Origin of the sequence: Amycolatopsis vastitatis, from assembly GCF_002234595.1 — a bacterium.
Classification (GTDB): Bacteria; Actinomycetota; Actinomycetes; order Mycobacteriales; family Pseudonocardiaceae; genus Amycolatopsis; species Amycolatopsis vastitatis.
Genome location: NZ_NMUL01000021.1, coordinates 173,014 through 230,095 on the forward strand (window position 1 = coordinate 173,014; position 57,082 = coordinate 230,095).

Consider the following 57,082-nt stretch of genomic DNA (forward strand, 5'->3'; position numbering starts at 1 on the left):
CCTGGCCCAGGCGATCGAGCTGCACTTTTCGCACACCGGCGAGTTCATGGGCATCCCCGCGACCGGCAAGAAGTTCGCCGTCGGCGGCTCCAACACCTTCCGCTTCGACGGGAACCGGATCGTCGAGCACTGGGGGGTGTTCGACGTCGCGAAGATCCCCGACCTCCTCCGGGAAGCGCAGGGCGCCGCCGGTGGGTGGGCGTCGATGTGGCCCGACCCGGCGCCGTCCGGCACCACGAGGTCCTGATCCTCCGCCGCGGCCGGAGACGGCCTGCCAAGACGTTGGGAGCGCTGGTGAAGACGCGGGAGGCCACGGGCACGTCCGAGGACGCCCACCTGTGGGCGGTCGGGCAGGCACTGCGGCGGATCAAGGCCGACCTCGGCGGTACGCATTCACTCGACGAGCTCGCGCGCGTCGCGTGTCTCAGCCCGTTCCACTTCCACCGGGTGTTCCGCCAGATCACGTCGGCCACCCCGGCGCGGTTCCTCGCGGCCCTGCGGATCGCCGAGGCCAAGCGGCTGCTGCTGGGGACGAAGGCGAACGTGACCACGATCTGCATGGACGTCGGTTACTCCAGCCACGGCACCTTCACCACCCAGTTCACCCGGCTGGTCGGCACCTCGCCCCGGCACTTCCGGCGGCTCGCCCGCGATCTCGCGACCCTGCCGCTCGAGGAGGTGCTGACCGGGTCCGTCCCGGCCGGGCCCCGGCGGGGGCCGCCGCTGCGGATCCGGCTCAGCGGCCTGCCTGCCGGGCACCTGGCCCTCGTCGGGTTGTTCGAGTCGGGCATCCCCCAGGGGTGGCCCGCGGCCTGCACCCTCGTGCGCGGCACGGCCGAGGCGGATCTCCGGATCGCCGTGGACGGCAGCTACATGGCGCTCGTGATGAGCCTGCCCGCCGACGCCGCTGTCGAAGCCGCGCTGACCGAAGTACGGCCAGACCAGTGCCGGGTCGGCTCTTGGGGGCCGATCCGCGTTCAGCGCGGCCGTCCGGCCGAGACCGACGTCGAGATCGTCCTCCGGCCACGCCGGGTCAGCGACCCGCCGATCCTGTCGGTCTCCCCGCTGCTCGCCGCCAGCCGCCGGCCGAACGGGACGATCCCGAAGATGCGCGAACCCGAGCCGCGACCGGCCGGGACCGACCGATGGGGAGGCGCCCGATGACGAACTCCGCCCCGCAGCGGCGCCCGTTGGGAAAGCACCTGCCGCACGAAGGCGACGACGGGCTCTACACCCAGAGCTGGTACCCGATCTGCATGGCCGAGGACCTGCCACCCGGCACCGTGGTCGGCGCCGAGTTCCTGGGCGGCCGTGTCGTGGCCTTCCGGGACGGGGAAGGCCGGGCCGCGGTGGTCAGTGCCTACTGCCTCCACCTGGGCGCGGACCTCACCGTCGGCTCCGTGACCGGTGGCAGGCTGCGCTGCGCGTTCCACGGCTGGACCTATGACGCCGAAGGGCTGTGCCGCCGGACGGGCAGCGGCGACCCCGTCCCGGAGGGTGCCCGGCTGTTCCGGTTCCCGACGACCGAGGCCTTCGGGGTCGTCTGGGCCTTCAACGGTACCGAGCCGTTCTTCGAGATCCCGCGGCTGCCTTGCCCCGAAACCGAAATCCGGGCGGCCCGCGGCCGGTTCGGCCACCTGGCGATGGAACCGTGGATGGTCTCGGCGCACACCTTGGACCTGCAGCACCTGACGCTCCCCCACGGCTTCGACCTCGCCGTGCCGCCCGACGACACCGTGCGCCGCACCGCCCACTCCCACGGCTACGACCTGATCGGTTCGATGCCGAACGGCAACGCCTACGACGTGCGCATCGACATCCACGGGCCGAACCTGTTCCTCCAGACCGGGCTCCTCGACGGCCGGTGGTACTTCTGGATGACGTCGCCGAGCCTGCCGGCGCCGGGCCGGACCGACTCGTTCTTCGTCTACGGGGTCCGCAAGGGCGACGACGAGTCCGAGGAGGCCGCGCAGGAGGCCCTCCAGCGTGTTTTCGCCGCCCAGATGGAGTTCTACTCCGACGACTCCGACATCTTCGACACCATCCACTTCCAGCCGGGGCTGCTGACCGACCGCGACGGCAACCTCGCCGTGTTCCTCGACTACCTGCGGACCTACCCGCGCGCGAACCCGGCGCGCGAGTTCCTGACCTGATCACCGGCCGCCGGAACGGAGACCGTCTCGTGCCCGACACACCGGACATCCAGCGTGAGAGCGCTTTCGTCAGAATGGTGGAACTCACCGACACGGTGGCGCCGTGGGCCATCCGCACCGCGGCGACCCTCGGCCTGGCCGATCTCGTCGCTCCCGGTGGCACCTCGCTCGAAGGCCTGCTCAAGGGACTCGGCGAGGCAGGCGAACAGGTCGACAGCGACGCGCTGCGCCGGCTGATGCACTACCTCGTGACGATCGGGATCTTCACCATCGACGCGGGCCCGGGCACGTTCCGGAGGACACCGCTGGCCGAGCTCATGGTCTCGGACAACCCCGTCGGCATGCGCGAGTGGTGGCTGATGAACAACGCGATGGCCAAGCTCGACCAGGCGACCGTGCTGATGATCGACGCGGTCCGGACCGGCGAACCTGCGTACGAGAAGCTGTTCGGGCGGGACGTCTGGACCGACCTGGCGCAGGACCCGAACCTGTCGGCGTCGTTCGAGAAGGCGATGGCGCACAAGACACGCATCTCCCTCGCGAGCATCGTCGAGGCGTTCCCGTGGCCGTCGGCCCGGAACCTGGTCGACGTCGGTGGCGGGCACGGGCTGCTGCTGGAAGCCGTGCTGCGGGAGGCGCCGGAAGCGGTCGGCACCGTTTTCGACACCGCGGCGGGGATCGCGACCGCGCGGGCCCACCTGGCGAAGTCCGACGTGGCGGACCGGGCCCGGTTCGCCGAGGGAACGTTCTTCGGGCGCTGGCCCGAGGGTGCCGACACCTATGTCGTCATGAACGTCCTGCACAACTGGCCCGACGACGACGTCGTGCGCATTCTCGGCCGGGGTTCCGAGGTACTCGGGCCGGACAGCAGGATCCTCGTCGTCGAAACCGTCGTCGGTGGCGACGGTGACCAGGCCAGCCTGGCCCGGCTGGACCTGATGATGCTGATCTTCTCCGGTGGCAAGGAGCGCAGCTTCGCCGAGTACAGCGAACTCGCCGGACGAGCCGGACTGACCATTGTGGACACGCATCCGACGTCGTTCGGGCTCGCGCTGCTCGAGCTGCGCCGAAAGGAAGTCCGATGACCGGGCGGGCACCGCACCCCTTCCCCTTCGGCCCCACCGTCGCGCTCGAACTCGACGGCCATTACCGGAAGCTGCAGGAATCCGAGCGGGTGGCGCGGATCCGCATGCCGTTCGGCGGGGACGCCTGGCTCGTCACCGGCTACGAGGACACCAAGTTCGTCCTGTCCGACGCGCGGTTCAGCCGCGCGGCCACCCTGACCATGGACCTGCCCCGGCAGCAGCCCGAGATCGTGCGGGACCCCAGCATGATCATGAGCATGGACCCGCCCCGGCACAGCCGGTTGCGCCTGCTCGCCGGTCCCGCGTTCAGCGTCCGCAGCGTGGACCGGCTCCGGCCGTGGATCGCCGAACAGGTGGAAGGCCTCCTCGACACCCTGGCGGCCGAGGGTCCGCCGGCGGACCTCATGGCCGGACTCGCGCTCCCCCTGCCGGTGGCGGTCATCTGCGAAATCCTCGGCGTGCCGTTCGCCGATCGCGATCAGTTCCGCGTGTGGTCCGACATCGTGATGGCGGTCACCGCGTTCCCGCCCGAGGAGGTTTTCGCGGCTTTCCGGAGCCTCACCGAGTACCTGCACCGGCTGGCCGAGCTCAAGCGACGGGAACCGGCCGACGACCTGTTCAGCACGCTGGTCCGGGCCACCGACGCCGAGGGAAAGCTCACCGAGCAGGAGCTGGTCACGTTCGGGATCACGCTGCTCGTGGTCGGCCACGAAACGACCGTCAACGAGCTCGCCGACATGGTGTTCGTGCTGCTGCGCGACGGTGTTTACGCCGAGCTGAACCGGGGCGCGGGACCTCCGCTGCCCCGGGTGCTGGACGAACTGCTGCGGTTCATCCCGCTCGAAAGCCCCGGCGGCTTCGCCCGAGTCGCCACGGAGGACGTCGAAGTCGGCGGCGTCCTCATCCGCCGCGGGGAAGCCGTGTACACGCAGCTGTCGGCCGCGAACCGGGACCCCGAGGTCTTCCCGGACGGCGACGCGCTCGATCTCGAGATCGCCCGGGAGCAGCACCTGACGTTCGGCTACGGTCCGCACCGGTGCATGGGCGCGCTGCTGGCGAAGGCCGAACTCGAGCTGGCCATAGCGGCCCTGCTCCGGCGGTTCCCCGGTCTCGAACTGGCCGTCGCGCCGGAGGAGGTCACCTGGAAGGTCGCGCGCCTGGTGCGCGGCCCGGAAACCCTCCCCGTCACGTGGTGATCCGCGCCGTCACGCACGGCCGGGGGTCCCCCGTTCGGGCATCCACCGGATTGACACGTAGGACACTCCCTACTGATAATCTAGCAGGACCGGCGGGCAGCTGTCCGCCGCGACTGGTGCTGGTAGGGGCTGAAGAAGATGGCGCGGAGCTCGAGAAGCACGTCGACCGCGGGCGACGACTCGTCGCTCGACGCCGTCTTCCCCGCGCTGGCGAACCCGGCCCGCCGCCGGTTGCTGCAGCTGCTCCTCCAGGGGCCGCAGTCGGTCAACAGCCTCGCCGAGCATTTCGACATGGCCCGCCCGAGCGTGTCCGAGCACCTCAAGGTTCTGCTCGTTTCCGGGTTGGTGACCACGCGCAAGGTCGGCCGCGAACGGCTCTATTCGCTCGACCAGGCGCCGATGCGGGAACTCTCCGAGTGGCTGCACCCGTACGAGGCCTACTGGAAGGAGCGCATGCAGCTCCTGCGCGCCGCGGTGGAGGAAGAAGAGGGCCAGGACTAGGCCGCGCCCTCCGGCGACGCGGCCGGGTCGGCCAGCACCGCCGCCAGCCGGCTGAACAGCCACGAACGCCAGCCACCACCCATGATCCGGCGGGCCCGCTGCTGCAGTTCGTTGTCCGGGTCGAAGCCCTCGTGGTCCAGGAAGATCCGCGTGCCGCGGCCCTCGGCTTCCAGGCGCCAGGTGGCGGTGCAGCGCGCGCCGCTCGGGCCGTGGTCCTCCCAGCTGATCCGCAACATCTGCCCGGGCTCGATCGCCAGCACCTGGCAATGGATCGTGCCGCCGAACTTCGTGGCCGGAACGGCTTGCGCGGCAATCGTGAAGCGGTGCCCGACTTTCGGCTGGAAATCCTGCGGCATCAGCCATTTCGCCAGCAACCGCGGTTCGACGAATACCCGCCACACGCGGTCGGGAGGATAGGGCAGGAACTCGTCGAGCCGGATCGCCCGGACGTCGTCGGCCATGCTCGCCCGCCCTTTTCCTCGACCGCAATCGATCCTCCGCACTTTACCGCCGGGTCGGCACTGGCGCACGGACCCACCAGCCTCGCGGAGAAGGGAGACTCCGGTGAAAATCGGTATCGGACTGCCGGGGGACGCCCCCGATGAGCTGCTCGACTGGGGCCGGCGGGCCGACGCCGGGCCGTTCAGCACGCTCGGCCTGCTCGACCGGCTCATCTGGCACAACCCTGAGCCGCTGGTCACCCTCGCGGCGATCGCCGCGACGACCTCGCGGATCCGGCTCCAGACCGAGGTGCTGATCGGCCCGCTGCGCGACACGGCCCTGCTGGCCACCCAGGTCGCGACCCTGGACCGGATCGCCGGCGGCCGGTTCACCCTCGGTATCGGAGTGGGCAGCCGGACCGACGACTTCACCGCGGCCGGCGCCCCGCTCGAAGGGCGGGGTCGCCGGCTGGACGAGCAGCTCACGGCGCTGCGGCAACTGTGGGCGGGCAAGCTCGCCGACTGCGGGATCGGGCCGGTCGGGCCCGCCCCGCTTCGCCCCGAGGGGCCGGAAATCCTCTTCGGGGCGTTCGCGCCCGCCGCGCTGGCGAGGGTCGCGAGGTTCGGCCACGGGCTGCTGTGCGCAGCGCCGGCACCGTGGGCGGGCGACCTGTTCCGCGCCGTCGAACGCGAATGGGCCGAGCTGGGCCGGCCGGGGCGCCCCCGCAACGTCGGCCAGCTGAACGTCGCGTTCGGCTCGGACGAGACCGTCGCGGCGGCGAAGGCGGCAATCAGCGACTGTTACGCCATCGTGGGCGCTTCGCACTGGATGGTGGCCGGGATGCTCACGACCGAGGAAAGCATCCGCGCGGGACTGCGCGGGTTCGAGGAACTGGGGGCCGACGAGGTGATCCTCTACTGCTGGTCACCGGAGGTCGAGCAGGTGGACCGGCTGGCCGGGCTCGTCGACCGGTACGCCGCCGCGACGGCCGTCGGCTGAGCGGCGCTCAGGGCAGCTCCACGGCCACCGCGGCCAGGCGCGGGAGGACGACGTCCCGCCAGCCCGGTCCCATCCGCTGGAAGGCGTCGTGACCGCGCTTGTCGTCGAGGTCGAAGCCCGAGTGGTCGAGCAGGAGCCGGGTGCCGTTGCCTTCGGCGACCAGGCGCCAGGTCAGCGTCCAGTTGCCGTTGAACGTGAACACGAACCGTTCGTAGGGCTTGACCTCCAGCACCTCGCAGAGCACCGAGCCCCAGCCGGGCATCTCGAGGTGGAACTTGTAGCCGACGACGGCGGCGACGTCACCGGGCGCCCACCAGCGCGCGAGGAGTTCGGGTTCGGTGAGGCTGCGCCACACCTTCGCCGGCGGCGCGGCGATGAACTGGTCGAGCGAGATGGTCGCCGTGCGGGAGTTGCTCACGGGGCTCCTTGTCGTCCACGTGCCGACCAGCCTACGCAGCCTCTGACCTCCACGTTCGGGTACCCCACCGGACACACGGTGATCACCAGGGCCGCGTGACACCGTGGCCGTGCGGCGCGGATCGGTGATCCCGCCGGTCCGCGGTACCCAGCCGGCCCGCGCGATCGCCGCGTGCCGACCAGGACCGCGGTCAGTCCGCCTCCGACGCACTGGCCGCGGCTCGCCGGACGCCCGGTTCACCCGGGTGCCGAGCGACCACTACAGCGCGTTCACCAGCCCGGAGTTCGCGGCGGCCGTCACGGCGTTCCCGGGCCCGGCGGCCTGACCCCGTACCCCTTGTCCCGCCACGGCCGGTCCTACTGCGGCTGCGACTGCTGCTGCTTGTCCTCTTCGGCCCACGCGGCTTCCGCCTGCATCTGGATGTCGGTGAGGCCGCGGTCGACCTGCACGATGTCCTTGCCCGCCCAGCCCACGAAGTTCTTCGAGCTCTTGGCGTCGGAGAGGGCCTTCAGCATCGAGTAGTAGTCCGGGTGCTTGGCCTTCAGCCAGTCGTCGACGAACTTCATCTTCTGGTAGCTGTCCCCGAACTTGGTCTTCAGCCAGTCCTCGTGCTTCTTGATCGTCGAGATGTCGTGGTCGCTCAGGTGCGACTTCGGCGACGGCGGCTTGGGCTTCGGCAGCGGCCGCGAGAAGTTCGGGACGGTACCGTCGCCCGGGGGACGGGTGCTCGGCGTGGCGCCGCCGGTGCCGTGGCCGTCGTGGGTGATCGCGGTGCCCGGCGGCTTCGGCAGCGGCCGCGAGAAGTTGGGCACAGTGTTCCCGTTCGGCGGCAGGTTCGTCATCTCGTGGCCCGGGTTCGTGCTGCCCGGCTTCGGCTTCACCAGCTTCGACAGCTTGGTGAGCCGGGCCAGGGTGCGGCCGGCGTAGGCGACGACCTTGGCGAGCTTGGCCGCCATCGCCGCCACCTGGACCGAGACCTGCACGACGATCTTGCTCACGCCGACGGCGATCGACGCGCCGAAGGTGAACGCGGCCATCGCGAGGGCGATCAGCATCGTGGAGATGATGTCGCCGAGGATCGTCGTGATGATGTCGCGCAGCAGCGCGCGGACCGCGCCGATCAGGGCCCCGGTGGTCTCGACCATGTAGCCGGCGACGTCGGACGCCTTCGCGTTCGCGTCGATCCAGCCCTTCCGGTCGTCGATCGACTTGACGAAGCTGTCGTGGCCCTTGCCCTCCCACCGGGTGATCGTCGACTTGAGCGTGTCGTCGAGCTGGGTGCCGGTGTTGCGCAGCGACTCGCCGATCTTGTGCAGCTCGTTGGCGACCTTCGTGGCCTCGGACGGGTTTCCGGCGACCTGGTCCAGCGGCCACTTCAGGAACGAGACGTGCTCGATCAGCCAGCCCAGGCCCGCGGCGATCAGCTTCGAGAGCGGGTCCATGGCGAACGCGACGGTGTCGAGCACGGCGCTGACGAGGTTGATGCCCAGCTCCACGCTGACGGCCGCGAGGTCGCCGCCGTGTTCGGTCCGGACCTTGCCGATCGAGTCGCCCACCTGCTTCCAGCTGTCGAAGACGCCGGCCCCGGTGGTGGAGTTCGATGCCGTGATGGGAACGGTCATTTGCCCAGCTCCGTCTCGAACGTGCTCAAGCCCTGTGCCGTGTTCGAGTCGTGGGTCTCGTACGTTTCGGCGGCCTTCTTCACGTCGGCGGCGGACTTGCCGATGTCGCCGGCGAGCTTGCCGATCTCGCCGGTGATCACCGCCATGGTGATCCGCGAGGGCACGGCGAGGACCTGCGCGAGCAGGATGCCGAACGCCGCGTTGTCGAACCCGTTGGCGGCCTGCATCCGGTTCGCGGCGTCCTGCACCGCCGGTTGCGTGGTGCCCGACAGGAACTGGCCGAACTTCTGCAGCTCGGCCGGGTCGACCGAGAAACCTGCTCCGGAAACCACCGGTTCTCCTCCCGCCTACCAGGGGTTGCTTTCGCCGTCGTCTTCTTCCGGCTCGGGCCGGGGACGACGTCGTGGCTGATCACGCTGCGGCCGCTGGGGGTTCGGCGGCCGCAGCGGCGGCGGCGCGGGCGGCCGGTCCTCGGCCTCCTGCTCCGGCATGAACGTCTCGCTCTTCTCCGGGGGCGTTCCCTCGTCCGGCTCCGGTTCCGGCAGGAACTCCTCGAGCATCTCGCGGGCGGCCGAGTTCTCGCCCACCATGCCGCTGAACGCGGCGGCGACCTCGGCCGAGACCTTCTGCTGCGCGCGGCCGATCAGCTGCATCACGAGAGCGGAAAGGGCTTGCGGGGAACGGGAGTACGCACGGGGACCGAACCGGAGGTCCTGCAGGACGCCGCTCGGGCCGACGGTCACCGAGACCGCCCCGTCCGGCGCCTGCACGGTGGCGGCCGCGGACCGGAGCCGTTCCTGTGCCGCCGCTGCCTTGGCCTGGATTTCCCCGAGCTCCGCGGTGAACGCGGCCAGCGGATCGCCGCCGGGAGGCACTGACTGTGTCAATTCGTCCTCGTCGCAAGAAAGTTTGGTGACGCCGAAGTCAATCAGCGCTGCCTTAACTGCGGATGACGCGGACGGAGCCGTCAGCTGAACGCGGTCCGCCGGTGTCACGTACGTACTTTTGCGTATGTCTCCGCCGCAGGACCGGCCGACAGACTGACCCCGGCGCGAAAACGCGTCGTCGAATTCCGGCATTCAGGGGAGAACACCATGAACAGACGCCTGCGGACGGCCGCCCTTCTCACGGCAGCGACCGTGTCGGCGTTGCTGGGCGCGGCTTCGGCCGCCAGCGCCGCGACCACAGCGACCGCGGCGACCACAGCGGCGGCGCAGAAACCGATGAGTGTTCTCGGTTCCTTCTGGGACGAGGCCCACAACCGCAACAGCGGCAAGTGCGTCAACGTCCGGGGCGGCTCGGACAGCGCGGGCGCGTGGATCCAGCAGTACCACTGCGACAACACGCCCGCGGCGAAGTTCCTCTTCACCGATCTGGGCAACGGCTACTTCGAGATCGTGGGCCAGAACAGCCACAAGTGCATCCAGCCCCAGAACGGCTGGCTGGACAACGGCGTCGGCCTGCAGCAGTGGTTCTGCCAGGCCACCACCGTGCAGCAGTGGCAGCTGCTGTCCGGGACGGACGGCAGCGTCATGATCAAGAACCGCGGCAGCGGCGGGTGCGTCGACGTGCCGGACTTCTCCTCGGCAGATCGGGTGACCCTTCGGCAGTGGACCTGCTTCCCCGGTTCGGCGAACCAGGAGTTCTACCTCGTCAACGGCTGATCGGCCGGTTCGGCTGCCCGGTGCCGGTTTCGCCGGCACCGGGCAGGAGCCCGAGCCGTTGCGCGCGCAGCACGGCGGTGAGCCGGTCCGAAGCACCCAGCTTCCGGTAGAGGTTCTCGAGGTGCTTGTGCACGGTGCGGGGCGAGGTGCCGAGGCGGTGGGCGATCGCGTTCGCGGTCAGGCCGCCGACGAGCAGGGTGAGCACCGCGCGCTCACGACCGGTCACGCCGTTCGCGAACGCGGGGCGTGGCCGGCGAGCGGTCGCGGGCAGCGCGAGCCGGTGGGTCCGGTCCCGGTCGAGACCGAACGGAACCGGTGTGGCGGGCGCACTGCCGGCACGGACCACGATCAGGAGCCCGACGGCGTGCTCGAGTGAGCGGCGCGCGACGTGGTCGAGCACGCCGGCGCTCGCCGGGTCCAGCCACTGGGTGTCGTCGACGGCCAGGACGACCGGACGGCGCCCGGCCAGCAGCCGCACCAGGCCGAGCGCGGCCACGTTCACCGCCCGCGGGTCCGGCGGCGCGCCGTCCGGCGAAGCCCGCAGCAACACGATCTCCAGCGCCCGGCGTTGCGGATCGGGCAAGCGGCCGAACTCCGCGTCGGCGACCCCGTCGAGGAGATCGGTGAGACCGGCGAAGGGCAACGCGGCCTCCGGCTCGACCGGCCGGCAGGCCAGCACCCGGTAGCCACGCTCGCGGGCCCGCTCCACCGCGTCCCGCCACAGCGTGGTCTTGCCGGCTCCCCGCTCGCCCTCGATGACGGCGGCGACGAGACGGCCCGGACCGCGCTCGCCGAGCCGGGCCACGACGTCGTCGAGCGCCGGCGCACCGCTCAGGATGCGTTCAGTGTGCACAGCTCCCCCTGTGGTGCGGACTCCTCGGTCCGCTCCCGGCCACCGTGGCGGAATCCGGAATCGATAGCATCCGCAGATGTGCGTACGGCGCCCGCGACGGGCGGTGTCCTGAACGATGGGCGGCAGCGGCTTTCCGGCACCGCCGTTCGTGGGCCGGCACCGGGAACTCGGGCAGCTCGAGCAGCTCCTGGCCGAGGCGGCCACCGGCGTCGCCGGGACGGCCGAGGTCGTCGGCGAGCCCGGGATGGGCAAGACCCGGCTGCTCGCCGAGCTCGCGGTCCGCGCACGGCGAGCCGGGTGGCTCGTGCTGTCCGCCCGGGCGGCCGAAGCCGAGCGGCATGTGCCGTTCTCCGTCCTCGGCACCGCGCTGGAGGAAGTCGGCCCCGGCCGTCTCGCGGCGCTGGGTCCGGGTGAGGCCGGCCTGCTGCGGACCACGTTCCCGGCGTTGTCCACCGAGGCCGAACCGCTGGAAACCTCGCCCGCCGAACGGTATCGCGTGCACCGCGCGGTGCGAGGGCTGCTGGAAACGCTGGCGGCTCCCACCGGGCTCGTGGTGATCCTCGACGACCTGCACTGGGCCGACGAAGGCACCGCCGAGGTCGTCGACCACCTGCTGCGCCGGCCGCCGGAGGGCCGGCTGCTGCTGGCCGTGGCGCACCGGCCCCGGCAGGCCCCGAGCCTGCTGCGCCGCGCGCTGGCGCAGCACGGCGACGTCCTCCGGATCGAGCTGGGACCGCTGACGCCCGCCGAGGTGGACGAACTGCTGCCGGTACCGGGCGACGCGGCGCGGAAGGAGGAGCTGTACGCGGCCAGCGGCGGAAATCCTTTCTACGTCCAGGCTTTGGCCGGTCCCTACGCCGGCGCCGACGTGGGAGACGTCGAAAGCGCGGTGCCGGCCGAGGTCCCGGAACCCGTGCAAGCGGCGCTTCTCGCCGAACTGCACGCCTTGTCACCCGAGCAGCTGGTGGTGGTCCGAGCCGCCGCGGTGGCGGGTGACGGCGTCCCCGCCGGCCTCATCGCGAAGACCGCCGATGCGGAGTTCGCCGAAGTTCTTCCCGTCCTGGACGATCTCGTCCGGCGGGACCTCCTCCGCGTGACCGAGCCGGGTGGCCGGTTCCAGTTCCGGCACCCGCTGGTCCGCCGGGTCACCTACGACGCCGCGGGCGCCGGCTGGCGGGTGGCCGCCCACGCCAGGGCCGCGGCCATGCTGCGCGCGGGCGGCTGGCCGGCCACGGAACTGGCGCACCACGTCGAGCGATCGGCCGCGCCGGGCGACCCGGCGGCCGTCGAAGTGCTGCGGGAGGCGGCCGCGGCCGCCCTGCACCGCGCGCCCGCGGCCGCCGTGCACTGGCTCCAGGCCGCGCTGCGGCTGGATCCGGGCAGGCTGGAGCTGCTGGTGATGCGGGCACACGCCTACGGGTTGACCGGGCAGTTCGAGGAATGCCGGGCCACGCTCCACGAACTCCGGCAGCTGCTCCCGGCCGAGCTGACCGAGCAGCACGCGCGGATCGCGGCCTTCGGCGCGTTGATCGAACGGCTCATGGGCCGGCACGTCGAGGCCCGCGCGCAGCTGCTGGCCGAACTGGCGACGCTGGCCGACCAGCACGGGCGGGCCGCGCTGGACCTCAAGCTCGGCTTGGCGAACGGCGTCGTGCTCAGGGCCGAGCGGGACCACCGTGATTGGCCCGCGGAGGCGCTGGAGACGGCGAGGCGGCATCCCGGCCGTCCTCCGGTGGCCTGCGCGCTCGCCATGTGCGCCCTGCACAGCCATGTGCTCGGCCGGGTGGACGAGCGCACCGTGGCCTGGCTGGACGAGTCGGCGATGCTCGTCGACGCCGCGCGGGACGCCGACCTGGCGTCGGCGGTCGAAACGATCGCCCTGCTCGGCTCGGCCGAGCTGTGTCACGAGCGGCTCGACGACGCCGTCCGGCACCTGACGAGGGCACTGCGGATCGTGCGGGCGGCCGGGCAAAGCCACGTGGTGACGCACCTGTACTCGATGCTCGGCGGGGTCGATCTCGTCCTGGGCAACCTGGACCGGGCCGCCGGCCACCTCACCGACGAACGCGATTCGGCGCACCTGACCGGCAGCCCCGCGCTGCACAGCTTCGCGTTGCGGAGCCACTGCATGCTGGCGATCACCGTCGGCGACGCGGAGGCGGCGGTCCGCCTGGGCAAGGAAGCGCTGGCTCTCGCCGAGGAGGCGAAGCTTCCCGAGATCGGCCTGGTCTCGGGCACACTCGGCGTTGCCTGCTTCCTCGCCGGTGACGCGGCCACGTGCGTGGAGCTGATGGTGCGCGGGGGTGGCGGGCCGGACCTGTGGCAGGTCTACCCGGTCGAGCGCGGCAACTGGTACGAAACCCTCGCAGCCGCCGAAGCGTCGCTGGGCCACGCGAAGAAAGCCGAAGAGTGGGCCGGCCGGGCTTTCGCCCAGGCCGCCGGGCTGCCTCGCCGCACCGGCCTGGCCCACCTCGCCCGAGCGCACGCACTGACCGATCCCCTCGGCGCGGCGGACGCCGCCGTGCGAGCCGTCGAGTTGTTGCGCGGGGCGGGTGACCGCGTGCAGGCAGGCCGGGCCCACGTCGTCGCCGGTACCGCGTTCGGGGCGGCCGCGGACGTGAACCGCGCTCGCGAGCACTTCGGCGAGGCGTGTGCCCTGTTCGAAGCATGCGGAGCGCCGCGGCAGGTGGAACTGGCCCTGCGCACGCAGCGGCGGGTCAACGCCCGGCAGCCGCGTCGCCGCAACGAGTCCGCGGCGGACGACACGCTCACCGCCCGCGAAAGGCAGGTCGCGGAGCTGGTCGCGCAGGGACTGACGAACAGCCAGATCGGCGAAGCCCTTTACGTCAGCCCGAAAACGGTCGCCGTCCACGTCGGGCGGCTCCTGACCAAGCTCGGCGTATCGCGGCGCGGCGGGATAGCGAGCCGCCTGCCAGCCGAACCGAAGGACCGATGAGCCCGGTCACCTGAGGCCATCATCGATCTTCGGGATTTCCTTCTGCGATTTCCGATAGCGCTTCCGCACCCGACGAAGGAATCAGCCGAACGCCAGCCGCAGCAGGGCGGTCACGACCGCGGCGCCGATCATCGCGGTCAGGATGGACCGCTTGGCCGCCAGCAGGGCGACCCCGGCGCCGACCCCCGCCAGCGCGGTGAGCGTCCGCAGCGACGACACGTCACCCGAGGACGGCCACAGCAGGGTGACCACCAAGCCGGCGATCAGGGCCGGAGTGGCGCAGGTCAGCGCGTTGCGCAGCCAGGTGGGCAGTTCCCGTCCCCCCGCCGCGAGCGGCACGACCACCCGCAACGTGAGCGCGGTGACGCCGAGCGCCAGCACGATCGTCCAGTGGTACGTCATCGCCGCACCCCCAGGATCGCGCCCGCCACGGCGCCCGCGGCCCCGGCCACCAGCACCGGGATGCCCGGCGGCGCCCAGAAGACCAGCGCGGCCGCGGCGACGACGCCGAGGACCGCCAGGCCCCACGCGCGCGCGTTCTTCAGGTGCGAGCGCAGCAGGCCGAGGAAGAACACCGGGTAGGCCGCGTCCAGTCCCAGCCGCCCGGGATCGCCGATGGCGTCGCCGAGGACGGCGCCCAGCCCGGTGCCCATGGTCCAGCCGCACAGGCACAGCAACCCGGCCACGCGCAGGGTCCGCAGGTCGTAACGCCCTTCCCCGCGTTGGGCGATCGCCCACGAGCCGTCGGTGATCAGCAGCGCCGTCCCCGCTCGCGACCAGGCGGACCCGGTCAGCGCCGGGGCGATCGTGGTGCCCATCAGCAGGTAGCGGGCGTTGAGCGCGGCCGCCGCGCCGACCGCGGCCCAGACCGAGCCGTGCTGCGCGATGACGGCGACCGCGCCGTACTGGGCGCTGCCGGAGAACACCAGCAGCGACATGGCCACCGGGGCCAGCACCCCCATGCCGACGGAGGCCGCGAGCGCGCCGAACGCCATGCCGTCCGCCAGGTCGGCCGCGGCCACCGGCAGCACCGGGCGCACGACCCTGCCCAGTGGACGGGGTTCGGTGGTCGTTTCGGTCACGATGCTCCCTCCTCGGGTTCGACAGCCTCGACGTTACTAGCAAAGCCATCTGTTGGTAACTCGAGCACGCTGCTTACCCCCGGTCAAATATGTTTAAACCCCGAAACACTCGGCATTTTCCCGCCTTCGGCGTAACCCACACCGACGAATGGTGGTAACGTCGAGGCATGGTTCCACGCCCCGCGGCCCCGCCCCCGCTCACCCTGGTCCAGAGCCTGGTCAACACGCGCGAACTGCTCGAAGACCGGGACGACCTGAGCACCCCGGCCGGCCTGGTGGCGTGGCTGGAAGCCGAGGGGCTGCCCCGCCCGGTCCGGCCGGCGCAGGCGGACCTGACCCGCGTGCGCAGGCTCCGCGAGGCGCTGCGGCAGCTCCTGAGCGGCGGCGCGGGCGTGCCCGGCGCGGTGAGCGTGCTGAACGGCGAACTGGCCAGGACCGGCACCCGTCCGCTCCTGCAGGCGGGTCCGCCCGGCGCGGAATTCGCCGGCGACTGCGCCACGTCCCTGGACGCGGCGATCACCCGGGTGCTCGCCGTCGTCGTCACCGCCCGCCTCGACGGTTCCCTGTCCCGCCTGAAGACGTGCGGCGCGGAGGACTGCCAGTGGGCGTTCTACGACCGCTCCCCCAACGCGGTGAGCCGCTGGTGCGAGACCTCCGTCTGCGGCGCCCGGCACAAGATGCGCGCCTACCGCGCCCGCCAGGCCGCGGGCACCGCCGCACGCTGAGCCCCAGCCCGGATCACAGGTCCAGCGCGCTCATCACCAAAGCGGCCACGGCGGCCCGGTGCTCGGCACTGTCCTGCCACCGCAAGCGACGTCCGGCCTCGACCACCACCCCGAAGCCGGCGTGCACCAGCACCCGCGCCTGCCGCGCGTCGAGTTCCGGACGGGCCTGCCGCAGGTGCTGCTCCCAGACGGCGATGTGCTCGCGCTGCGCGGCGACCAGGGGGCGGCGCAGGGCGGCCGGCAAGCCGGCGATTTCGGCGTCGGCCACGCTGTTGAGGGCGCTGTGCTCGAAGCTGTACGCCACGTACGTCGCCGTCAGGGCGGCCAAGGCGTCGTGCGGACCGATTGTCCGGCGGAGGTTCTGTTCGACCGCTTGGGCCAGCAGCCCCGCGGCCTGCAGGCACGCGGCCGCCAGGATGTCGGCCTTGCCCGGGAAGTACCGGTAGAGCGCGGACGGCACCAGCCCCACGGCCTCGGCGATCATGCCGTTGGTGACGGCGGCGAAGCCGTCCCGCTCGAACAGCGGGACGGCGGCCTCGAGGATTTCCGAGCGCCGCGTGCGGGGCACGGGCCGGGCGGGCAGTTCGACGAGGCGCGCGTCCGCGGCGGCCGTCACGGTGTCGGTCGCGGCCACGCGCAGGGCCGAGGCCCGCAGCAGGTCTTCGACCCGGCGCCGGCCGATCGAGTTGTGGTGCATCGTGATGGACCCGATCGCGCCCAGCGCCGCCACGGCCCGCAGGTGCTCGCCGGGCAGCGGGTATTCGCGCCGCACCGCCTCGGCGACCCGGCCGACGACGTGCGCGAACTTCCCCCGGAGCACCCGGCGGTCTTCGGCGTTGAGGTAGCGGGCCTCCCACCGGTACACGCCACCGGTCCCGCGGTGGGCGACGGTGACCCGGGTGACGGCGGCGAAGACGTCCGCCAACGCGGCGTCCGCGGGCACGTCGCCGAGCGCCGCGACGAGCCGGTCCACCATGACGTTCGCGCACTCGGCGAACAGCGCGTACTTGTTCGGGAAGTGCCGGTACAGCGCGGCCGCGGTGATACCCACGCCGGCCGCGATCTCCTCCATGGACGCCGCGTGGTAGCCGCGCTCGCTGAACACCGTGGCGCCCGCTTCGACGATGAGCTGCTTGCGGTTGCGCGGCCGGACGGCCGCGGCCGGCTCGGCGGTCACCGCGGCGGCCGGGGCGAAGGGCACGGGAACGGGGCCATGGGTGCCAGTCAACCACGAAGTGACGCGGTTCCCGAGCCGCGGACCGATTCAGACCGGGCGTGCCTTGCCGACGGGCGGACCGCCTCGCTATGTTAATGAAGAATCTCCTCCCGACGTCGTGGGGACACGCCCGATTGCCACCGCCAGCACCTGCACTCACCTATCAAGGAAGCTAGGTAAGTAAATGAGCAATCTCAGCCGGAGGAACGCTCTTTCGCTCGGCGTCGCGCTGGGTCTGGCGAGCGTGGCGGGTGCCGTCCCCGCCTGGGCGTCGGCCGCGGGCACCGACCCGTGGTGGGTCTGGGACGACGAGGTGGACACCCTGATGGCGGGGCTCGTCGACAGCGGCGGAGTCCCCGCGGTCAACACCGCGCTGCGGCCGTGGGTGAACAACGGCGACCCGCTGCCCGGCGGCCTGCCGGACGGCCTCGCCGCCCACCTCCGGCGGGCCAACCGGCTGCCGTCCTGGGCCGACCCCGCCAAGCTGCGCCGCGCCGCCGACTTCAACCGCCGCAAGGACACTTACCTGTTCCTGCTCTACGGCCTCGGCAGCGGCATCATGAGCACGGTCATCCCGCGCGAAGCCAGGTCGGTGTACTGGTCCGCGGGCGGGGCGAACATGCAGGACCGCGCGGCGAAGACGTTCACCTTCGGCTATGACCTGAGCGAGCTCGGCGCGTTCGAGCCCTCGGGCCAGTTCGTCGTCACGGCCAACAAGACGCGCCTGGTGCACGGCGCGGTGCGCCACCTGCTGCCGCGGTCGCCGCACTGGCGCGCGGCCGCCGACGAGCAGGTGCCGATCAGCAACGGCGACATCCTGGTGACCTTCCACAGCCTCGGCACCTTCGTGCACCGGAAGCTGCTCGAATGGCACGTCCCGATGTCGGCCGCCGACGAAGAGGCGTTCCTGCACCAGTGGCAGGTCGCCATCCACCTGCTCGGCGTGCGGGACGAGTTCATCCCCCAGACTTGGGCCGAGGCGGACGCGCAGTCGGCGCACGTGCTCACCCCGCTCCTGGCCCCGACGGCCGAAGGCAAGGAGCTGGCCGCGGACCTGCTCGGGCTGACCGCGCAGATCGACCTGGGCGTCACCCGCGGCTTCCTGAACGAGTTCGTGCGCTACGTGCTCAGCGACGCCGTCGGCGACTGGCTCGGCCTGCCGCGCGACTACGCCGCGGCCGTCTTGATCCGCACCGGCTGGCCGGCCTACATCGCGTTCCGCGAGGGCCTGCTGCCCATCGCGCCGGCCGGGTTCTACCTCTTCGACCAGTTCCTGCGCGCGCTCGCGATGCTGTTCCTGAACAAGGGCACCTCCCCGACGAGCACACCCATCACGATCCCCACCGGAAACCGGCCCGGCGCCTGAACCCCGCTGTACGTCATCCGTCGGCGAGGCGCTGGATGGTCGCGCCCAGCCAGGCCTCGAGTTCGGCCGGGTCGCCGAGTTCGGAACGCAGCACGCGGCGCCGGGTCGAAACGCCGAGCACGAACGCGTCGATCGCCGCGGCGCGGCCGCGGGCGTCGGCGTCGTCCAGTCCGCTGTCGCGCAGGTAGCGCCGCAACGGCTCGAGCGAGTTCGTGTCGAGGAAGGCGGCCAGCGCTTCCGCCGCCTCCGGGCGTTCGCCGGACGCGCGTTGCAGCACCAGCAGCGGGTCCTCCCCCGGCGGACCGGACCAGCGCCGGACGATGCTCGCCGCGAGCCGCGAACCGAGTTCGGACCGGTCGCCGCCGAACGAGTCCGCGACCGGGATCTCCACCCGGGTCGCCGCCAGGAAAAGGCCGTCCTTGCCGCCGAAGTAGCGCGTGATCAGGTTCGGCGACACGCCGGCCGCGTCGGCCACGCCTTTGACCGTGACCGCCGCGTACGCGTGCTGGGCGAACTGGCGTTTCGCCTGGTCGAGGATCCGCTGTTTCGTCGCGGCCGCGTTGCGCGAAGTCATGTGTACGAGAATACACAAGATGTGTATGGTCGTACACATGACCGAAGAGATCCGGGCGAGACTCCAGCGCACGCGCCGTGTCACGACCCCGTGGCGGGACGACGAGACGCGGGGCATCGGCGCCACCAGGCTCGACGAGCTGCTCGAACACTGGGCCGGCGGCTACGACTGGGGTCCGCACGAGCGCCGCATCGGCGAGCTGCCGTGGACGACGACACGGGCGGGCGGCACCGAACTGCGGATGATCCACCAGCGGTCCGCGGACCCCGGCGCGCCGGTCGTCGTGCTGCTGCACGGCTGGCCGGACTCGGTGCTGCGGTTCGAGCGCGTCCTGCCGCTGCTCACGGACGTGCACGTGGTGGTTCCGGCGCTGCCGGGCTTCCCGTTCGCGGCCCCGCTCACCGCGCCGGGCATGTCGGCCGCCCGGATCGCCACGATCGTCGCGGACGCCCTCGGCGAACTCGGCTACTCGCGCTACACGCTCTCCGGTGGTGACGTCGGTGGGACCGTCGCCGAGCTCCTCGCGGCCGAGCACCCGGACCGCGTGGCCGCCCTGCACCTCACGAACGTCGCCCCGCAGCACGCCTTCGCGGCGGACCCGGCGAAGCTCGCGCCCGACGCGGCGGCCTACCTCGGCCGGGCGGCACAGTGGTTCCGGACCGAGGGCGGGTACATCGCCGAGCAGTCGACGCGGCCGAACACCCTCGCCGTGGCCCTCGGCGACTCCCCCGCCGGCCTCGCCGCCTGGCTCGTCGAAAAACTGGAGGCCTGGTCCGGCGAAGCCGCCTTCACGCCCGACGAACTGCTCACCTGGGTCACCGCCTACTGGGTCACCGGCACGATCGGCACCTCGTTCGCCACCTACGCCGAACCGGTCACGCTCCCCGGCCGGATCGAGACGCCGACCGTGCTGTCGGTGTTCCCCCACGACACCAAACCGGAGCCGCGGAGCTACGCCGAAGCGTTCCTGAACGTCCACGACTACGTGGAGCACACCGCCGGCGGTCACTTCGCGGCTTGGGAACAGCCCGAGGCCTACGCGGATGACGTACACCGCGCGGTCGAGCTCGGCCGTCGAGCCGGAACCGTCACCGCGTAAGGAATCCGCCATCGACGAAGAGGTCGTGGCCGTTGATCCCGCCGTTGCGGAGCAGGAAGTCGGTGGCGTCCGCGATCTCCGCCATGGTGACCAGCCGCCCGATCGGCGTGCGCTCGACGACCTGCCCGACGGCGGCGTCGCGCCATCGGGGACTGTCGCCCACCAGTCCCGGGTGCATCGCGTTGACCCGGTGCGGCGCGAGCTCGACGGCGAGCGTCTTCACCAGGCCGGTGACCGCGCCGTTGGACGTGGTGACGACGGTCGAGCCCGGATACGGCCGTTCCTTGGCCAGGCCGCCGAAGAGGACGACCGACGCTTCCGGCGTGAACCGCTCCCGCAGCACCCTGACGGCTTCGGTGTACCCGACCAGCTTGGTGGTCACCGCGGTGACGGCCTCGGCGATGTCGAAGTCCCGCAAGGTGTTCGGGCGCTGGTGGCTGGCCGTGATCACCAGGTGGTCGAGGGACGGCACGCCGGACGCCGAAGCGGCGATCGTCTCCGGCCGCGCGAGGTCCAGGCCGATACCGGTCGCCGCGGGCCCGATCTCCTTGGCGACCGCCTCGGCGCGTCCCGCGTCGCGGCCGGCGATCACCACGGTGCCACCCCGGTCCGCGTGCCGCTGGGCCATGAAGCGGCCGAGCCCGTCCGTGCCACCGATGATCATCAGAGTGCTCATGCGAGTTCCCCTCGAGACATGTTGACCACTTGGTCATTAGCGAGCATAGCGAGTTGATGACCACTTGGTAAATTAGGCCGCGTGAACAGGCGCCCGCATCGACGCGACCCGGAAGGCCACCGCCAGGCCATCCTGGATGCGGCCCGCACGTCCTTCGGCGAACGAGGATTCGCCAGGGCGACGGTGCGCGAGATCGCGGCACGCGCCGGCGTCACCCACGGCCTCGTCCTGCGGCAGTTCGGGTCGAAGGAGCAGCTGTTCCTCGCCGCGGTGCCCGGTCACCGGGAGCTGGACCAGGTGATCGCCGGAGACCCGGAGACACTGCCGGACCGCGTCGCGCACGCCTACGTGGCACGGATGGAGGCGAACGCGGCCGTCGACCCCCTGGTGGTCCTGCTGCGCAGCATCGCCTCGGACCAGCAGGCGGCGGCGAAGCTGTACAGCGCGATGGAGGCCGGCAGCATCCGGGCGTACCGCGAAGTCATCGACGGCCCGGACGCCGCCGCCCGCGTCGCGATGCTCGGCGCGCAGCTCATCGGCGTCACGGTCAACCGGTACATCGCCCGCACGGGACCGCTCGCCGAGATGCCCGCGCCCGCGCTCGCCGAGCACCTGGCCCGCGTGCTGCGGCACATCCTCTTCGACCGGGCGGGGTGATCAGCTCCGGAGCACCGCGAACACACGTACGGCCGGGATGGCGGTACGAATCCCCCGGATCGGCATGTAATCGTTCGATCGGCCGCCCTGCCGCTTCCCCCGGGAGGAGACCCGATGCCCGCACGCCCGCCGACGTCCGAACAACGGGCCGCGGTCGACGCGTTCCGCGCCGGTGCGCACCTGGTGCTGCAGGCCGGTGCGGGCACCGGGAAGACGACCACCCTGACGATGCTGGGCGCGAGCACCCGCCGCCGCGGCCGGTACCTGGCGTTCAACAAGGCCATCGCGACCGAGGCCCGCCGCCTGTTCGGCCCGAACGTGGCTTGCTCGACCGCGCACAGCCTCGCGTTCAAGGCGGTCGGGCACCGCTACCAGGACCGGCTCAACCACCCGCGGATGGCCACCGCGAAACTCGCGCGGTCGCTGGGCATCACCATGGAAGTGACGATCGGCGAGCGGAAGCTGACCACCGCCGCGCTGTGCTACGCCGCCCAGCGCACGGTGATCCTCTACTGCTACTCCGCCGACGAGACCCTCGCCCGGCAGCACGTGCCCTGGCTCAAGGGCATCGGCGAGGAACACCTGCACGACCAGCTCACGCAGCTGGTGCTGCCCTACGCCCAGCGGATGTGGGCGGACCTGCAGAACCCCGAGCGCGGGCGGGTGCCGTTCAAGCACGACCACTACCTGAAGATGTGGGCCCTGACCCGGCCGCGGCTCTACGGCGACTTCTTCCTGCTGGACGAGGCGCAGGACACCAACCCGGTCGTCGAGCAGGTGTTCCTCGCCCAGGGTGAGCACGCCCAGCTGGTCATGGTGGGAGACTCCGCGCAGGCCATCTACGGCTGGCGCGGCGCCCGCGACGTCATGACCGGCTTCGCGGGCCGCCAGCTGGCGTTGTCGCATTCGTTCCGGTTCGGGGACGGCGTGGCCGCCGAGGCGAACCGGTGGCTGGCCATCGCTGGCCATCGTGGCGCAGATCGTCGAGGCGCACGAGGGCAGCGTGGCGGCCGGCGCGGCACCGGGCGGCGGCGCGGAACTCACCGTGCGGGTGCCCTCGGCTTTTCTTAACCGGCTCGGCGGCGGTTCTTAACGTTCTTTCATTCGCGGGCCCGAGATTCGAATCGTGTACTCCGTCGAATCCCGGGCCCGTCCCGCGCCCGTGTCCCTCCGGCGAGGCAACGCGGGTGCGTGGGCCATCGCCGCGCTCGTGTGCTTCGGCCTGTCCGTGGCGACCGCGCTCGTCCTGCACGTCGCGCGGGCGGCCGAGGTCGACCCGGTCCGGCAGGTCATCAGCGACTACGCCCTCTCCGGTGACACCACCGGCTTCGCCGTCTGCGTGCTGACGATGGCGGCGGGCACCGGATGCCTGCTGGGCGGCCTGTCCCGGGCCGGGTTGCCGGTGACCCGGCCGATCGTGGCGCTGGGGTGCTGCTGGTGCGCCGGGCTGGCGCTCTGCGCCTTCTTCCCCACCACGCCCACGGGCGCGCCGATGACGTTCTCCGCCGAGGTTCACCGCTGCGCGGGCCTGGTGCTGTTCGTCAGCCTGCCCGCCGCGGCCGGGCTCTTCGCCCGGAGCGCGGCGGCCCACCCGGCCCACCGCGGCCTCGCCGGGCGGATCCGGCGGCAGACCCGCTGGGCCTGGGGCGTGCTCGCGGTGTTCCTGCTGAGCCAGCTGCCGGTGCTGCTCGCGCCGTCCCGCGCCTTCGACGGCCCGCTGTTCCAGGGGCTGACCGAACGGCTGGTGTTCGTCGTCTACCTCGTCCTGCTCGGCGAGCCGGCCCTCGCCGTCCTGCGTTCCGAGAGGAAATCATGCTGACACTGGCCATCGGTCTCGCGGCCGCCGGTGCGTGCTGCTTCGCCGCCACCGTCCACTTGCAACACAGAGCCGTCCGCGGTGCGACCACCGGCCCGGAGCTCGGCCTGTCCGGGATCCGGACGATCCTGCGCACCCCCGGCTGGTACGCCGGGATCGGGCTCGCCGGGCTGGGCGCCGCCCTGCACGTCCTCGCCCTCACGATGGCGCCGCTGGCCGTGGTGCAGCCGATCGGCGTGCTCACCCTCGTGCTGACGGTGCTGCTCGCGAGGACCGCGCTCACCAGGGCGGTGCTCGCCGCGCTGGCCATGAGCGTGACCGGGGTGGCGGGATTCGTCGCGCTGTCCGCGATGACGACGAACCCCGCCCTGCCGGCCCCCGGCCTCGGGACGGCGCAGTGGGCCGTGCTCGCCGCGGCGGGACTGGCCGTGGCCGCCCGGTTCGCCCGGGGCCGGGCCCGGTGCCTGCTCCTCGCGCTCGCGACCGCAGTGCTCTTCGGGTTCACCTCGGCACTCGTCCGGGCGGCGGCGGTCGCCCCGCTCACCGGCGCGACCGCCGCCATGGTGATCGCCGAGGCGGTGGCGGCGACTCTCGCCGGGGCGTGGCTGCTGCACCAGGCCTACGCCTGCGGTCCCGCCCCGGTCGTGGCCGGCGCGACCACGACCGCCGACCCCCTGAGCGCGGTCCTCATCGGCGTCTTCGCCTACGGCGAGATGACACCCGGCCAGCTGGCCGGCATCGCCGTGCCCGGGGTCGTCGCCGTCGCCGGGCTGGTGCTCCTCGCCCGCGAGTTGCCGGCGCCCGCCGAACCTGCGTCCGTCGGCCGTCCGCGTCGCGAGGGACCACTGCGCATCGCGATCACCGCGGACACCTACCCGCCGGACGTGAACGGCGCGGCGAACTTCGCCTCCCGGCTCGCGTCCGGGCTGGCCGCCCGCGGGAACGAGGTGCACGTCGTCTGCCCGTCACCCACCGGCGAGACGTTCACCGAGACGACCGGCGGGGTGACCGTCCACCGGATCGGTTCCGTGCGCACGCCGTTCCACCCGACGTTCCGGATCTGCCCGCCGTGGCGCACGGCCAAGGCCGTGCCGGCTCTGCTCGACGGGATCGACCCCGACGTCGTGCACACCCAGGCGCACTTCCTGATCGGCCGCAGCGCGGTCCGGGCCGCCACCGCGGCACGGAACATCCCGGTGGTCGCCACCAACCACTTCATGCCGGAGAACCTGCTGGGCTACGGTCCGCTGCCCCGCTGGACCCACCGTCCCCTCGCCCGGCTGGCCTGGCACGACCTCGTCCGGGTCTTCGGCCGCGCCACGGTCTGCACGACCCCGACTCCCCGCGCGGCCGGGCTGCTCGAGCGCAACGGCCTGAACCGGCCCGTGATGGCGATCTCCTGCGGGATCGACCGCGCGCACTACGCGGGCCCGCCGACGGGTGCCGCCGACGCGCCTGCCGTGTTGTTCGTGGGCAGGCTGGACGCGGAGAAGAACGTCCACGAGCTGCTCGAAGCCGCCGTCATGCTGCCACCGCACGTACGGGTGGAGCTCGTCGGCGACGGCAGCGAACGCGCCAGGCTGGAGGCGCTGGCCACCCGGCTGGGCATCGCCGAGCGGGTGACCTTCCACGGGTTCGTCCCGGACGAGGACCTGGTCCGGGCCTACCGGCGGTGCGCCGTGTTCTGCATGCCGGGCACCGCCGAGCTGCAAAGCCTGGTGACCATGGAGGCGATGGCGGCGGGCAAGCCGGTCGTGGCCGCGGACGCGATGGCCCTCCCCCACCTCGTGCACCCGGGACGCAACGGCTGGCTCTACCCGCCCGGCGACGCGCCGGAGCTGGCCAGGCTGCTCACCGCCGTCCTGACCGACGAGCGGGCCAGGACGGCGATGGGCGAGGCCAGCCTCGACCTGATCGGCGCGCACGACCTGCAGTCCACATTGGACCAGTTCGAAGGGGTCTACGCCGACATCGCCGTCCACCCGGTCATCCCCGCGCTCTCGTCCGGCGTCGCGTGACCGGCGTCGGGCGGTCAGCCGGCCGGGGCGATCCCCCACAGGCGCCACGTCTGGTTGAGCGGGCTGCCCTGGGTGACCGCCCGGCACGGCCACTGGATGAGCTGCGCCCGCGCGGCGGTGGAGGCGCCGTTCACGTCGACGCACTTCCCGCTGTGCCGCGCGGCGAGCTGGTAGTCGTGGGAGTCGTTGCCGCTGTAGGTCACCTTGCGCAGGGTGAACTGCTGGTTCTGGGCGCCGTCCGAACAGCTGCCCTGCTGGACGGCCGCCGCGTCGGCGGTCGACGCGCCGGCCACCTCGAGGCACTTGCCCGACTGCTGGTTGGCGAGCGTGTAGGTGCCCGCGACGCCGGCCACCGGGCGGAAGTTCCACAGCTGCTGGTCACCGCCCTCGCAGGGGAACTGCTGCTGCCGGTTGCCGTCGGCGGTGCCCAGGTCGGTGTTGTCCAGGCACTGCTGGGAGTGCTGGGCGACGGCGACGGACGGGAAACCGGCGTCCCCCGGCGGGAGCAGCGTGATGGTGTAGCTGTCGTCGGCGTTGGTGTGCGGGACGTTGACGGTCACCGCGCCACCGGAGACGTTCACCACCGAGTTCTGGACGGTCACCGGGCCGGCGACCGCGGCGCCACCGTTGTACGGGATCCGCTGGACGAGCACCCGGACCTGGTTGTTCTGGACGATCCCGGCGGTGGTGTCCAGGCGCCGCAGGGCCACCGCGACGTTGCCGGTCGTGCCGCCGCCCCCGACCAGGACCTTCGCCACGCCGTTCGCCTTCGTGGCGAACGGGTCGTAGGACCCGCTGGGCGTGGTGGCCACGACCGTGCCGGTCTGCGAGCCGTAGAACCGGTACACCCACCACTCGCCCTTGGGCTGGTACTGGCCCGCGGAGGTGCGGACGAGCAGGTTGGCGAGGTCGTTGTGCAGGTTCCCGGCGCTCGCCCAGTTGGCGCGCAGGCCGTCGGCACCGGCCCGCTCCAGCCGGGCGATGTACCACGAGCCGTCGCCGGGGTTCTGCTCGTTCGACGCCCCGTACTCGTTGATCTGGTACGGACGCGGGTGCGGGATCCCGCGCGAGCCGAGGGACGCGTCGGCCGCGGCGACGTTCGCCACCGGATCACCCGGCAGGGAGTGCCAGCTCACGATGTCCGGCACCGTGCCGGAGCCGCGGACGAAGTCGAGGTACTGCGTCCACCAGCTCGCCGAAGTCGACGGGACGCCGGCGAGGCTCGGGCCCACGATCGGCTGGGCCGGGAACGCGGCCCGGATCCGCTGGTACGCACGCTGCCACATGGCGAAGTACTGGCTCTGCGGGCGGTTCCAGAACAGCGTGATGTTGGGCTCGTTCCAGAGGTCCCACTCCACCGGGGCGCCGGTGGCCCGCACGTCGTTGATCAAGCGGGTGAGGAAGCTGTCGTAGTCGGTCCAGTCGCCGTTGTCGCCGGGGAACCGCGAGATCGGGTAGCCGTCCGCGCCCCACAGGTCGTGCACCAGCAGGACGAACTGGCCACCGAGCGAGCGGGTGCGCAGCAGCTGGGCGCGGGTGGCGTTCCACCGCCGGTCGTACCGGCCCGACACCCAGCCGCCCGGGCTGTCCAGCTGCGCGCCACCGGCTCGCATCGCCTGGAACTTCACGTCGCGGTAGAAGTGGTCTGCCGGGGCCGAAGCGTCCTCGGTCATGCCGTAGATCCAGCCGGAAGCGCGGTAGGACGGCGAGCCGCCGGCGACGGAGAAGTCGACCGAGACCGACTCGTCCGCGGCCAGGGCCGGTTCGGAGAGAGCCACGGTGGAAGCACCGGTCAGTGCTCCGGTGATCAGCAGGGCGGCCAGGCCGCGGCGGACGCGCGGCCGCTGACGCGAGAGGTCCACAGACGACTCCTTTGGCGGTGGACGTGCGGGAGACGACCCAGTCATCGAACCGGTTCGACCTCCAAGGAACGTACGCTGCAGGCAATTCACCGACAATAGGCCAAACGGAGGCGAACCGGTTCGCCCCGAGGCAGGCCGCGAAAGAAGGGGGCCTCCCTCACGGAAGGCCCCCTTCGGTCCGCCGCGCCGGCTCAGCGGTAGCCGGCGGCGACGACGTTCGCCTGCACTGCGTTCTCGGTGGCGTCCGAGGGATAGCCCGCGACCATCGCCCCTTCGTAGAACGTCCCCGCGCTCAGGTTGGCCCCGCCACCGGGCTTGCAGCAGTCACCGCCGCTGCCCAGGATGATGGCTCCCTGCTTCTTCATCGGGCTGTAGCCGCCGGGGAGGCCGCCGTCCCACATCGTCGTGAGGCTGCCCGACTGGGCGTTGCTGCCCTTGAGCGCGAACCGGGAGGTGCCGTTGTTCTTCAGCATCGCCGTGACGAACTTGCTGGGCAGCGCCCGCTGGTTCGGGTTCCAGGACTGGCTGCCGCCGGGGTACAGCCCCCACTCGAGGTCGGCCTGCACCCACGGGCCCGATCCCTGGCAGCCGCCGAACCAGCACTCCGTGCCGAAGTTGATCGCGTCCATCGCCCCGGCCGCGTCGGCCTTCCTCGTCGTCTCGCTGTTGCCGTAGTCGAAGCAGCAGCCGCTGTTGACGTGCGTCCCGCTGGTCACCATGTACATCCCTTCCGGCGCGCTGCCGGTCGGCACGCCGGTCAGGTGACCGTCCCGCCAGTAGCTGTTGCCGGGGTTGATGTACAGCGAGTACGCCTTCGTGCCCCCGACCGTGAGGGACTCCGACGTCGCCTTCGCCGGGCTGCTCTGGCTGGACCCCGGCACCACGCTCGAGCCCTGGTACCAGAGGTCGTTCCCGCGCCCGGACTGGTCGTAGACCACCGTGATGACGCAGGTCGTCCCGGCGCAGAACGAGTCCTGGGCGGCCGCGTCGGCGGACCCGCCCGCCACCTGGACGGCGACGTTCCTCGTCGTGTTGTCGGACGAGCGCCGGACCTGGTAGAGGTTGCCGGCGTAGGCGCCGTAGAGGGCCCGCACGGTGCTGTGCGCGGCGACGCACGGCGTGCCACCCGACGCGTAGATGTCGCACGGCGCCGTGCCGCTCGGCGGCGGTGGCGGCGGCGTCGCGGCGCTCCACCGCTGGTTGCTCTGGCCGTTGCAGGTCCAGAGGATCACCGCGGTGCCGTCGGCCGTGCCGGCGCCGGTCACGTCCAGGCAGAGCCTCGACTGGACGCCGGTGATCGACCCGTCGGCGTTCTGCCGCCACTGCTGGTTCGCCTGGCCGTTGCACGACCAGACGATCACGGCCGTCCCGGGCGAGGTCTGGTTGCCGTAGGCGTCCACGCACCGCGAGCCGTTCATCGTCCGCAGCTCACCGGCCGCGGTGAACTCGTAGGCCTGGCCGGCCTGGCTGCTGCCACAGCTCTGGATCTCCAACGGCGTGCCCGGGGTGTCGGTGCCGCCCCGCACGTTCAGGCACCGGCCCGACGCCGCGCTCACCAGCGATGCCGGCGCCGCCGAGGCAGGCACCGCACCGGTCAGCGCGGCCAGCACCATCGCGGCCACCACGACGATCACACGAACGGTCAAGGCTCCTCCTCGAGTTGTCCGTCCACAAAGGATGGCTCAGGCCGACTTGCGTGGCACGAGCTGGGTGTCGAGCACCGTGCACCGGCGCGGGGGCGAGCCGTCGATCATCGCCAGCAGCTCGCCGGTCATCCGCGCGCCCATCTCCTCCACCGGCTGGCGCACGGTGGTGAGCGGCGGGTCCGTCCAGCTGCTGATCGGCAGGTCGTCGAACCCGACGACGGCGACGTCCTCGGGAACCTTCCGGCCCGCGCGGCGGAGCGCGCGCAACGCGCCGACCGCCATCATGTCGGAGGCGGCGAAGATCCCGTCGACGTCCGGGCGACGGCTGAGCAACCGGGACGTGGCGTAGTCGCCGGAGGCCTGCCCGAAGTCGCCGAACACCACGAGGCCGTCGTCGTACCGGCCGGCCCGCGTGACCGCCTGCCGGTACCCGAGCAGGCGGTCCACGCCCGCGGTCATGTCCTGCGGCCCGGCGATGGTCGCCACGGTCTGGCGTCCCCCGTCGAGCAGCCGCTGGGTGGCCAGCCGCGCGCCGCCCTGGTTGTCGGCGTCCACGTACGACAGCCGTTCCGAGCGGCCCGCCTGGACCGGCCGCCCGCCGAACACCACCGGGATGCCGAGCCAGCCCACGTCGAGCGGCCGCCTGCCGTGCATGCCGACGACGAGCGCGCCGTCGACGTGCCCGCCGTCGAGGTACCGCAGGACCGGTTCCTGGTAGTCGTCCGTCGCCGGGACGGTGAGCAGCACGAGCTGCAGGCCCACCGCGGTCAGCTCCCGGCCGACCCCCGCGGCGATCCGCGGGAAGTAGGGATCGGTGAACAACCGCGGCACTTCCTCGCACACGACCAGCGCGATCGAACCGGTCTGGCGCGACGTCGTCGCCCGCGCCGCCCGTTGCCGGGCGTAGCCCAGGGCCAGCATCGCGGACTCGACCTGCTTGCGCCGCTGCGGGCTCACCCGCGGAAAGCCGTTGAGCACGCGGGAAGCGGTCGCCGTCGACACCCCGGCCGCCCGCGCCACGTCGGCCAACGTGGGGCGGAGCAGCCGGGGAGACTCAGTCGTGGACACGGGCTCAGGCTCGCTGGAGCTGGAACCGCTGGTTGGGGTTGCCGGTGAACGTCCACTGGGAGATCCGCGCGCCGTCGGCCGTCGAGACTCCCCACACGTCCAGCGCCAGGCCGCTCAGCCGGTTCACCAGGCTCACCGAGCCGTCGCCCTGGTCGACCACCCGCCACTGCTGGGCGGAGTTGGCCGCCTGCGGCTGCTGGCTGACGTCCGCACCGCTGTTCGCGTTCGCCACCTGCAGCACCAGGCCGCTTTGGCGGGCCCGGATCCAGTAGTAGCCGTCACCGGTGTCGACGAAGTCGAACTGCTGGTTGAGGCCACCGTTGGCCGTCATCTGCTCGATCAGCGCACCGGCCGCCGTGGACGAGCCGGTGATCTCCACGAGCTTGCCGCTGTGCTGGGCGGTCAGCTTGTAGTTCACGCCGGTCTGGACCGGCGGTGGCGGCGGCGTGGACGGGCCGAACTGCGTGATGAACTTCCACACCTCGCCCGAGGTCCAGGTCTGCCAGCCGTCACAGGTGCAGCCGTCCCGCGGGCCCGGGTCGTGCCCGGCGCCGTCGAAGGCGGCCCAGGTCACCGGATACCCGGCCCGGCAGCCGGAGTACGTCGTCACGATGTGGGTCAGGCTGCCGTTCGCGGGTTCGGGCGGGTTCTGCGGGGTACAGCCGTTGTTCCGGACGAACTGGTCCCGGAGCTGCCGTCCCGAAGCGATGGGCAGCACGTTGTCCCGGAGTCCGTGGAGACCGATGTACGCGACGGGCTGCGTGCCGCCGCTGCACCCGCTGAGGTTCGCGCCGGAATAGACGGCGACCGCGCGGAAGACCGTCGGCCGGGCGCACGCGAGCGCGTAGCTCATGGCCGCGCCGTAGCTGAACCCGCCGGCGAAGACCTGTGAGGTGTCGACGCACAGGGCCCCTTCGAGCTGCTTCAGCAGGTCGTCGATGAAGGTCACGTCCTGGCCGCCGGGGTTGGCCCAGCCGTTGCCGTTGCCTTGCGGCGCCACGAAGATCGTGCCGTTGCCCGCGTTGTCCGCCAGCCGCCGGAGCCCGTAGTAGGACCAGTTGTAGCCGTCGGTCCCGCCCGAGTCGACGTCGTTCGCGGTGCCGCCGCGCCAGTGCAGGCCGACGAACAGCCGGTAGGAGTGGTTGTTGTCGTAGTTGTTCGGGACCCGCAGGATGTAGCTGCGGTTCTGCCCGCCGCTCGAAATCGTGTGGTTGCCACTGGCGAGCCCGGGCGCTTTGCCGCAGCCCGCGGTCCCGGCGGCCGCGGCGGCGGCCGGAGCCGCCACCTGGGGATCGGCGGCCTGCGCGGTGCCGCTCGCGCTCAGCGCGAGCACGGCTCCCAGCGCGACGGATGCGAACAGGGATCTATGATTCATTATCACACGGCTCCCTCTGGTGATCGAACATCGTTGTCCTGCAGGGGTGTCGTCCACAGTGGACGCGCACCCCGGATCACCGGAGGGGCACTCGCGGGATTCGGGGTGCGGTCACCGGCCGAAGAGGCGGCGCTGGATCTCCCGGCGGTAGTCCTCCAGGGTGTTGTCCAGGTGGACGGCGGCGGCATGGGCCGCCGCGTCCGGGTCGCCGTCACGGATCGCCCGGTAGATCGCGCTGTGCTCCTCGACCGCTTCGGACGCGTGCCCGCCGATCGCGCCGGACATCCCGATGATGTTCGACTGGCGTTGCAGGCGGCGGGCCTCGCGCACGGCCGCGACGAGGAACTGGTTGTGCGACGCGGCGGCGATCCCGGCGTGGAAGTCGTCGTCGCCCCGGTCGAACAGCACGGACTCACCGGTCAGGTGGCCGTGCCGGCAGGTCTCGGCGGCGGCCTCGATCGCGCGCAGCTCGGCGGGGGTGGCGTTGGCCGCCGCCAGCCTGCTGGCCGCCGTCTCCTGGATCCGGCGGAATTCGAAGAGCATGTAGACGTGGTCGAGATCGGCCGGGAGGAAGAAGCTCCCCCACCGGGAACCGCCGAGCATGCCCTCGTCGTCGGAGACATACAGCCCACGTCCTTTGTGCGCTCGCACCCGGCCGATCGCCGAGAGGATCTTGACGGCCTCCCGCACCACGGTCCGGCTGGTGCCCATCCGCGCCGCCAGCTCGTTCTCGGTCGGCATCCGGTCGCCGGGCCGCAGATCCAGATCGGCGATGAGCCGCAGGATCTGCTCGGCCACCACCTCGTAGCCGGGGCGGTACGGGACAGGCGGTGCTACTTCCTCGTTACGGGTCACAGTAATGAGTATGACTCAGTGGCCTGGCGAGCACCTTACCTCGCCAGTACGTCATCTCGTCAATCTTTGTCGGGACGCGGTGAAAATTACATCTCCCGCCGCGGCGCCGACCCCGGGACGGAGCAATAGGCATGCCCATGGCTTGACGCCGGGCAGCCTCGCTGTTCTCATGGATCACCGAGCACACAAGGGAAAACCCCGCCGCCGGCTTCGAAACTTTCGATCGCCGACCCGGGCTGGCGACGTCGAATGAATCAGACACATCCTGCACCGGACCGCCTTGCCGGGCACCTCCGGCGGGTGCCACGACGAAGTGGAGCAGCGCATGAGGGGCAGGAATCTCGCGGCCGTCCTCGCCGGGGCACTCGCCATGACCATCGCGGCGGGATGCGCGAGCGGCGGCGGCACGTCGCCGGCCCAGAACGGCTTCACGCCGGCCCCGCAGGACGGCGGAACCCTGACGGTGTGGGTGGATTCGACCCGGATGGCCGCCACCCAGCTGTACCAGAAGCAGCACCCCGAAGCGAAGCTCGACGTCGTCAGCTACGACGGGGACGCGAACGGATCGAACTACCTGCAGACCAAGGTCGGCCTGTTCAACCGGACCGGCAACGGCTGGCCGGACGTCGTGTTCAGCTCCCAGAACAACGAGGTCTCCTGGGCCAGGCAAGCGGGGTTCACGGCTCCGCTGAACAAGGGCCTGATCCCACAGTCCATTTTGGACGGCTGGGCGCCCGGCGCCAACGCCCCGTGCACCGTGGACGGCACGGTGTACTGCCTGCGCAACGACCTCTCCCAGACCGTGCTCTGGTACAACGCGACGCTGATGAAGCAGTGGGGCTACCAGGTTCCGGCGACGTGGCCGGAATACCAGGCGCTGGGCCGGAAGGTGGCCACCGAGCACCCCGGCTACCTGGTCGGGGCGGCGGGCGACACGTTCACCCCGGAGATCTACCTGTGGGCGAGCAAGTGCGGTGCCAACCAGGTCACCGGGCCGAAAGCCGTCACGGTGGACGCCACCGGCCCGAACTGCACCCGGATGGCGCAGCTGCTCGACACCGTGATCAAGGCCGGCAGCATGTCCACCAGCAGCGTGTTCAGCTCCGACTTCGCCAAGAACTCCGCGGACAAGATCCTCATGATGCCCGGCCCGTCCTGGTACGGCGGCTCGCTGTTCAAGGAGACCTTCAAGGTCCCGGCGGGCCAGGTCGCCGTCGCCCCGATGCCGCAGTGGCCCGGCGACCCGAGCCCCTCGGTCGGCAACGTCGGCGGCGGGACGTGGCTGGTTTCCGCGCACAGCCACAACCTCAAGGCCGCCACCGACTTTCTCACCTGGGTGACCACCACCGACGACTACCAGGGCAAGGTCGCCCCCGGCTACCCGGCGTACCAGGCGGCCGCGAAGACGTGGCTGGCGAACCAGGCGTCCTCCGGCTACTACACGGGCGACATCGCCGGGCCGCTGCAGGCCGCGGCCGGCCAGGTCTGGCCCGGTTGGGGCTACGGCCAGTTCAGCCAGGAAGCGATCTGGGCGGCCACGGTGACCCCGGGCCTGACGGCGGGCAAGACCATCGAGTCGCTGCTCCCGGCGTGGCAGGGCGCGATCGAGAACTACGCCCGGTCCACCGGCTACGAAGTCAAGCAGCGATGAGCACGCCGGTGGCCGCCCGGCGGCGGTCCGGCCGGGCGGGCTACGTCTTCGTCGCCGCGTACCTGGTGCTGCTGCTCGCGTTCGGGGTCGTCCCGACCGGCTACGCGATCTCCTTCGCGGTCACCGACGCCGGTGGCGGCTTCACCGGGTTCGCGAACTTCGTGACGGCGGCGCAGGACTTCCGGTTCGCCGCCGCGGCCGGGCACATCGCGCTGTACCTGGTCTTCTGGCTCGCCGCCCTCGTGGTGTTCGTCGTCGGGCTGGCCCTGCTGCTGCACCGCCTCGGCGCGGGCGCGGGCAGCCGGGCCCTGCGGTTCCTGTACTACATCCCGGGTGCGCTCGCCGGTGCCGCCAGCGTGCTGGTGTGGCTGTTCATGCTGGACCCGGCGGTCAGCCCGGCCGGGTTCCTGTTGCGCGGCCTGGGATTCGACACCTTCGGCCAGGTCGTCGCGCTCGAGCACCTGCCGGTGCTGTTCACGCTGATCGCGTTCTGGACCGGCGCCGGCGGCTGGATCGTGGTGCTGTACGGGGCGTTGAACACCATCTCCCCCGACGTCCTCGAGGCGGCCCGGATCGACGGCGCCGGCGCCTGGCAGACCGCCTGGCGCATCCAGATCCCCTTGCTGCGCAAGTGGATCGTCTACATGGTGATCCTGGCCTTCGCCGGCGGCACCCAGCTGTTCGTCGAGCCGCAGCTGCTGTCCCAGGCCAGCGTCGGCGTGGCCGGCCGGGACTACTCCCCCAACCAGCTGTCCTACGACTTCGCCTTCCAGAACAACGACGTCGGCACCGCGGCCGCGATCTCGGTCGAGCTGCTGGTGGTCGGCCTGGTCGTGGCGGCCGTGTTCGTGACCCGGTCGAGGTTCTTCGATGCCGACTGACCTGCGGCGCCCGGCCGCTCCGGTCCGCGCCCCCGCCGTCACCCGGTCGCGGGCCCCCCGGCGACGCCGGCTGCCGAACCCCGTGCCCGGCGTCGTGCTCGCCCTGTTCGTGCTGTTCTTCGTGCTGCCGGTGCTGTGGCTGGTACTGGCCGCGACGAAGACCGACGACCAGCTGGTGCACGGCAATCCGCTCTCCTTCGGTTCCTGGGCGGATCTCCGGGCCAACTGGGACGCGCTGACCGCCTACCAGGGCAACGCGATCTTCAAGTGGCTGGGCAACTCCGCGCTCTATTCGTTCGCCGCCCTCGTGATCACGCTGTTCGTGGCGGTCCCCGCCGGGTACGCGCTGGCGAAGACCGAGTTCCGCGGCCGGCGCACGCTGCTCGTGACGACCCTGGTCGTCATGCTGATGCCGAACGCCACCCTCGTGGTGCCGCTGTTCCTCGAGCTCAACACCGCGCACCTGATCGGCACCATGTGGTCGATCGTCCTGCCGTACGCGTTCTACCCCTTCGGCGTGTACCTGGCCTACATCTACTTCGCCACCGCGCTGCCGGGCGAACTGCTCGACGCCGCCCGGCTCGACGGCTGCTCGGAGTTCGGCGCGTTCCGCCGGGTCGCCCTGCCGCTGGCCACGCCGGTGGTCGCGCTGGTCGGGTTCTTCAGCTTCGTGGCCAACTGGACCAACTACTTCCTGCCGTACGTGATGCTGCCGGAAAGCGGCCAGTTCCCGGTCCAGGTCGGCCTCGGCACCCTGCTCAACGACGTCCCGCAGTTCAACCCGACCATCGCCGGGCTCGCGGTCGAGCGTCCGGTGCTGGCACTGGCCACCCTGCTGGCGATCACCCCCGTGCTGGTCGTCTTCCTGTTCTCCCAACGATTTCTCGTCGCCGGCATGCTCGCCGGCGCCACCAAACACTGATCCGCCCACGCGAACGGGAGGACGCCCGGGATGGACCCCGTGATCACGGCCTCGGTGCCGCTGCTCGAACCCCCCGGCTGGGCCGTGGCCCAGCGCGGCCTGTTCGACCTGCTCGACCGGGCCTGGCGCGCGTTCGAGCGCGACTTCACCGGACCCGACGGACGGCTGGCCTACGGCGGCCGGCTCTCCACCCGCGACGGGGTGGACGACTTCTACGAAACTTTCTTCAACTGGCCGCAACTTTACCTGCTCGGCGGCGCCGACGACCTGCTGCCGTCGGCCGAACGGCACTGGGAAGGCGTCACCCGCCAGCTCGCCGGGCTCGGGATGCTGGAGCAGGAGTACGAGCGCGGGTACGACTGGTTCCACCAGGGCGAGAGCCTCCTGCTGTTCTACTTCCTGTGCCTGGCCGCGCCCGGGCGCTGGGCCGAGCGGGCGCGGCGGTTCGCGGACCTCTACGTCGACCCGGCCCACGGCAACTACGACCCGGCGCGCCGGATCATCCGGCGGCCGCACAACGGCAGCGACCGGCACCGGGAAGGCCTGTTCGACGGCCGGTCCTACCCCTGGCTCCCCGAAGAAGCCCGGATGTACGGCTTCCCGCTCGAGTGGGTCCTGCCGCCGGGGACCCCGGAGCCTCCGCGCGACGAGGACCCCCGCCTGGGCGAGCAGCTGCGCCGCCGGGTGGGCGTGGGCGACACCGCGGTCAACCTGGCCGCGACCGGGCTCGTGCGCAACGCCCTGATGCTGACCGGCGAGCCGCGGTACCGGGACTGGATCGCCGAGTACGCCGGCGCCTGGTGCGCCCGCGCGAGCGCGAACGGCGGGATCGTCCCCGACAACGTCGCCCCGGACGGCACGGTCGGCGGCCTGCTGGAGGGCCGGTGGTACGGCGGGCACTACGGCTGGTCCTGGCCGCACGGCTGGTACAGCGTCGGGCAGGCCGCCACCGTCGCCGCCCTCGCCGGGGTCGCGGCGACCGGCGACGAGTCCTTCCTCGACCTGGTCCGCCCGGCCCTGGACGAGGTCATCGCGCAGGGCAAGGTGATGGCCTTCAGCGAAGCCGACTCCAGCCTGCGGTCCCGCTGGACCGTCCAGCTCGGCCCGGACGTCGGCACGCCGACGCTGCACGTCCCCTTCCGGTACTCCGACCGGGGCTGGTTCGACTACAACCCGATGCTGATGTCCGTGCCGATCGCGCTGTGGCACCACTCCGCCGCGCCCGCCGACCGGAACCGGATCGAGCGGCTGCGCGAAGCGAGCGGGTACGACTGGAGCACCGTGCGCGCGTTCCGGAGCAAGGAGGAGTCCGGGCACGAGGAGCCCTGGTTCGCGTTCCTGGCCGGCGACGACCCGACCTACCCGGAGCGGATCCTGGCGGCCGCGCAGGCCCAGGTCCGCCACCGCATGACCCGCATGGAGCGGTACCGCGGCGAGGACGTGGCCGAGGCCGACATCCACGTGTGGCAGCAGACCAACCCGGTGGTCACCGAGGCGCTGGTCCAGCTGACCTGGGGTGGCCCGCAGGTCCTCTACAACGGCGGCCTGCAACAGGCCCGCCTGCGCTACTACGACGCCGAGGCCCGGCGCCCCGGCCTGCCGCCTTCGGTGGCGGCGCTCGTTTCGCGCATCGAGCCGGAGGCCACCGTCGTCGACCTGGTCAACCTCGATCCGCGGACCGATCACGCGGTGATCGTGCAGGCCGGGGCGTTCGGCGAAGACACCATCCGCACGGTGCGCCACACCGTCTGCGAAGACCCGTCCTGGATCGGCGGTCTCTACGACTACGGGCATTCGGAACCGAGGGTGACGTCCGCCTCGGCCCGCGCCGACGGGCCGTGGCTGACCGTCCGGCTCCCCCGCTCCACCACCGTCCGGCTCACCTTGGGCCTCGACCTGCGGACCCGCCCGCCGTCCTACCGCACCCCCTTCGACACACCGTAACCCCCGAGAGGTCCCGCCATGCCGTCGCGCACCGCCGCCGCGCTCGCCACCACATTCACCACCGCACTGATACTGACCACGGTCGCCGCACCCGCCGCCCACGCCGCGACCGTCACCATCGCCGTCGCCCCGGACGGCAGCGACACGAACCCCGGCACTCCCGACCAGCCGGTCGCCACCCCGGCCAAGGCCCAGCAGCTGGCCAGAGCCCAGTCGGCGGCCAACGACGTCGTCGTGCAGCTCGCCGGGGGCACCTACCGGCTGTCCGCGCCGCTGGCGTTCACCAGCGCCGACTCCGGGCAGAACGGCCACACCGTCACCTGGCAGGCCGCGGCCGGCCAGACGCCGATCCTCTCGGGCGGCAGCCAGGTCGGCGGCTGGTCGGTGCAGGACGCCGGCCAGAACATCTGGGTGGCGTCCGTGCCGCAGGGCGCCGACTCCCGGCAGCTGTTCGTCGACGGCGCGCTCGCCCAGCGCGCGCAGATCCCGATCTCCCGCAACGACGTGCAGTTCACCACGAGCGGGATGACGATCACCAACTCGGCGCTGAACTACCTCGCCACGCTGCCGCAGCAGAACCGGATCGAGGTGGAGAGCCAGAACTCGTTCACCGACCGGTACTCCCCCGTCGACCACATCAGCGGCACCTCGATCGTCATGCAGCAACCCGCGTGGAACAACAACAACTGGGGCTACGACACCCTCGCCAAGCCCTTCGGCGGCGGCCAGCTGTTCCTCGAGAACTCGTACTCCTTCCTGAAGAACACGGGGCAGTGGTACCTGGACCCGCAGGCCGGGAAGCTGTACTACAAGGCGCCCGGCGGCTGGGTCCCCGGCAGCCACGACGTCGAGCTGCCGCGGCTGACCTCGCTGCTGCAGATCAGCGGCAGCTACGACAACCCGGTGCGCAACCTCGCCTTCAAGGGCCTGCACTTCGAGCACACGACGTGGCTCACGCCGAGCACGTCGGTCGGGTACGCGAACCAGCAGACCGGCACGTTCCTCCCGGCCGCGGCCCCGATGCCCGGTGACTTCCTGACGTCCTGCCAGTCGGGCTGCAAGCAGTTCGAGGGCGCCCGCGGCAGCTGGGCGCAGGCACCGGCCGCCGTCCAGGTCTCGGCCGCCACCGGGATCTCCTTCTCTGGCGACACGTTCACCCACCTCGGCCAGGTCGCGCTGGGCATCGGCAACGACGCGAACGCCCACGCCTCCGGCATCGGCCTGGGAGCGTCGTCGATCACGGTCGACCACAACACGTTCACCGAGGTCTCCGGCGGCGGTGTCATCGTCGGCGGCGTGCGCACCGACGCGCACCACCCGTCCAACGCGGCGATGACGAACCGGGACGTCACCATCTCGAACAACACGGTGACCCGGGTCGCCCTGGACTACCGGGAAATGGCCGGCATCCTGTCGACCTACGCGACGCACACCGTCATCACGCACAACGACGTCTCGAACCTGACCTACGACGGCATCGACGTCGGCTGGGGCTGGGGCGCCAACGACCAGGGCGGCAGCCAGGACTACCGCAACCGCGGCCTGTACGACTACCAGCCCGTCTACAGCACGCCGACGACCCTGCGGGACACCGTCGTCAGCTACAACCGGGTGCACGCCACGAAGAAGCTGATGCACGACGGCGGCAGCATCTACAACCTCTCCGCCAACCCCGGCAGCTCGATCGACCACAACTACGTCTACGACAACAACCGCACGGTCGGCCTGTACCTGGACGAGGGTTCCCGGTACGTGACGCTGTCGGCCAACGTGATCCAGGACTCCGGGGTCTGGGCCTTCACCAACGCCAACGGGTCCAACAACACCAACGACAGCACCTTCAGCGGCAACTGGTACAACGGCGGCGCGACCCAGGTGGCCACCGGGCCGCCGCACAACAACGTCCTGACCGGGAACGTGCAGGTCAGCGGCACGAACTGGCCGTCGGGCGCGCAGCAGGTCATGGCCGCCGCCGGTCCGGGCGGCGGCACCAGCCCGGTCGCGAGCCCGGTGCACGCGGTGGGCGCGAACAGGTGCCTCGACGTCAGCGGCGTCAGCACCACGCCCGGCGCCCAGGTGCAGATCTGGGACTGCAACGGCGGTACCAACCAGTCCTGGACCCGCACGAGCGCCGGCGAGCTGACCGTTTACAGCGGCACGCGATGCCTCGACGCCAGCGGCCAGGGCACCAGTCCCGGCACCAAGATCGTCATCTGGAACTGCAACGGCCAGGCCAACCAGCAGTGGCAGGTCAACACGAACGGCACCATCACGGGTGTCCAATCCGGACTGTGCCTCGACGTGACCGGCTCCGCCACCACCAACGGCACCCCGGTCCAGCTCGCCACCTGCACCGCCGCGAGCAACCAGAAGTGGACCTCGGCTGAACGCGGACCCCTGAGAGAGGTTTCGTCATGATTCGATCGCTGAGAAGAAAGCTGCTCACCGCGGCCGCGGCCCTCGTCCTGACCGCGGGCGCCGTCGCTGCCTCCACCCCGGCGGCCCAGGCCGCCACGCAGCAGGCGTGCGACATCTACGCCGCCGGCGGCACCCCCTGCGCCACGGCGCACAGCACCACGCGCGCGCTGTTCGGGGCGTACAACGGCCCGCTGTACCAGATCCAGCGTGCCTCGGACCAGAAGTACCTCGACATCGGCCTGCTGGAGGCGGGCGGGTACGCGGACTCGGCACCGCAGGTCTCGTTCTGCGCCGGCACCCGGTGCACCATCACGAAGATCTACGACCAGACCGCCAACCACAACGACCTGCCGATCTCCTGGGGCGGGTTCTGGAAGGGCCCCGGCCCCAACGGATCCGACATCGGCGCGGACGCGATGGCGCTGCCGGTGACGGTCGGCGGGCACCCGGCGTACGGGGTCAAGGTCAACCAGGGCGTCGGCTACCGGGTGGACAACGCCAAGAACGTGCCAGTCGGCGCCCAGCCCGAGGGGATCTACATGATCACTTCGTCGAACTACGTCAACCAGTGGTGCTGCTTCGACTACGGCAGCGGCGAGATCTCCCACAACGACACCGGCAACGCCACCATGAACGCCATCTACTGGGGCACCGCCTGCTGGTTCAACGGCTGCACCGGCACCGGGCCGTGGGTCGAGGCAGACCTCGAGAACGGCATGTACCACACCGGAACCGGGTCCAACAAGGATCCGAACAACCCGGGTGTGCACCACCCGTTCGTCAGTGCGTGGGAGAAGAACAACGGCACCAGCAACTTCACCCTGAAGTACGGCGACGCCACCACCGGCGGCCTCACCACGCCGTACTCCGGCGGGCTGCCGCGCGGCTACTCGCCCATGAAGCTGGAGCCGTCGATCCTGCTGGGCACGGGCGGGGACAACAGCGTCTCCGGGGTCGGCGAGTTCTTCGAGGGGGCCGTGACCAACGGCTTCCCGACGGACGCCACCGAGAACGCGGTGCAGGCCAGCGTCACCGCGGCCGGCTACAGCACCGGCGGCGGCCCGACCACCACCGGCGCGATGCACGCGGTGGGCGCGAACAAGTGCATGGACGTCAGCGACGTCAGCACCAACCCCGGCACCCAGGTGCAGATCTGGGACTGCAACGGGCAGAACAACCAGACCTGGACCCGGTCCGGCGCCGGCGAGCTGACCGTCTACGACGGCACGCGATGCCTCGACGCCAACGCACGGGGGACGAGCCCCGGCACCAAGATCATCATCTGGAACTGCAACGGGCAGAACAACCAGCAGTGGACGTTCAACGCCAACGGAACGGTCACCGGTGTCCAGTCCGGGCTCTGCCTCGACGTCACCGGATCCGCCACCGGGAACGGCACCCCGCTCCAGCTCGCCACCTGCACCGGCGCGAACAACCAGAAGTGGTCCCTGAACTGAGAGGTTCCCCATGTCTTCGTTCGAGCTGTCCCGGCGCAAGTTGATCGCGGTCGCCGGGGTCGCCGCGGCGGCGGGCGTGTTCCGCGTCCGCACCGCGTGGGCGACCGAAGGACCGAGCAGCTACACCCCGAGCTGGTCGTCGGTCGACCAGCACCCGCCGGCGCCGGAGTGGTTCCAGGACGCCAAGTTCGGCATCTACTACCACTGGGGCGTGTTCAGCGTCCCCGCGTTCGGCAACGAGTGGTACCCGCGCAACATGTACATCGGCGGGTCCAACGAGAACAACCACCACAAGGCGGTGTTCGGCGACCCGTCGGCGTGGCCGTACCAGAACTTCATCAACGGCGCCCGCGACAAGGCGGGCAACTGGGTGCAGTTCGCGCCGAAGCTCAAGTCGGCGGGCGGCAACTTCGACCCGAACGAGTGGGCGCAGCTGTTCGCCGACGCCGGCGCGAAGTTCGCCGGGCCGGTCGCCGAGCACCACGACGGCTATTCGATGTGGAACAGCACCGCCAACGAGTGGAACTCGGTGCGCACCGGCCCGAAGCTGGACCTGCTCCGGCTGCACGCGGACGCGATCCGCGCGAAGGGGCTCAAGCTGGTGACGGCGCTGCACCACGCGTACCACTTCAACGGCTACTACGACCACGTGCCGAACCAGCCGACCGAGTCGCTGCGGCGGCTGTTCGGCCAGAACGGCCGCGCGGCGGAAAACCAGCTGTGGTACGACAAGCTCCGCGAAGTCGTCGACGGCTACCAGCCCGACCTGGTCTACCAGGACTTCGACCTGACCCTGGTGGACGAAGCTCAGAGACTCGCCTTCCTCTCGCACTTCTACAACCAGGCCGTCGCGTGGAACAAGGACGTCGTCGCCAGCTACAAGGACGGGTTCAACAACCGCGGCGAGGTCTTCGACTTCGAACGCGGCGGCCCGGGGGACATCATGACCCCCTACTGGCTGACCGACGACAGCATTTCCAGCTCCAGCTGGTGCTACACGACCGGCATCGGCTACTACTCGGTCAAGGCGATGCTGCACTCGCTGATCGACCGGATCAGCAAGAACGGCAACATGCTGCTGAACATCGCCCCGATGGCCGACGGCACGATCCCGAGCGGGCAACGCACGATCCTGCTCGGCATCGGGGACCACCTGAAGCGGTTCGGCGAGTCGCTCTACGGCACCCGCGCCTGGGCGGTGTACGGCGAGGGGCCGACGAAGATGGGCGGCGGCTCGTTCACCACCCCGGTGGAGGGCACCAACCGGGACATCCGGTTCACCCGCAGCAAGGACAACACCGTGCTGTACGCGACGGTGCTGGGCTGGCCGGGGAGCACCTTCACCATCACCACCCTCGGCTCGAACCGGATCAACCTGGCCAACCTGGTGTCGGTCCAGCTGCTCGGCCCGGGTGCCGGCGCCGCCACGACCCTGACCGGCCGCACCCAGGACGGCTCGGGCCTGCACCTCACCATGCCGTCGTCGAACCCGCCGTTCGACGCACTCGCGTACGTGGTGAAACTGACGTTCTCCGGGCAGATCCCCGCGCCCGGCACCGGCCCCCTGCCGACCGGCTGGGCCCGGATCGCCAACGTCACCACCGGGCTGGTGCTCGACGGCGGCGGCAACGTCGCGTCCGGTTCCCCGCTCAAGCAGTGGAACTGGGACGGCAGCAACAACCTCCAGTGGCAGCTCGCCGACGCGGGCGGCGGCTACTACCGGCTCGTCAACCGCACCAACGGGATGGTCGCCGACAGCGGCGGGAACACCGCCAACGGCGCTACCTGCGTGCAGGCGGCGTCGAACGGCGGCAACAACCAGCAGTGGCGGCTGAACAGCCTGGGCAACGGCCGGTACCAGATCGTCAACCGCGGTACCGGAACGGCCCTCGACGGGATGGGCAACTCCACCGCCGGCTCGAGCGTGGGCCTGTGGGCGCCCAACAGCAGCACCAACAACCAGTGGACCATCACCGGCGCGTGACAACGGGGAGACCGCGCGGCCCGCGAGGGTCGCGCGGTCTTTCGCCGTGACCGGAAACCCGCTCATCCGAGGAGACAAGATGCGAAAACGGCTCAGGTGGCTCGTCGCGGCCGCGGCGGCGGTGGTGGCGGCCGGAACCGTCCTGCCGGGTACCGCCGTCGCCGAATCGAACGGCGGAGTCCGGGTGATGCCCCTTGGCGATTCCATCACCGAGGGCACGCAGGTCCCCGGCGGGTACCGGATCGGGCTCTGGCAGCGGGTCACGGCGGGCGGTTACCAGGTCGACTTCGTCGGCTCGCAGTCCAACGGGCCCGCCACGCTCGGCGACCACGACCACGAGGGCCACCCGGGCTGGCGCATCGACCAGCTCGACGCGAACATCGTGTCCTGGCTGCGCGCGACGACGCCGCACACCGTCCTGCTGCACATCGGCACCAACGACGTCCTGCAGAACTACGACGTCGCACGGGCGCCCGCCCGCCTGTCCGGGCTGATCGACCACATCACGGCGACGGCACCGGACGCCGAGGTCTTCGTCGCGCAGATCATCCCGATCGCCAACGCCGGCCAGGACGCCACGGCCCGGACGTTCAACGCCGCGATCCCCGGCATCGTGCAGAGCAACCAGAACGCCGGCAAGCACGTGCACCTGGTGGACATGCACTCCGCCATCACCACCACCGACCTGGTGGACGGCGTCCACCCCACGGCCGCCGGCTACGACAAGATGGCCGCGACCTGGTTCACCGCACTGAAGGCGGTCCCGGGCAGCATCGGCACGCCCGGCCAGTCCGCGGCCCGGCAGATCGTCGGCGCGCAGTCGGGGCGGTGCGCCGACGTCCCGGGTTCCGCCAACGGCACCGCGGTGCAGCTGCAGGACTGCGCCGGGGCGACCTGGACGCCCACCGGCAAGCAGCTGACGGCCTTCGGGTCGAAGTGCCTGGACGCGTCCGGTCAGGGCACGGCCGACGGCACCCCGGTGATCATCTGGGACTGCGGCGGCCAGGCCAACCAGCAGTGGACGGTCAACGCCGACGGGACGATCACCGGCGTGCAGTCCGGCCGGTGCCTCGACGCGACCGGGCAGGGCACCGCGAGCGGAACCAAGCTGATCCTGTGGACCTGCAACGGGCAGGCGAACCAGAAGTGGGCGCTGCGCGCGGCGTCGTGACCGGTGATACCGGGAGCGCTCCCAGCGTGAGACGGAAATGGAAAAATAATCACAGCCAGGCTCTTTGCTCCGGCCTTTCACTGTGGTTTCATCGGTACCACTCAGGTTGAGAGCGCTCCCAGAACCGCACCACAACGAGGTGGAGGCAGCACATGAAACTGAGGCACGCTTTGTCCGCGGTGATGCTCGCCGCGGCCGGGCTCGCGGCGCCGGTCGCCGTCGCCCCGGTCGCGCACGCGGACACGCTGATCTGCGACCAGTACGGCTCGACCACCATCGGCGGCCGGTACGTCGTCATGAACAACCGCTGGGGCAGCAGCGCGACCCAGTGCATCAACGTCACGGGCAGCGGGTTCCGGATCCAGACGCAGCAGGGCTCGACCAGCGGCGGGGCGCCGCTGTCGTACCCGGCGATCTACATCGGGTGCCACTACTCGAACTGCTCCCCCGGCACGAACCTGCCCCGGCAGCTCAGCCGGATCGGCAGCGCGCCGTCGTCCATTTCCTACAACTACGTCGGCGGCTCGGTCTTCGACGCCTCCTACGACATCTGGATGGACCCGACCGCCAAGACCAACGGGGTCAACCAGATGGAGCTGATGATCTGGCTCAATCACACCGGCAACGTGCAGCCGGTCGGCGGCAAGGTCGGCACCGTCAGCCTCGGTGGCCGCAACTGGGACGTGTGGCAGGGCAACAACGGCGGCAACGACGTACTGTCCTACGTGGCCCAATCCCCGACCGCGAACTACTCGTTCAACGTCATGGACTTCGTGAACAACGTCGACGCCCGGACCCGCGTCGACCGCTCCTGGTACCTCACCAGCATCCAGGCCGGGTTCGAGCCATGGAGCGGCGGCGTCGGCCTCGCGGTCAACTCGTTCTCCGCGAGCGTCAACTAGTCCGCAGCCGGCCGGGCGTCGCGAAGGCGCCCGGCCGGCCATCCCGCCACCGTCCGATCCGGACTCGGGCGGCGCCGTTGCCCTGATATTCATCCCAGAATGTTAGCGCTAACAATTGCTCCGAAAAGAGGCAACGATGCCCGCTCGAACTCGCCAACGGGTCCTGCACCTGCTCGCCGCGACAGCCGCAGCGCTCTCGTTGTCCGTCGCCGCGCCCGTAGCGGACGCAGCGCCCGGCAGCCCGGCGGTCACGCCTCCCCTTGGCTGGAACAGCTGGAACAGCTTCGGCTGCAACGTCAGCGAGGCCACCGTCCACCAGGCGGCCGACGCGATGGTCTCCTCCGGCATGCGGGACGCGGGCTACCAGTACGTCGTGGTCGACGACTGCTGGTTCGACCCGCAACGCGACGCCCAAGGCAACCTGCGGGGCAGCGCGTCGAAGTTCCCCAGCGGCATGAAGGCCCTCGGCGACTACATCCACGCCCGCGGCCTGAAGTTCGGCATCTACCAGGTCCCGACCGACCGCACCTGCGCCCAGCGCACCGGCACCTACCCCGGCTCCACCGGCAGCCAGGGCCATGAAACCCAGGACGCCCGCACGTTCGCCTCCTGGGGCGTGGACTACCTCAAGTACGACTGGTGCTCCCCCGCCGGCACCCGCGACGAGCAGGTGACGCGGTTCGGCCTCATGCGCGACGCGCTGCGCGCCACCGGCCGTGCGATCGTCTACAGCATCAACCCCAACAGCTACCACGCCATCACCGGCGACAAGTACGACTGGGGCCAGGTCGCCGACCTGTGGCGCACCACCGAGGACCTGCTCGACATCTGGCAGAACGGCAACACCAACAGCTACCCGATGGGCGTCGGCAACGTCCTCGACGTCACCGCCCCGCTGGCCGCGCAGGCCGGACCGGGCCACTGGAACGACCCGGACATGCTCGTGGTCGGCCGGCCCGGCCTGTCCCTCACCGAATCCCGCACCCACTTCACCCTTTGGGCGCTGATGGCCGCACCCCTGATGGCGGGCAACGACATCCGCACCATGTCCGCCGACGTCAGCGCGATCCTCCGCAACCCGCGCCTGCTGGCCGTCGACCAGGACCGCCTCGGCGCCGGCGGACGCCGCGTCCGCGACGACGGCGACGGCGAGATCTTCGCCAAGCCCCTCTCCGACGGGTCGGTCGCGGTCGGGCTGCTCAACCGCGGCGGCGGCACCGCGACGGTCAGCACCACCGCCGCACAGGCCGGGCTGTCCGGCAGCTCCTTCACCCTCACCGACCTGTGGACCGGCGGGACCGCCACCACCAGCGGCGCGATCAGCACGAGCGTGCCGGCGCACGGCATCGCCGCCTACCGCGTGTCCGGCGGTTCCCCGCAGGCCGCCACGACGTCGCGCTTCCGGGACACGGGCTCGGGCCGGTGCCTCGACGTCGACAACGCCTCCACCGCCTCCGGCGCGGGCACGTTGATCTGGGACTGCCAGACCGCCGCCAACCAGCTGTGGACCAGCTGGGCGAACGGCGAAATCCGCGTCTTCGGCGACAAGTGCCTCGACGGCTCCGCCAGTGGTGCCCAGGTGCTCAGCCGGTCGTGCACCGGCCAGGACAACCAGAAGTGGACCGTCGGCCAGGACGGCTCGATCCGCAAAACCCGCTCCGGGCTCTGTCTCGACGTCGAACGCGCCGGCACCGCCAACGGGGCGCACGTCATCCTCTGGACCTGCAATGGCCAGCCCAACCAGAAGTGGACCCGCGCCTGAACCGAGGAGTTTCGGCGGGCGAAAGTTTCGAAAGGCGGAAGAAATGTAACTTACCCGGATTCTCCTCGTGCGCGCCGATACCCGGATACGCTGTTCAACCGAGCGGAATACAGCGCGGAATGGAATACCCGCCCCGCGGTACGAAGGATTCCCCGATGAAACTCGCGAAGATCATCGCCGGTGTGCTGGCGGCCTGCGCCGCCCTGATCGTCGTGCCCGGGGCCGCGGACGGCGCCGCCGCGGTGCCGATCATGCCGCTGGGGGATTCGATCACCCAGGGCGGGTCGATCGGCGGCTACCGGCTCGACCTCGGCGCGAAACTGCGGGCCGACGGCCACGCGATCGACTTCGTCGGGTCGCTGGCCGACGGACCGGCGAGCATGCCCGACCGCGACCACGAAGGCCACCCGGGCTGGACCATCGCCCAGATCGACGGATCCGTCTCCGGCTGGCTGAACACCTACCACCCCCACACGATCCTGCTGCACATCGGCACCAACGACATGTACGGCAGCGACCCGGCCGGCGCGCCTCGGCGGCTGTCGGCGCTGGTCGACAAGATCACGAACCAGGCCCCGGACACCGAGCTCTTCGTGGCCACCATCATCCCGATCCGGTTCGCCGACCAGGCCGTGCGCACCTTCAACGCGGCGATCGCCCCCGACATGCGGGCCAAGGCCGCGGCCGGCAAGCGCGTGCACCTGGTCGACATGTACCCCTCCGTCGCGATCGCGGACCTGCCCGACGGCATCCACCCCAACGCGGCCGGCTACAGCAAGATGGCCACCACCTGGTACAACGCGCTCAAGGCGGTGCCGGGCAGCATCGGCGGCGACCCGCAGCCGCCGGGAGATGACGGCGCCTGCACCGCGACGCCGCGGGTCGTGGGCACCCCCTGGAACGGCGGGTTCCAGGGCGAGGTGACCGTCGCCAACAGCGGCACCGCCGCCCTCGACGGCTGGACCGTGCGGTTCACCCTGCCCAGCGGCCAGACCGTCAGCCAGATCTGGGGCGGCACGGCGACCGGCACCAGTTCGGTGACCGTCGAGAACGCCGCCTACAACGGCGCGCTCGGCGCCGGCGCGGTCACGACCTTCGGCTTCCTCGTGTCCGGTCCGGGCACGGCGAGTCTCGGCGCGGCCACGTGCACCAGCCCGTGACAGCGCACCCCGTGTACCCACGAATGAAGGTGTGAAGATGACAATGACAAAGCGGTCACTGTCCCGGGCCGCCCTCGCTTCGGCGTTCCTGGCGACCTCGGTCGGTGTTTCCCTCGTGCTCGCCACGTCCGCCGACGGCGCGGCCTCGACGCTCGGCGCGGCGGCGGCCCAGAGCGGGCGGTACTTCGGCACCGCCGTCTCGGCCGGGAAGCTCGGCGACTCGACCTACGTGAACATCCTGAACCGGGAGTTCAGCATGGTCACGCCGGAAAACGAGATGAAGTGGGACGCCACCGAGCCCAACCGGGGGCAGTTCAACTACAGCGGCGGCGACCGGATCCTCAACCAGGCGGTGAGCAACGGCAAGCGGGTGCGCGGGCACGCGCTGCTGTGGTACCAGCAGGAACCGGGCTGGGCGCAGCGCATGGAAGGCTCCGATCTGCGCCAGGCCATGATGAACCACGTCACCCAGGTCGCCACCCACTACAAGGGCAAGATCTACGCCTGGGACGTCGTGAACGAGGCGTTCGCCGACGGCGGCAGCGGCGGCCGTCGCGACTCCAACCTCCAGCGCACCGGCAACGACTGGATCGAAGCCGCCTTCCGCGCCGCGCGGGCCGCCGACCCGGGCGCGAAGCTCTGCTACAACGACTACAACACCGACGGCGTCAACGCCAAGAGCACCGGCATCTACAACATGGTGCGCGACTTCAAGTCCCGCGGCGTCCCGATCGACTGCGTCGGCTTCCAGTCCCACCTCTCCGGCAACCCGCCCGGTGACTACCAGGCCAACCTCCAGCGGTTCGCCGACCTCGGCGTCGAGGTCCAGATCACCGAGCTGGACATCGCCGGCTCCAACCAGGCGAACGCCTACGGCACCGTGACCCGGGCCTGCCTGGCCGTCGCCCGCTGCGCCGGCATCACCACCTGGGGCATCCGCGACACCGATTCCTGGCGCTCCGGCGAAAACCCGCTCCTGTTCGACGGCAACGGGAACAAGAAGGCCGCGTACAACACCGTCCTCGACGCCCTGAACTCCGCACCGCCGACCACTCCCACCACGCCGACGACCCCGACGACCCCGACCACGCCGACGACTCCGACCACGCCCACCACCCCGACCACGCCCACGACGCCGAACCCGGGCGGCTGCACCGCCTCGGTCTCGCTGAACTCGTGGAACGGCGGTTTCGTGGCCACTGTGAAGGTCACCGCCGGAGGCAGCGGCCTCGACGGCTGGACGGTGACGACGCCCCTGCCCGGCGGCGCGGCCGTGACCAACGGCTGGAGCGCCACCAACAGCGGCACCTCCGGCACGGTCACCTGGTCGAACGTCTCCTACAACGGCACCGTCGCGGCCGGGCAGTCGACCGAGTTCGGCTTCCAGGGCACCGGCAGCGCCGAAGGCCTCACGGCGTCCTGCGCGGCTCGCTGATCCCTGCTCCCCCACCACGAACGGAGACCCCATGCGACGCCGAGGGCGCCTGCTCGCCTTGATGACCGGTGTGCTGTGCGCCCTCGGCGCCGTAGCCGGCATCGCGCACGCCGACAACCCCATCGTCCAGCACGTCTACACCGCCGACCCGGCCCCGCTGGTCCACAATGGACGCGTCTACCTCTACACCGGCCACGACGAAGACGGCTCGACCTACTTCACCATGAAGGACTGGCGGGTCTGGTCGTCCGCGGACATGGTCAACTGGACCGACCACGGCTCGCCGATGAGCCTGTCGACGTTCAGCTGGGCCAAGCAGGACGCGTGGGCCGGGCAGGCCATCGAGCGCAACGGCAAGTTCTACTGGTACGTCCCGATGGTGAACCGCTCGACCGGCCGCATGGCCATCGGGGTGGGCGTCGCCGACAGTCCCACCGGGCCGTTCCGCGACGCGCTCGGCCACCCCCTGGTGGAGAACGGCGAGTTCGACCCCACGGTCTTCATCGACGACAACGGCCAGGCGTACCTGTACTGGGGCAACCCCAACCTGTGGTACGTCCGGCTCAACGCCGACATGATCTCCTACTCCGGCGGCCCCACCCAGATCCCGCTCACCACCGCCGGGTTCGGCACGCGTCCCAACGGGGGCAACCGGCCCACGCTGTTCGAGGAAGGGCCGTGGGTCTACAAGCGCAACGGCCTGTACTACAACGTGTTCGCGGCCAAGTGCTGCTCGGAGTTCATCGCCTACTCCACCTCGACCGGCCCCACCGGGCCGTGGACCTACCGCGGCACGGTGATGCCCACGCAGGGCAGCAGCTTCACCAACCACCCGGGAATCGTGGACTACAAGGGAAGTTCGTACTTCTTCTACCACAACGGCGCGCTGCCCGGCGGCGGCGGGTACACCCGCTCGGTGGCGGTGGAGAAGTTCGCCTACAACGCCGACGGCAGCATTCCCACCATCACTATGACGACCGCCGGGCCACCGCCCGCCGACACGCTCGATCCGTTCGTCCGGCAGGAAGCGGAAACGATCAACGGGGAGTCGGGGATCGAGACGGAGCCGGCTTCCGAGGGCGGCATGAACATCGGGTGGATCGAGAACGGCGACTCCGTCAAGGTCCGCAACGTCGCCTTCGGTGCCGGTGCGAAGTCGTTCACCGCCCGCGTCGCCTCCGCGAGTTCCGGCGGCACGATCGAGGTGCGCCTGGGCAGCGCCACCGGCACCGTGGTGGGCCGTTGCACCGTCCCCGGTACCGGCGGCTGGCAGACGTGGACCTCGGTGTCCTGCCCGGTCAGCGGGGCGACGGGCACCCAGGACGTGGTCCTGCGGTTCACCGGCGGCAGCGGCTACCTCTTCAACGTGAACTGGTGGCAGTTCTCCGCCTGACCGCTTCGCCGGGTCACCCGTCGAGGACGCGGCGGGTGACCAGCTCCGGATCCTGCAGCGACAGGGCGTGGGTGGCGTGCCGCACGACCTCGACGTCCACGAGCGGGTTGAGCGGCCCGATCCGGGCCGCCACCTCCCGGGCGCGGTGGATGACGCTGCGCTCGGCGAGCACGATCCGCGTCGGCGCGGCGATCGCGCGCAGCTCGTCATCGGTGAACACGTGCTGCGGCGGGTGGTGCGCGCGGTACCGGAGGCCGCCGAACAGCAGCGGCCGCAGCACGCGCCGGACGTCTCCCGCGGCGCGGGGACGCAGCCAGCGGAGCATTTCACCGAGGCTCCACAGGAGGAAGCCGGACCCGATGATCGCGAACCCGGCGGGTTCGATCGCGGTCACCCCGGCGACGCGCGCGGGCGCCCGGATGGCGAGGTTGAGCGCGAGCCAGCCGCCGCGCGAGACGCCGGCGAAGCGGGCCTGGTCGTGGCCGAGGCCGTCGAGCACGTCGGTGAGCCACCACGCGCAGTCGTCGTTGGTCACCACGGGCGCGGTTTGCCGCGAGCGACCGGGCTCGCCGATCGTGTCGACGGCGTGGACGCGGAAACGCCCGGCGAGCTCCGCGACGTGCGGGTACCAGGACAGCGAGGTCCCCATGATGCCCGGCAGGAGCACGAGTGGCGGCCCGGATTCACCGCTGACGCGCACCCGGGTCGGGCCGAAGCGGGTCCGGACGTCGAGGTCCCGGACCGGCACCGGCCAGAGGCGGGCGACTTCGTCGTAGGCGGCCAGATAGCGGGTTTCGGCCTGTTCGCCGGTGAAAGCACCGATCATCGTCCCTCCCCAGGTTTGATGGTGCACTTGCACTATAACACTGCGTGGCGGTTTAGAGTGGCCACGTGCCGAAACGCGTGGACCACCAGCAGCGCAGACGGGAGATCGCCGAAGCCCTGTTCCGCATCGCGGCGCGCCGGGGCCTGCAAGGGGTCACGCTGCGTGCGGTGGCCGCGGAGGCGGGCATCTCGATGAACCTCGTCCAGTACTACTTCCCGGCCAAGGACGACATGCTCCGCTTCGGGTGGCAACGGATCGTGGAACTGAGTGCCGAGCGGGCGGCGGGCGGGATCGCCCGGGCGCTGGAGACCGGCGACGAGCGGGCGGTGGTCCGGGCGTACCTGGCCGGGGTCCTGCCGTCGGACGAGCGCGGCCGCATGCTCTGCGCCGTGCAGATCGCGTACTTCGCGGTGGACGTGACCCGCGGGGAGCAGAACCAGGAGCAGGAACCGTTGCTGCCGCACCTGGTCCGCGGAGTGGCGGAGCAGATCCGGGCGGCGCAGGCGCGGCGACGGGCGTCGCCGGACCTCGACGCCCAGTGCGAGGCCGACGCGCTCGCGACGATGGCCGCCGGCCTCGTTTCGGGAGTCATGATCGGGGCCTACACGCAGGCACAGGCCGAGCGGCTCGTGGACTACCGGCTGGACCGGCTGTTCCCGTCCTGAACACGTTGACAGTCAGATCTGACTGTGAAACTCTCCCGGCATGACATCCCCCGGACTTCGGGTCGCGCAGCGGGAAGCCACGCGGCAGCGGATCGTGCAGGTCGCGGTGGGACTGCTGATCGACCGCGGGCTGGCCGCGACCACGACCGCGGAAGTCCAGCGGGCAGGCGGGTTCAGCCGCGGCGCGCTGCTGCACCACTTCCCGACCCGGGAGGCGATGCTGGGCGCGACGATCCGCGAGCTGATGGAACGCAACGAGGCAGCCGTGCGGGAGGCCGAGGCCGGCGTGCCCGCGGGCCTCGATCGGGTGACGAGAGCCGTCCGGGTGCTCGGCGCCTCCATGGTGCGGCCGGCGTTCGTCGCCGAGCTGGAACTGTGGGCCGCCGCCCGCACCGATGACGCGCTGCGGGAAGTGCTGCGCCACGAGGAAAAGCGGGCCCGCCGCGACTTGTACCGCGTGGTCGGCGAAGTGTTCGGCACGGATCTGGCCGCGAGCGAACGGTATCCGATGGTGGCGTCGATGACCGTGCAGTTCCTGCGCGGGCTGGCGATCTCCGATGTGCTGCGCGGCGAGCGGACCGGGACCGAACGGCTGCTCGAGGACTGGGCGGCCGTCACGCGGGCGATCCTGGCCGGCCGGCCGCTGGACGGAGACGGGAGCCACGAATGAGTGATCTCATCGGTTACGAAGTACGCGACCGCAAGGCCTATCTCACCCTGAACCGGCCCGACCGGCTCAACGCGATCACCGCCGAGCTGGCCCGCCGGCTCAGGGACCTGGTCGAGGAGGCCAACGAGGACGCGGAAGTCCGGGTGATCGTCCTGCAGGGCGCCGGACGGGCGTTCAGCGCGGGCTACGACCTCAAGCAGTACGCCGAGCAGGGCGACCTGACGCAACCGCCGGAGTGGGATCCGATCAAGGACTACCAGGGCATGAAGCGCAACACCGACGCCTTCTTCAGCCTCTGGCGCTCGCTGAAACCGACCATCGCCAAGGTGCACGGGTACGCGGTCGCCGGCGGCAGCGACATCGCGTTGTCCTGCGATCTGGTGGTGATGGCCGAAGACGCGCGGATCGGCTACATGCCGGCCCGGGTGTGGGGGTGCCCGACCACGGCGATGTGGGTCTACCGGCTCGGCGCCGAGCGGGCCAAGCGCATGCTGCTGACCGGCGACACGATCGACGGCGCCACCGCCGCCGCGTGGGGGCTGGTGGTCGAGGCGGTGCCCGCCGCCGAGCTCGACCGGGCCGTGGAGGCGTTGGCCGACCGCATCGCCGGGGTGCCGGTCAACCAGCTGGTCATGCAGAAACTGATGATCAACCAGGCGTACGACAACATGGGCCTGCACGGCACCCAGATCCTGGCGACCCTGTTCGACGGCATCACCCGCCACTCCCCCGAGGGCCGCTGGTTCCAGGAATTCGCCGCCGAGCACGGGTTTCCGGCCGCCGTGCGCTGGCGGGACTCCGGACGGCCGATCCCCGACGGCGGCGGCCCGGTCCCCACCGCGGCCGAACTCGGCGAGGAGTGACCGCGATGGAACCGTTGACGGAGTCGTACTGGCCGGCGGACACGAGCCGGCCCGTGCTGGAAACGACCACCGGCGACCTGCTGCGCGAGGCCGCCGCCGACGCGGGAGACCAGCTCGCCCTGGTCGAGGTGGCGCCGCCGGGCGCACCGTCCTTGGCCGGCGCGGACCGGAGCGACCGGCGGTGGACCTACCGGCAGCTGCTCGACGACGCCGAGCAGTGCGCGCACTGGCTGCTGGGCCGCTTCTCCCCCGGCGAGCGGATCACCGTCTGGGCGCCCAACATTCCCGAGTGGACGGTCCTCCAGTACGGCGCGGCGCTGGCCGGCCTGGTCCTGGTGACCGCGAACCCGGCACTGCGCGCGGCCGAACTGCGGTACGTGCTGGAGCAGTCCCGCTCGGCCGGGGTGGTCCACACCGCCGGGTTCCACGGCAGCGACATGACCGCGATCATCCACGAGGCGAGCGCGGGGCTGCCGGAGCTGCGCACCACCCTGTGCTTCGCCGACTGGCCGGAGACGGTGGGCGCCCATCGCGAAACCGGCTCACTGCCCCGGGTCCGGCCCGATGACGCCGCCCAGATCCAGTACACCTCGGGCACGACCGGCTTTCCCAAGGGCGCGCTGCTGCACCACCGCGGCCTGGTCACCAACGCCCGGTTCATGATCGACCGGACGCGGCTGCCCCGCCGGGGCGCGCTGGCCTCGGCGATGCCGCTGTTCCACACCGCGGGCTGCGCGATGGGCGTCCTGGGCTGCGCGCACCAGCGCGCCACCCTCGTGCTGTGCCAGGTGTTCGACCCCGCCCTGGTGCTCACCGCCGCCGCCGAACACCGAGCGGACCTGCTGGCCGGCGTGCCCACCATGCTGATCGCGATGCTGAACCACCCCGGCCTCGACGGGTTCGACCTCTCCCGGCTCTCACTGGTGCTCTCCGGCGGCAGTCCCGTCCCGCCCGAGCTGGTGAAGCGGGTCGAAGAGCGGTTCGGCGCCCGCTTCACCGCGGTGTACGGCCAGACCGAGCTGTCCCCGGTGGTCACCCAGACCAGTCCCGGCGACACGCCCGAGGACAAGGCCGGCACCGCCGGCCGCCCGCTGCCGCAGCTGGAAGTGGCGATCCGGGACCCGCTCGACGGCCGGGTCGTGCCGGTGGGCCGGCCCGGCGAGGTCTGCGCGCGGGGCTACCAGAGCATGCTCGGCTACTTCGGCATGCCGGAACGCACCGCCGAAACCCTCGACGCGGACGGCTGGCTGCACACCGGCGACCTGGGCGTGCTGGACGAGCGCGGCTACCTCACCGTCACCGGCCGCCTGAAGGACATGATCATCCGCGGCGGCGAGAACATCTACGCCACCGAGATCGAGCAGGTGCTGTTCACCCACGCGAGCGTCCGGGACGTCACCGTGCTCGGCCTGCCGGATCCGGTCTGGGGCGAGATCGTCGCCGCGGTCGTCGTGCCCGCCGACCCCGGCCACGTCCCGCCGGTCGGCGAGCTGCACGCCCTGTGCCGCGCGAACCTGGCCCCGCACAGGACACCCGCCCGCTGGTTCACCGCCGCCGAGCTGCCGCTGACCGGCTCGGGAAAGATCCAGAAGTTCCGCCTCCGTGAGCAGATCGGCCAGGCCGCACTCCGCGAACTGACGTGAGATCCCGGCGGCTCTGTCCACATCGGACTCACTCGAGAAGGCGAGGCCGAACGGGCGGTAACCCACGAAGTCCGGCAGGTCGTGGTGGTCGAACCGACCGGCCCGCACGTGCCCAGCACACGAGACGGGTCCGGCCACCCCGGTCGTCCTGGAACACCACTGCCGACAAACCCCGTAAGTGCGGGACGCGGCCGAGCACGACCGGGCCGTCCAGGCGCCACACCACCACGTCGCCGTTGCCGGGCGGCACCGACAAGATCCGTCGGCTCAGCCGGCCTCGTACAGTTCCGCGTTCAGGATCGTGCGCCGGGGCACGGCGTCGCCGCGATGCATCTTGACGAGCAGGTCGACGGCGCCCACCGCCAGGCGGTGGGTGTCCTGGACGACGGTGGCCCGGAGCGGGCCGGCCCCGGTGTCGATCAGCGTTCTGGCTTCCAGCACACCGTCGACGCCGATCACGACGGTGGCCCGGGTGGCCGCCGACTCGGCTGCCGCGAGGGCGTCGACGGCGCCCAGCGCCATCTCGTCGTTGGTGCAGAAGATCGCGTCGAGGCGCCGGCCGGGTTCCAGGTGCCGGAGGTGGGCCCGGACCGCGTTGCAGGCTCGTGACCGCACGAACTCGCACCGGTCGTCGGTGGTGACGTCGACGTCGGGCAACCCGGAGCGCAGCACCTTTTCACAGCGTTTCTGCCTGCTGTCGTGTTCCCGGCTGGCGATGATGAGCACCCGCGGGCGGTCCCGGCCACGCAGCTGCGCGACCAGCCACTGTCCGGCCAGTTCCCCGAGTTCGCCCGTGTCGTACCCGAGGAACGCGGTCTTGTCCGGGTATTCGGATTCGGTGGGGAAGGGTTCGAGATCGGAGAACACCACCGGCAGGCGCGCTTCACGGCAGAACGCCGCCAGGTCGTCCCGCAGCCGGGCCACCTCGCCGGCGACGATGATGCCGCCGAGGTAGCACTGCTTCTTGCTCGCGATGCGACGCAGGTGATGGGCTTGCGCACCCGCGTCGTAGTCCCGGTCCGGCACCTTGAGCACGAGATCGATGTCTTCCCGGTCCAACGCGCGGTGCACCTGCTGCACCAGCGCCGCGACGTAGTATTTCTGCTCGAACGCCGACGTCATCAGGAAAGCCGTGTCCGGCCGTTTCCGCGCCTTCACCGCGAACGCGGCCCGGAAAGCGACGGCGACGACGGCGGAAACGAGCGCGGCCCAGAAAAGCGTGGCGCCGGCGGAAAGGCCGAGCTGCAGTCCTTTCGTGAGGACGGCCAGGACGACACCGCTCAGGACGGACGTAGTCACCGCGAACAGCGCCGGTGTCCGGTCCCGGTCCAGCCGAGCCATCCAAGACTCCTTCCCAGCGGCGGCGTACGGGATCGTTCAGGCGCCCTCCACCGAACCCGGCGGCAGGAAGT

The 57,082-nt window shown here is 71.2% G+C and carries 53 protein-coding genes (2 of these 53 running past the window's edge); 34 read left to right on the forward strand and 19 right to left on the reverse strand.

Translation table 11 applies throughout. The features are described 5' to 3' along the window. From CF165_RS21265 to CF165_RS21290, 6 genes are all read left to right on the forward strand, one after another. Window positions 1–247, forward strand: partial view of an ester cyclase gene (locus tag CF165_RS21265; RefSeq protein ID WP_093949276.1) — the 3' portion only. It extends 245 nt beyond the left edge of the window; only the last 247 of its 492 coding nucleotides appear in the window; the start codon falls outside the window, past its left edge; it ends in the stop codon at window positions 245–247. 47 nt (window positions 248–294) lie between these two features. Continuing rightward, window positions 295–1,164 (forward strand): helix-turn-helix domain-containing protein, encoded by an 870-nt coding sequence (locus CF165_RS21270; protein WP_158226808.1) that lies wholly within the window; start codon window positions 295–297, stop codon window positions 1,162–1,164. After that, on the forward strand, window positions 1,161–2,153 hold the full coding sequence (locus CF165_RS21275) for an aromatic ring-hydroxylating oxygenase subunit alpha (protein WP_158226809.1): 993 nt from the start codon (window positions 1,161–1,163) through the stop codon (window positions 2,151–2,153). Before CF165_RS21270 ends, CF165_RS21275 begins: the two co-directional genes overlap by 4 nt. Window positions 2,154–2,182: 29 nt before the next feature. After that, window positions 2,183–3,238, forward strand: coding sequence for a methyltransferase (locus CF165_RS21280; RefSeq protein ID WP_093949278.1), 1,056 nt, complete (start codon window positions 2,183–2,185; stop codon window positions 3,236–3,238). Then, a complete protein-coding gene (locus CF165_RS21285) occupies window positions 3,235–4,434 on the forward strand; it encodes a cytochrome P450 (protein ID WP_093949279.1) in 1,200 nt (399 codons plus the stop codon). Before CF165_RS21280 ends, CF165_RS21285 begins: the two co-directional genes overlap by 4 nt. Before the next feature lie 138 nt (window positions 4,435–4,572). Continuing rightward, window positions 4,573–4,935, forward strand: a complete 363-nt coding sequence (locus CF165_RS21290) for an ArsR/SmtB family transcription factor (RefSeq protein WP_093949280.1) — start codon at window positions 4,573–4,575, stop codon at window positions 4,933–4,935. Here CF165_RS21290 and CF165_RS21295 read toward each other — a convergent pair. Beyond that, complete coding sequence (locus tag CF165_RS21295; protein ID WP_093949281.1) at window positions 4,932–5,396, reverse strand: SRPBCC family protein; 465 nt, start codon at window positions 5,394–5,396, stop codon at window positions 4,932–4,934. The two genes, CF165_RS21290 and CF165_RS21295, sit on opposite strands and share 4 nt — an antisense overlap. A gap of 103 nt (window positions 5,397–5,499) precedes the next feature. Here CF165_RS21295 and CF165_RS21300 point away from each other — a divergent pair, with 103 nt between their 5' ends. Beyond that, window positions 5,500–6,375 (forward strand): LLM class flavin-dependent oxidoreductase, encoded by an 876-nt coding sequence (locus CF165_RS21300; RefSeq protein ID WP_093949282.1) that lies wholly within the window; start codon window positions 5,500–5,502, stop codon window positions 6,373–6,375. Between the two features lie 7 nt (window positions 6,376–6,382). Here the strand turns inward: CF165_RS21300 and CF165_RS21305 are convergent, their stop codons facing one another. After that, entirely contained in the window at window positions 6,383–6,793 is a 411-nt protein-coding gene (locus CF165_RS21305) for an SRPBCC family protein (RefSeq protein ID WP_093949283.1), read from the reverse strand. A gap of 103 nt (window positions 6,794–6,896) precedes the next feature. Between CF165_RS21305 and CF165_RS50300 the strand changes: the two genes are divergently transcribed. Next, window positions 6,897–7,118: a hypothetical protein gene (locus tag CF165_RS50300; RefSeq protein WP_143268625.1), complete on the forward strand. Its 222-nt coding sequence runs from the start codon at window positions 6,897–6,899 to the stop codon at window positions 7,116–7,118. 31 nt (window positions 7,119–7,149) lie between these two features. Here CF165_RS50300 and CF165_RS21310 read toward each other — a convergent pair whose 3' ends face one another. Genes CF165_RS21310 through CF165_RS21320 form a run of 3 tightly spaced genes read right to left on the reverse strand, consistent with a single transcriptional unit; the run spans window position 7,150 to window position 9,302 of the window. After that, the gene (locus tag CF165_RS21310) at window positions 7,150–8,415 is read right to left on the reverse strand and encodes a hypothetical protein (protein ID WP_093949284.1); all 1,266 of its coding nucleotides are present in this window, start codon (window positions 8,413–8,415) and stop codon (window positions 7,150–7,152) included. Next, window positions 8,412–8,747 carry a hypothetical protein gene (locus tag CF165_RS21315; protein ID WP_093949285.1) on the reverse strand — a complete coding sequence of 112 codons (336 nt, stop codon included), beginning with the start codon at window positions 8,745–8,747 and terminating at the stop codon, window positions 8,412–8,414. The genes CF165_RS21310 and CF165_RS21315 overlap by 4 nt, the downstream gene beginning before the upstream one ends. Before the next feature lie 15 nt (window positions 8,748–8,762). Beyond that, window positions 8,763–9,302 (reverse strand): YbaB/EbfC family nucleoid-associated protein, encoded by a 540-nt coding sequence (locus CF165_RS21320; RefSeq protein WP_240521705.1) that lies wholly within the window; start codon window positions 9,300–9,302, stop codon window positions 8,763–8,765. A 207-nt stretch (window positions 9,303–9,509) separates the two neighbouring features. Between CF165_RS21320 and CF165_RS21325 the strand changes: the two genes are divergently transcribed. Beyond that, complete coding sequence (locus tag CF165_RS21325) at window positions 9,510–10,079, forward strand: RICIN domain-containing protein (protein WP_093949287.1); 570 nt, start codon at window positions 9,510–9,512, stop codon at window positions 10,077–10,079. Here CF165_RS21325 and CF165_RS52730 read toward each other — a convergent pair. After that, a complete protein-coding gene (locus CF165_RS52730; protein ID WP_240521706.1) occupies window positions 10,069–10,932 on the reverse strand; it encodes a helix-turn-helix transcriptional regulator in 864 nt (287 codons plus the stop codon). The genes CF165_RS21325 and CF165_RS52730 overlap by 11 nt on opposite strands. Before the next feature lie 115 nt (window positions 10,933–11,047). Here CF165_RS52730 and CF165_RS21335 point away from each other — a divergent pair, with 115 nt between their 5' ends. Further along, complete coding sequence (locus tag CF165_RS21335) at window positions 11,048–13,888, forward strand: helix-turn-helix transcriptional regulator (RefSeq protein ID WP_093949288.1); 2,841 nt, start codon at window positions 11,048–11,050, stop codon at window positions 13,886–13,888. Between the two features lie 81 nt (window positions 13,889–13,969). Here CF165_RS21335 and CF165_RS21340 read toward each other — a convergent pair whose 3' ends face one another. After that, a complete protein-coding gene (locus CF165_RS21340; RefSeq protein WP_093949289.1) occupies window positions 13,970–14,290 on the reverse strand; it encodes an AzlD domain-containing protein in 321 nt (106 codons plus the stop codon). Next, a complete protein-coding gene (locus CF165_RS21345; protein WP_240521707.1) occupies window positions 14,287–14,970 on the reverse strand; it encodes an AzlC family ABC transporter permease in 684 nt (227 codons plus the stop codon). The genes CF165_RS21340 and CF165_RS21345 overlap by 4 nt, the downstream gene beginning before the upstream one ends. A gap of 167 nt (window positions 14,971–15,137) precedes the next feature. On the opposite strand from CF165_RS21345, the gene CF165_RS21350 reads away from it, so the two are divergent. Next, window positions 15,138–15,695 carry a CGNR zinc finger domain-containing protein gene (locus CF165_RS21350; RefSeq protein ID WP_093949291.1) on the forward strand — a complete coding sequence of 186 codons (558 nt, stop codon included), beginning with the start codon at window positions 15,138–15,140 and terminating at the stop codon, window positions 15,693–15,695. 13 nt (window positions 15,696–15,708) lie between these two features. Here the strand turns inward: CF165_RS21350 and CF165_RS21355 are convergent, their stop codons facing one another. After that, on the reverse strand, window positions 15,709–16,872 hold the full coding sequence (locus CF165_RS21355; protein ID WP_093949443.1) for a TetR/AcrR family transcriptional regulator: 1,164 nt from the start codon (window positions 16,870–16,872) through the stop codon (window positions 15,709–15,711). 223 nt (window positions 16,873–17,095) lie between these two features. Between CF165_RS21355 and CF165_RS21360 the strand changes: the two genes are divergently transcribed. Further along, window positions 17,096–18,277, forward strand: coding sequence for an oxygenase MpaB family protein (locus CF165_RS21360; protein ID WP_093949292.1), 1,182 nt, complete (start codon window positions 17,096–17,098; stop codon window positions 18,275–18,277). Window positions 18,278–18,290: 13 nt separating this feature from the next. On the opposite strand, the gene CF165_RS21365 is transcribed toward CF165_RS21360, so the two are convergent. Continuing rightward, a complete protein-coding gene (locus CF165_RS21365) occupies window positions 18,291–18,851 on the reverse strand; it encodes a TetR/AcrR family transcriptional regulator (RefSeq protein ID WP_093949293.1) in 561 nt (186 codons plus the stop codon). Between the two features lie 37 nt (window positions 18,852–18,888). Here CF165_RS21365 and CF165_RS21370 point away from each other — a divergent pair, with 37 nt between their 5' ends. After that, window positions 18,889–19,950, forward strand: coding sequence for an epoxide hydrolase family protein (locus CF165_RS21370; protein WP_093949294.1), 1,062 nt, complete (start codon window positions 18,889–18,891; stop codon window positions 19,948–19,950). On the opposite strand, the gene CF165_RS21375 is transcribed toward CF165_RS21370, so the two are convergent. After that, window positions 19,940–20,626, reverse strand: a complete 687-nt coding sequence (locus CF165_RS21375; protein ID WP_093949295.1) for an SDR family oxidoreductase — start codon at window positions 20,624–20,626, stop codon at window positions 19,940–19,942. The two genes, CF165_RS21370 and CF165_RS21375, sit on opposite strands and share 11 nt — an antisense overlap. Before the next feature lie 81 nt (window positions 20,627–20,707). Here CF165_RS21375 and CF165_RS21380 point away from each other — a divergent pair, with 81 nt between their 5' ends. The 4 genes from CF165_RS21380 to CF165_RS21395 all read left to right on the forward strand — a co-directional run bounded on the left by CF165_RS21380 (window position 20,708) and on the right by CF165_RS21395 (window position 25,117). After that, window positions 20,708–21,283, forward strand: coding sequence for a TetR/AcrR family transcriptional regulator (locus tag CF165_RS21380; RefSeq protein ID WP_093949296.1), 576 nt, complete (start codon window positions 20,708–20,710; stop codon window positions 21,281–21,283). A 114-nt stretch (window positions 21,284–21,397) separates the two neighbouring features. Continuing rightward, window positions 21,398–22,354 carry a UvrD-helicase domain-containing protein gene (locus tag CF165_RS21385; protein ID WP_240521708.1) on the forward strand — a complete coding sequence of 319 codons (957 nt, stop codon included), beginning with the start codon at window positions 21,398–21,400 and terminating at the stop codon, window positions 22,352–22,354. A gap of 55 nt (window positions 22,355–22,409) precedes the next feature. Then, window positions 22,410–23,102 carry a DUF998 domain-containing protein gene (locus CF165_RS21390; RefSeq protein WP_158226810.1) on the forward strand — a complete coding sequence of 231 codons (693 nt, stop codon included), beginning with the start codon at window positions 22,410–22,412 and terminating at the stop codon, window positions 23,100–23,102. Next, on the forward strand, window positions 23,096–25,117 hold the full coding sequence (locus tag CF165_RS21395; RefSeq protein ID WP_093949298.1) for a glycosyltransferase: 2,022 nt from the start codon (window positions 23,096–23,098) through the stop codon (window positions 25,115–25,117). Before CF165_RS21390 ends, CF165_RS21395 begins: the two co-directional genes overlap by 7 nt. A gap of 14 nt (window positions 25,118–25,131) precedes the next feature. Here the strand turns inward: CF165_RS21395 and CF165_RS21400 are convergent, their stop codons facing one another. The 5 genes from CF165_RS21400 to CF165_RS21420 form a co-directional block, all read right to left on the reverse strand. Continuing rightward, a complete protein-coding gene (locus CF165_RS21400) occupies window positions 25,132–26,979 on the reverse strand; it encodes an RICIN domain-containing protein (protein WP_093949299.1) in 1,848 nt (615 codons plus the stop codon). A gap of 191 nt (window positions 26,980–27,170) precedes the next feature. After that, the gene (locus tag CF165_RS21405) at window positions 27,171–28,625 is read right to left on the reverse strand and encodes an arabinofuranosidase catalytic domain-containing protein (RefSeq protein WP_439098514.1); all 1,455 of its coding nucleotides are present in this window, start codon (window positions 28,623–28,625) and stop codon (window positions 27,171–27,173) included. Between the two features lie 36 nt (window positions 28,626–28,661). Further along, on the reverse strand, window positions 28,662–29,693 hold the full coding sequence (locus tag CF165_RS21410; RefSeq protein ID WP_240521709.1) for a LacI family DNA-binding transcriptional regulator: 1,032 nt from the start codon (window positions 29,691–29,693) through the stop codon (window positions 28,662–28,664). A 4-nt stretch (window positions 29,694–29,697) separates the two neighbouring features. Further along, window positions 29,698–31,068, reverse strand: coding sequence for an RICIN domain-containing protein (locus tag CF165_RS21415; RefSeq protein WP_167441530.1), 1,371 nt, complete (start codon window positions 31,066–31,068; stop codon window positions 29,698–29,700). Window positions 31,069–31,179: 111 nt separating this feature from the next. Continuing rightward, a complete protein-coding gene (locus CF165_RS21420) occupies window positions 31,180–31,923 on the reverse strand; it encodes a FadR/GntR family transcriptional regulator (RefSeq protein ID WP_240521710.1) in 744 nt (247 codons plus the stop codon). Window positions 31,924–32,248: 325 nt separating this feature from the next. Between CF165_RS21420 and CF165_RS21425 the strand changes: the two genes are divergently transcribed. The 13 genes from CF165_RS21425 to CF165_RS21485 all read left to right on the forward strand — a co-directional run bounded on the left by CF165_RS21425 (window position 32,249) and on the right by CF165_RS21485 (window position 51,003). After that, complete coding sequence (locus CF165_RS21425) at window positions 32,249–33,574, forward strand: ABC transporter substrate-binding protein (RefSeq protein WP_093949446.1); 1,326 nt, start codon at window positions 32,249–32,251, stop codon at window positions 33,572–33,574. After that, the gene (locus CF165_RS21430; RefSeq protein WP_093949302.1) at window positions 33,571–34,455 is read left to right on the forward strand and encodes a carbohydrate ABC transporter permease; all 885 of its coding nucleotides are present in this window, start codon (window positions 33,571–33,573) and stop codon (window positions 34,453–34,455) included. The genes CF165_RS21425 and CF165_RS21430 overlap by 4 nt, the downstream gene beginning before the upstream one ends. Further along, the gene (locus tag CF165_RS21435; RefSeq protein ID WP_093949303.1) at window positions 34,445–35,377 is read left to right on the forward strand and encodes a carbohydrate ABC transporter permease; all 933 of its coding nucleotides are present in this window, start codon (window positions 34,445–34,447) and stop codon (window positions 35,375–35,377) included. Before CF165_RS21430 ends, CF165_RS21435 begins: the two co-directional genes overlap by 11 nt. 30 nt (window positions 35,378–35,407) lie before the next feature. Then, window positions 35,408–37,321, forward strand: coding sequence for a DUF8034 domain-containing protein (locus tag CF165_RS21440; RefSeq protein ID WP_093949304.1), 1,914 nt, complete (start codon window positions 35,408–35,410; stop codon window positions 37,319–37,321). A gap of 18 nt (window positions 37,322–37,339) precedes the next feature. After that, entirely contained in the window at window positions 37,340–39,739 is a 2,400-nt protein-coding gene (locus tag CF165_RS53810) for a right-handed parallel beta-helix repeat-containing protein (RefSeq protein ID WP_093949305.1), read from the forward strand. Further along, entirely contained in the window at window positions 39,736–41,196 is a 1,461-nt protein-coding gene (locus CF165_RS21450) for an arabinofuranosidase catalytic domain-containing protein (RefSeq protein WP_093949306.1), read from the forward strand. Before CF165_RS53810 ends, CF165_RS21450 begins: the two co-directional genes overlap by 4 nt. A 10-nt stretch (window positions 41,197–41,206) precedes the next feature. Beyond that, window positions 41,207–43,180 (forward strand): alpha-L-fucosidase, encoded by a 1,974-nt coding sequence (locus tag CF165_RS21455; RefSeq protein WP_093949307.1) that lies wholly within the window; start codon window positions 41,207–41,209, stop codon window positions 43,178–43,180. A gap of 79 nt (window positions 43,181–43,259) precedes the next feature. Then, window positions 43,260–44,351, forward strand: coding sequence for an RICIN domain-containing protein (locus CF165_RS21460; RefSeq protein ID WP_093949308.1), 1,092 nt, complete (start codon window positions 43,260–43,262; stop codon window positions 44,349–44,351). A 152-nt stretch (window positions 44,352–44,503) separates the two neighbouring features. Continuing rightward, window positions 44,504–45,253 (forward strand): GH12 family glycosyl hydrolase domain-containing protein, encoded by a 750-nt coding sequence (locus CF165_RS21465; RefSeq protein ID WP_240521711.1) that lies wholly within the window; start codon window positions 44,504–44,506, stop codon window positions 45,251–45,253. Window positions 45,254–45,389: 136 nt separating this feature from the next. After that, window positions 45,390–47,015: a glycoside hydrolase family 27 protein gene (locus tag CF165_RS21470; protein ID WP_093949310.1), complete on the forward strand. Its 1,626-nt coding sequence runs from the start codon at window positions 45,390–45,392 to the stop codon at window positions 47,013–47,015. 155 nt (window positions 47,016–47,170) lie between these two features. Next, window positions 47,171–48,175 carry a cellulose binding domain-containing protein gene (locus CF165_RS21475; protein WP_093949311.1) on the forward strand — a complete coding sequence of 335 codons (1,005 nt, stop codon included), beginning with the start codon at window positions 47,171–47,173 and terminating at the stop codon, window positions 48,173–48,175. Between the two features lie 37 nt (window positions 48,176–48,212). Next, a complete protein-coding gene (locus CF165_RS21480) occupies window positions 48,213–49,610 on the forward strand; it encodes a glycoside hydrolase family 10 protein (RefSeq protein WP_205660928.1) in 1,398 nt (465 codons plus the stop codon). A gap of 31 nt (window positions 49,611–49,641) precedes the next feature. Beyond that, a complete protein-coding gene (locus CF165_RS21485) occupies window positions 49,642–51,003 on the forward strand; it encodes a glycoside hydrolase family 43 protein (protein ID WP_093949313.1) in 1,362 nt (453 codons plus the stop codon). Window positions 51,004–51,016: 13 nt separating this feature from the next. On the opposite strand, the gene CF165_RS21490 is transcribed toward CF165_RS21485, so the two are convergent. Beyond that, window positions 51,017–51,829 (reverse strand): alpha/beta fold hydrolase, encoded by an 813-nt coding sequence (locus CF165_RS21490; protein ID WP_093949314.1) that lies wholly within the window; start codon window positions 51,827–51,829, stop codon window positions 51,017–51,019. Between the two features lie 65 nt (window positions 51,830–51,894). On the opposite strand from CF165_RS21490, the gene CF165_RS21495 reads away from it, so the two are divergent. Genes CF165_RS21495 through CF165_RS21510 form a run of 4 tightly spaced genes read left to right on the forward strand, consistent with a single transcriptional unit; the run spans window position 51,895 to window position 55,670 of the window. Then, on the forward strand, window positions 51,895–52,494 hold the full coding sequence (locus tag CF165_RS21495) for a TetR/AcrR family transcriptional regulator (RefSeq protein WP_093949315.1): 600 nt from the start codon (window positions 51,895–51,897) through the stop codon (window positions 52,492–52,494). Between the two features lie 40 nt (window positions 52,495–52,534). Then, window positions 52,535–53,164: a TetR/AcrR family transcriptional regulator gene (locus tag CF165_RS21500; RefSeq protein ID WP_093949316.1), complete on the forward strand. Its 630-nt coding sequence runs from the start codon at window positions 52,535–52,537 to the stop codon at window positions 53,162–53,164. Next, complete coding sequence (locus CF165_RS21505; protein ID WP_093949317.1) at window positions 53,161–54,027, forward strand: crotonase/enoyl-CoA hydratase family protein; 867 nt, start codon at window positions 53,161–53,163, stop codon at window positions 54,025–54,027. The genes CF165_RS21500 and CF165_RS21505 overlap by 4 nt, the downstream gene beginning before the upstream one ends. Before the next feature lie 5 nt (window positions 54,028–54,032). Then, on the forward strand, window positions 54,033–55,670 hold the full coding sequence (locus tag CF165_RS21510; RefSeq protein ID WP_093949318.1) for an AMP-binding protein: 1,638 nt from the start codon (window positions 54,033–54,035) through the stop codon (window positions 55,668–55,670). A 267-nt stretch (window positions 55,671–55,937) separates the two neighbouring features. On the opposite strand, the gene CF165_RS21515 is transcribed toward CF165_RS21510, so the two are convergent. Then, the gene (locus tag CF165_RS21515) at window positions 55,938–57,011 is read right to left on the reverse strand and encodes a sugar ABC transporter substrate-binding protein (RefSeq protein ID WP_093949319.1); all 1,074 of its coding nucleotides are present in this window, start codon (window positions 57,009–57,011) and stop codon (window positions 55,938–55,940) included. 36 nt (window positions 57,012–57,047) lie between these two features. Further along, window positions 57,048–57,082 carry the 3' portion of a cupin domain-containing protein gene (locus CF165_RS21520; protein WP_093949320.1) on the reverse strand. 442 nt of this gene lie beyond the right edge of the window, so only the last 35 of its 477 coding nucleotides appear in the window; its start codon lies beyond the right edge, outside the window; it ends in the stop codon at window positions 57,048–57,050.

Bases quoted from the DNA above. Each gene is read 5' to 3' on its own strand.
- CF165_RS53810 (WP_093949305.1), top strand. From the start codon at position 37,340: ATGCCGTCGCGCACCGCCGCCGCGCTCGCCACCACATTCACCACCGCA.
- CF165_RS21475 (WP_093949311.1), top strand. From the start codon at position 47,171: ATGAAACTCGCGAAGATCATCGCCGGTGTGCTGGCGGCCTGCGCCGCC.
- CF165_RS21485 (WP_093949313.1), top strand. From the start codon at position 49,642: ATGCGACGCCGAGGGCGCCTGCTCGCCTTGATGACCGGTGTGCTGTGC.
- CF165_RS21515 (WP_093949319.1), bottom strand. From the start codon at position 57,011: ATGGCTCGGCTGGACCGGGACCGGACACCGGCGCTGTTCGCGGTGACT.
- CF165_RS21470 (WP_093949310.1), top strand. From the start codon at position 45,390: ATGCCCGCTCGAACTCGCCAACGGGTCCTGCACCTGCTCGCCGCGACA.
- CF165_RS21295 (WP_093949281.1), bottom strand. From the start codon at position 5,396: ATGGCCGACGACGTCCGGGCGATCCGGCTCGACGAGTTCCTGCCCTAT.
- CF165_RS21450 (WP_093949306.1), top strand. From the start codon at position 39,736: ATGATTCGATCGCTGAGAAGAAAGCTGCTCACCGCGGCCGCGGCCCTC.
- CF165_RS21480 (WP_205660928.1), top strand. From the start codon at position 48,213: ATGACAATGACAAAGCGGTCACTGTCCCGGGCCGCCCTCGCTTCGGCG.
- CF165_RS21500 (WP_093949316.1), top strand. From the start codon at position 52,535: ATGACATCCCCCGGACTTCGGGTCGCGCAGCGGGAAGCCACGCGGCAG.
- CF165_RS21505 (WP_093949317.1), top strand. From the start codon at position 53,161: ATGAGTGATCTCATCGGTTACGAAGTACGCGACCGCAAGGCCTATCTC.
- CF165_RS21370 (WP_093949294.1), top strand. From the start codon at position 18,889: ATGACCGAAGAGATCCGGGCGAGACTCCAGCGCACGCGCCGTGTCACG.
- CF165_RS21510 (WP_093949318.1), top strand. From the start codon at position 54,033: ATGGAACCGTTGACGGAGTCGTACTGGCCGGCGGACACGAGCCGGCCC.
- CF165_RS21360 (WP_093949292.1), top strand. From the start codon at position 17,096: ATGAGCAATCTCAGCCGGAGGAACGCTCTTTCGCTCGGCGTCGCGCTG.
- CF165_RS21350 (WP_093949291.1), top strand. From the start codon at position 15,138: ATGGTTCCACGCCCCGCGGCCCCGCCCCCGCTCACCCTGGTCCAGAGC.
- CF165_RS21385 (WP_240521708.1), top strand. From the start codon at position 21,398: ATGCCCGCACGCCCGCCGACGTCCGAACAACGGGCCGCGGTCGACGCG.
- CF165_RS21460 (WP_093949308.1), top strand. From the start codon at position 43,260: ATGCGAAAACGGCTCAGGTGGCTCGTCGCGGCCGCGGCGGCGGTGGTG.
- CF165_RS21375 (WP_093949295.1), bottom strand. From the start codon at position 20,626: ATGAGCACTCTGATGATCATCGGTGGCACGGACGGGCTCGGCCGCTTC.
- CF165_RS21490 (WP_093949314.1), bottom strand. From the start codon at position 51,829: ATGATCGGTGCTTTCACCGGCGAACAGGCCGAAACCCGCTATCTGGCC.
- CF165_RS21285 (WP_093949279.1), top strand. From the start codon at position 3,235: ATGACCGGGCGGGCACCGCACCCCTTCCCCTTCGGCCCCACCGTCGCG.
- CF165_RS21435 (WP_093949303.1), top strand. From the start codon at position 34,445: ATGCCGACTGACCTGCGGCGCCCGGCCGCTCCGGTCCGCGCCCCCGCC.
- CF165_RS21340 (WP_093949289.1), bottom strand. From the start codon at position 14,290: ATGACGTACCACTGGACGATCGTGCTGGCGCTCGGCGTCACCGCGCTC.
- CF165_RS21465 (WP_240521711.1), top strand. From the start codon at position 44,504: ATGAAACTGAGGCACGCTTTGTCCGCGGTGATGCTCGCCGCGGCCGGG.
- CF165_RS21395 (WP_093949298.1), top strand. From the start codon at position 23,096: ATGCTGACACTGGCCATCGGTCTCGCGGCCGCCGGTGCGTGCTGCTTC.
- CF165_RS21440 (WP_093949304.1), top strand. From the start codon at position 35,408: ATGGACCCCGTGATCACGGCCTCGGTGCCGCTGCTCGAACCCCCCGGC.
- CF165_RS21335 (WP_093949288.1), top strand. From the start codon at position 11,048: ATGGGCGGCAGCGGCTTTCCGGCACCGCCGTTCGTGGGCCGGCACCGG.
- CF165_RS21275 (WP_158226809.1), top strand. From the start codon at position 1,161: ATGACGAACTCCGCCCCGCAGCGGCGCCCGTTGGGAAAGCACCTGCCG.
- CF165_RS21415 (WP_167441530.1), bottom strand. From the start codon at position 31,068: ATGAATCATAGATCCCTGTTCGCATCCGTCGCGCTGGGAGCCGTGCTC.
- CF165_RS21430 (WP_093949302.1), top strand. From the start codon at position 33,571: ATGAGCACGCCGGTGGCCGCCCGGCGGCGGTCCGGCCGGGCGGGCTAC.
- CF165_RS21290 (WP_093949280.1), top strand. From the start codon at position 4,573: ATGGCGCGGAGCTCGAGAAGCACGTCGACCGCGGGCGACGACTCGTCG.
- CF165_RS21325 (WP_093949287.1), top strand. From the start codon at position 9,510: ATGAACAGACGCCTGCGGACGGCCGCCCTTCTCACGGCAGCGACCGTG.
- CF165_RS21365 (WP_093949293.1), bottom strand. From the start codon at position 18,851: ATGACTTCGCGCAACGCGGCCGCGACGAAACAGCGGATCCTCGACCAG.
- CF165_RS21455 (WP_093949307.1), top strand. From the start codon at position 41,207: ATGTCTTCGTTCGAGCTGTCCCGGCGCAAGTTGATCGCGGTCGCCGGG.
- CF165_RS21310 (WP_093949284.1), bottom strand. From the start codon at position 8,415: ATGACCGTTCCCATCACGGCATCGAACTCCACCACCGGGGCCGGCGTC.
- CF165_RS21425 (WP_093949446.1), top strand. From the start codon at position 32,249: ATGAGGGGCAGGAATCTCGCGGCCGTCCTCGCCGGGGCACTCGCCATG.